The sequence below is a fragment of the Streptomyces sp. NPDC021562 genome, from assembly GCF_040640875.1.
Classification (GTDB): domain Bacteria; phylum Actinomycetota; class Actinomycetes; order Streptomycetales; family Streptomycetaceae; genus Streptomyces.
On sequence record NZ_JBFACN010000046.1, the window covers coordinates 1 to 43378 of the forward strand.

Annotated in this window: 28 protein-coding genes and 4 pseudogenes; 9 read left to right on the forward strand and 23 right to left on the reverse strand. The window is 67.1% G+C overall.

Annotated features, from left to right (window positions below):
- Positions 1 to 207: 207 nt before the first annotated feature.
- From AB0G52_RS39085 to AB0G52_RS39095, 3 genes are all read right to left on the reverse strand, one after another.
- On the reverse strand, positions 208 to 867 hold the full coding sequence (locus tag AB0G52_RS39085; protein ID WP_361343747.1) for a MerR family transcriptional regulator: 660 nt from the start codon (positions 865 to 867) through the stop codon (positions 208 to 210).
- A 150-nt stretch (positions 868 to 1017) separates the two neighbouring features.
- Entirely contained in the window at positions 1018 to 1584 is a 567-nt protein-coding gene (locus tag AB0G52_RS39090) for a TetR/AcrR family transcriptional regulator (RefSeq protein ID WP_361343750.1), read from the reverse strand.
- 4 nt (positions 1585 to 1588) lie between these two features.
- Positions 1589 to 2227: an AraC family transcriptional regulator gene (locus AB0G52_RS39095; RefSeq protein ID WP_361343753.1), complete on the reverse strand. Its 639-nt coding sequence runs from the start codon at positions 2225 to 2227 to the stop codon at positions 1589 to 1591.
- Positions 2228 to 3291: 1064 nt separating this feature from the next.
- Between AB0G52_RS39095 and AB0G52_RS39100 the strand changes: the two genes are divergently transcribed.
- A complete protein-coding gene (locus AB0G52_RS39100) occupies positions 3292 to 4332 on the forward strand; it encodes an NAD-dependent epimerase/dehydratase family protein (RefSeq protein ID WP_361343756.1) in 1041 nt (346 codons plus the stop codon).
- Entirely contained in the window at positions 4329 to 5078 is a 750-nt protein-coding gene (locus AB0G52_RS39105) for a maleylpyruvate isomerase family mycothiol-dependent enzyme (RefSeq protein WP_361343759.1), read from the forward strand. The genes AB0G52_RS39100 and AB0G52_RS39105 overlap by 4 nt, the downstream gene beginning before the upstream one ends.
- 116 nt (positions 5079 to 5194) lie before the next feature.
- Here AB0G52_RS39105 and AB0G52_RS39110 read toward each other — a convergent pair whose 3' ends face one another.
- Positions 5195 to 6433 (reverse strand): IS256 family transposase, encoded by a 1239-nt coding sequence (locus AB0G52_RS39110; RefSeq protein WP_361343762.1) that lies wholly within the window; start codon positions 6431 to 6433, stop codon positions 5195 to 5197.
- Positions 6434 to 7132: 699 nt separating this feature from the next.
- A complete protein-coding gene (locus AB0G52_RS39115; protein WP_361343822.1) occupies positions 7133 to 7459 on the reverse strand; it encodes a hypothetical protein in 327 nt (108 codons plus the stop codon).
- A 192-nt stretch (positions 7460 to 7651) separates the two neighbouring features.
- Between AB0G52_RS39115 and AB0G52_RS39120 the strand changes: the two genes are divergently transcribed.
- On the forward strand, positions 7652 to 8083 hold the full coding sequence (locus AB0G52_RS39120; protein ID WP_361343765.1) for a hypothetical protein: 432 nt from the start codon (positions 7652 to 7654) through the stop codon (positions 8081 to 8083).
- A gap of 141 nt (positions 8084 to 8224) precedes the next feature.
- Here the strand turns inward: AB0G52_RS39120 and AB0G52_RS39125 are convergent, their stop codons facing one another.
- The 3 genes from AB0G52_RS39125 to AB0G52_RS39135 form a co-directional block, all read right to left on the reverse strand.
- On the reverse strand, positions 8225 to 8755 hold the full coding sequence (locus tag AB0G52_RS39125; protein WP_361343767.1) for a hypothetical protein: 531 nt from the start codon (positions 8753 to 8755) through the stop codon (positions 8225 to 8227).
- A gap of 7 nt (positions 8756 to 8762) precedes the next feature.
- Complete coding sequence (locus AB0G52_RS39130; protein WP_361343770.1) at positions 8763 to 11387, reverse strand: hypothetical protein; 2625 nt, start codon at positions 11385 to 11387, stop codon at positions 8763 to 8765.
- A gap of 231 nt (positions 11388 to 11618) precedes the next feature.
- Entirely contained in the window at positions 11619 to 11858 is a 240-nt protein-coding gene (locus AB0G52_RS39135; protein WP_361343773.1) for a hypothetical protein, read from the reverse strand.
- Between the two features lie 238 nt (positions 11859 to 12096).
- On the opposite strand from AB0G52_RS39135, the gene AB0G52_RS39140 reads away from it, so the two are divergent.
- Entirely contained in the window at positions 12097 to 12339 is a 243-nt protein-coding gene (locus tag AB0G52_RS39140; protein WP_361343825.1) for a DUF3761 domain-containing protein, read from the forward strand.
- 477 nt (positions 12340 to 12816) lie between these two features.
- On the opposite strand, the gene AB0G52_RS39145 is transcribed toward AB0G52_RS39140, so the two are convergent.
- The gene (locus AB0G52_RS39145; protein ID WP_361343775.1) at positions 12817 to 14475 is read right to left on the reverse strand and encodes a S1 family peptidase; all 1659 of its coding nucleotides are present in this window, start codon (positions 14473 to 14475) and stop codon (positions 12817 to 12819) included.
- 256 nt (positions 14476 to 14731) lie between these two features.
- The gene (locus AB0G52_RS39150) at positions 14732 to 15250 is read right to left on the reverse strand and encodes a hypothetical protein (RefSeq protein WP_361343778.1); all 519 of its coding nucleotides are present in this window, start codon (positions 15248 to 15250) and stop codon (positions 14732 to 14734) included.
- A gap of 281 nt (positions 15251 to 15531) precedes the next feature.
- On the opposite strand from AB0G52_RS39150, the gene AB0G52_RS39155 reads away from it, so the two are divergent.
- Together AB0G52_RS39155 and AB0G52_RS39160 are read left to right on the forward strand one after the other, a co-directional pair.
- A complete protein-coding gene (locus AB0G52_RS39155) occupies positions 15532 to 19509 on the forward strand; it encodes a polymorphic toxin-type HINT domain-containing protein (protein WP_361343781.1) in 3978 nt (1325 codons plus the stop codon).
- A gap of 828 nt (positions 19510 to 20337) precedes the next feature.
- On the forward strand, positions 20338 to 20850 hold the full coding sequence (locus tag AB0G52_RS39160) for a hypothetical protein (RefSeq protein WP_361343784.1): 513 nt from the start codon (positions 20338 to 20340) through the stop codon (positions 20848 to 20850).
- Between the two features lie 291 nt (positions 20851 to 21141).
- Here the strand turns inward: AB0G52_RS39160 and AB0G52_RS39165 are convergent, their stop codons facing one another.
- From AB0G52_RS39165 to cas3, 12 genes and pseudogenes are all read right to left on the reverse strand, one after another.
- Entirely contained in the window at positions 21142 to 21336 is a 195-nt protein-coding gene (locus tag AB0G52_RS39165; RefSeq protein ID WP_361343787.1) for a hypothetical protein, read from the reverse strand.
- Positions 21337 to 21414: 78 nt separating this feature from the next.
- Positions 21415 to 21993 (reverse strand): annotated as a pseudogene (locus tag AB0G52_RS39170) (transposase); the annotation flags it as partial.
- Positions 21994 to 22028: 35 nt separating this feature from the next.
- Positions 22029 to 22907, reverse strand: coding sequence for an ATP-binding protein (locus AB0G52_RS39175; protein WP_361343790.1), 879 nt, complete (start codon positions 22905 to 22907; stop codon positions 22029 to 22031).
- Positions 22904 to 24487 carry a recombinase gene (locus AB0G52_RS39180; RefSeq protein ID WP_361343793.1) on the reverse strand — a complete coding sequence of 528 codons (1584 nt, stop codon included), beginning with the start codon at positions 24485 to 24487 and terminating at the stop codon, positions 22904 to 22906. The genes AB0G52_RS39175 and AB0G52_RS39180 overlap by 4 nt, the downstream gene beginning before the upstream one ends.
- Before the next feature lie 48 nt (positions 24488 to 24535).
- Positions 24536 to 25246, reverse strand: coding sequence for a type I-E CRISPR-associated protein Cas6/Cse3/CasE (gene cas6e / locus AB0G52_RS39185; protein ID WP_361343796.1), 711 nt, complete (start codon positions 25244 to 25246; stop codon positions 24536 to 24538).
- Positions 25158 to 26036 (reverse strand): type I-E CRISPR-associated protein Cas5/CasD, encoded by an 879-nt coding sequence (gene cas5e / locus AB0G52_RS39190; RefSeq protein WP_361343799.1) that lies wholly within the window; start codon positions 26034 to 26036, stop codon positions 25158 to 25160. Before cas5e ends, cas6e begins: the two co-directional genes overlap by 89 nt.
- Complete coding sequence (cas7e, locus tag AB0G52_RS39195) at positions 26033 to 27217, reverse strand: type I-E CRISPR-associated protein Cas7/Cse4/CasC (RefSeq protein ID WP_361343801.1); 1185 nt, start codon at positions 27215 to 27217, stop codon at positions 26033 to 26035. Before cas7e ends, cas5e begins: the two co-directional genes overlap by 4 nt.
- A 1-nt stretch (position 27218) precedes the next feature.
- The gene (locus AB0G52_RS39200; protein WP_361343804.1) at positions 27219 to 27890 is read right to left on the reverse strand and encodes a type I-E CRISPR-associated protein Cse2/CasB; all 672 of its coding nucleotides are present in this window, start codon (positions 27888 to 27890) and stop codon (positions 27219 to 27221) included.
- Between the two features lie 46 nt (positions 27891 to 27936).
- The gene (gene casA, locus AB0G52_RS39205) at positions 27937 to 29526 is read right to left on the reverse strand and encodes a type I-E CRISPR-associated protein Cse1/CasA (RefSeq protein WP_361343807.1); all 1590 of its coding nucleotides are present in this window, start codon (positions 29524 to 29526) and stop codon (positions 27937 to 27939) included.
- Between the two features lie 718 nt (positions 29527 to 30244).
- Positions 30245 to 30838: pseudogene (locus AB0G52_RS39210) on the reverse strand (sugar transferase); the annotation flags it as partial.
- Between the two features lie 1881 nt (positions 30839 to 32719).
- A pseudogene (locus tag AB0G52_RS39215) lies at positions 32720 to 33856 on the reverse strand (NACHT domain-containing protein); the annotation flags it as partial.
- Between the two features lie 41 nt (positions 33857 to 33897).
- Positions 33898 to 36744, reverse strand: a complete 2847-nt coding sequence (gene cas3 / locus AB0G52_RS39220; RefSeq protein WP_361343810.1) for a CRISPR-associated helicase Cas3' — start codon at positions 36742 to 36744, stop codon at positions 33898 to 33900.
- Between the two features lie 487 nt (positions 36745 to 37231).
- Here cas3 and AB0G52_RS39225 point away from each other — a divergent pair, with 487 nt between their 5' ends.
- The gene (locus tag AB0G52_RS39225; protein WP_361343813.1) at positions 37232 to 38353 is read left to right on the forward strand and encodes an IS630 family transposase; all 1122 of its coding nucleotides are present in this window, start codon (positions 37232 to 37234) and stop codon (positions 38351 to 38353) included.
- Positions 38354 to 38395: 42 nt separating this feature from the next.
- Positions 38396 to 39205, forward strand: coding sequence for a class I SAM-dependent methyltransferase (locus tag AB0G52_RS39230; RefSeq protein WP_361343816.1), 810 nt, complete (start codon positions 38396 to 38398; stop codon positions 39203 to 39205).
- Between the two features lie 47 nt (positions 39206 to 39252).
- On the opposite strand, the gene AB0G52_RS39235 is transcribed toward AB0G52_RS39230, so the two are convergent.
- Positions 39253 to 41466, reverse strand: coding sequence for a DUF262 domain-containing protein (locus AB0G52_RS39235; RefSeq protein WP_361343819.1), 2214 nt, complete (start codon positions 41464 to 41466; stop codon positions 39253 to 39255).
- Between the two features lie 1203 nt (positions 41467 to 42669).
- Here AB0G52_RS39235 and AB0G52_RS39240 point away from each other — a divergent pair.
- A pseudogene (locus tag AB0G52_RS39240) lies at positions 42670 to 42939 on the forward strand (transposase); the annotation flags it as partial.
- Positions 42940 to 43378: the final 439 nt, after the last annotated feature.

Consider the following 43378-nt stretch of genomic DNA (forward strand, 5'->3'; position numbering starts at 1 on the left):
GTCCAAGCCCGCCCCACGCATGCCGCACCCCCGCTACACTCCCCACCGCCAGGCCGTTGACCAGCCGAAATACAGAAGTCCGGCTGTAGTACTAGCCGCTCAACGATTCCCACGGCAGCAACTTAGCGACCATGCCAAATGAGACGGCCTGTTAAGCAACCGCCACCAAGCGTGGAGCGCAGTGCCGTCTGCCCCTGTAGCTCTGTCTCACCTTGTTCTTGCTTCCTCTGCGTTTCGGAGTGCCAGCTTGTCCTCCAGGGCCAATCGCCGCAATGCACGTAACGCGGGTTCCAGTAACACTGTCACCACCGCGGTTCGTTCGGCCCGCAATGCGTCGGCCGCATTGTGTATCTGCTGGCTGTCCAGCCTGGAGATTTCGTCCACGATTTGCGCGTAGGGCAGCATGGTCTGCCAATCAATATCCGCGCCTACCGCGGAGAGGGCGTCCAGAATCTCGCCGAGGTCGCCGACGGCCGGTGCACTGTGCGGCACGCACCATCCCATCTGCGCAACGAGGTTGCGCGCGTCTGTGATGCCTCTCGTCTGCGGCTGCGTGGACGCTGCGGTGTCCGCCGCCTGCTGGCCCCCGCGAGTGGTGAAAGCGGCGTTGAGTGTCTTGGCGAGGGTGGGGCCGGGATCGTTCTGGTCTGCTGAGACGGCGTCAAGGATTTCCTTGGTGGCGCTGACCGGCAGCTGTCCGATGCCGATGAGTGCGCGGATCAAGCGGAGCTGGTGCAGATGGCCTTCGTTGTAGTCGGCCTCGGTCGCCGTGATCCGTTCGCCGGGTGGGAGCAGTCCGCTGCGCAGGTAGTACTTGATCGTTGCGATGGATACTGCGCTGCGTCGGCTGAGCTCGGCTAAGCGCATGCCCCCACTCCCCTTCGTCATCGGCACCCCCCTGGCGGTGTGAGACCGCGCAGGGCGGCGCCCGGCCTGCTCCTCTGCAAGTCTTCCCGCGCCGCGAGCAGGCATTGGCCTCAAGCGGCGCGAGTTGGCGGCTGCGATGCAGACCGGTTCTCACATCTCCGGCCGCTTTCTGTACGACGCCGGATCGATGCCCTCCCAGACACGGCTGTCGGAGACGAAGCCCATAGCCACCAGGCAGTTGATGAGCATCCCGTGGGCCAGGAACCTGGTCGTCTCGTCGGTGTCGGCGCCGAGGGAGAAATGGACTGTGTCCCACAGCCGCATCCATCCGCTGCGCACGGCTTCGCCGACCTCGGGGTCACCGGCTCGCTCGGCCGCGGCCACGGTGACGTACATCTGCATCTGAAGCAGCAGCAGTTCGGGCCGCTCGGCGAGGATCGTGGTGTACGCATTCGCCATGGCCTGGAGTGCTTCTTCTCCGCTCAGGCCGGCGGCGGCGGCCTGGAAGGTGTGGACCGTGTCGTTCATGCATCGCTCGACTGCCGCCAGGAAGATTGCCTTCTTTCCCGGGAAGAGCCGGAAGAGATACGGCTGGGAGACGCCCACTCGTTCGGCGATCGTTTTGGTGGACGTGCCGTGGTAGCCGCAGCGGCCGAACTCCTTGATGGCTGCACGAATGACACCTTCACGCCTGTCCTCGGCACTCGTCCTGATCACAGGCTCACTCCGCCTTCCGCCGCTGCCGTCCGCCTCCCGCGCCTGCCTGCCCTATCCGTTGCTGCGGTGATGCAGGCCGGCTGACAGGGGCGTGTGACGACGGACGTCCATCGTGATCGGAGGAAGGCTGGAATCTCGTGGGATCCAATCCTCGGCCAATGTTCAGTATTTGGCCGCCAGTCAGTTTCGCTGGAGCTTCTCCTGCTGCTGTTCTCGTCGTCGCCTGGGTATTGCGTGCGTGTTGTCGTCTTAGCTGGCCGGGCGCGATGCCGAACATCGCCGAGAACCGGGTGGTGAACGTGGTTACGCTGCCATAACCCACTTGGTGGGTTATGGCAGCGACACTCAGTGTTGTGGACTCGAGCAGATATTTTGCCCGCTGCATGCGCACGAGGGACAGAAACTTGATGGGTGACATCCCTACCTGGCGCTGAAAAACTCGACAAAAGTGAAAATTACTCAGTCCGGCAACTTCTGCAAGGTATGAAAGGGAGATTTTCTCCCCGTAGCGTTGGCGAATCACCGCGAGTGTCCGCTCGATCGATTCGTCGATCTGATTTTGGGATGTGAAGCCGAATATCTGCTCGTCTAGTCCTCCTCCGTCTTGCATCAGGTGTTCAAGCGATGAGGGATCGATTGACATAGCCCACGACCTATCTGGATGCTCATCATAATTGCACCGGATTTTCTAGGTCTCGTTCGAGAGGCGATGTCAGAAGAGCTTGACGGCCTGACCATGATGGCTCGGCGTAAGGTATATGGCCAGGCTGTTCCCGGCGAAGTGCCGGCTCCCGTTGGGCGCCAGCTGCCGCGGACCGGAGGCCGTGACGCGGCGGCACGCCGGCTCAACGCGGTGATGCCTTCGGCGCGATGAACCCGAGGTGCTGGCCCATGGTGCAGGTTGCGGCTCCCCAATCCCAGTCCCCTCCCTGCACAGGAGCATACGCGCTTCCCTGGGAAAGGGCTTCTGCGATATTGCCGTCCATCTTGATCACTTGAACGGAGGAAGAAACGGAACAGAATCTCCCCGGAATCCGGTCCTTGAGACCGAATCGGCGCCCGGCGATCGCCGGCCTCATCATGTCGAGACCACCGGCCAGTCCCGCGGGTGAAGCTTGTTCGCCAAGGTGGTGTATCTGCTGTGTTCGGCTCCGAGGGAGTCGGGTAATAACTGTTTGAGTTCGCCCGGCTCTCAGTTCTCGGCGAGGAAGCGACTGTTCAGTCAGGCTTTCGTGCCGTGCTCGCCATGGCGTCGTTCCCCCTCCCTTCGTGGACCGGCGAGGCATCTGAGCACGGCAAGGAGAGAGAAGCCGTAGAGGCCGACCGGTCGTGATGATGGGGAGCGGTTCGACAGCGTGGATCGCCATGTTCCCCGACGCTTCCGGTCGCCGGAAGGTCGCGGTCAGAGTCCATCGGGCATCATGCCTGAAATTCGTTGCATTTTCGGCGCTCTTGTGGAGCAAAGGGATGCGGAAGTGTTTGTGGTCATCGCGGACCACTGTGCTGGGCGGTGTGAGCCAAGCGGAGCCCGTTTGTGGGGAGCTGTGACAAACATGGTCGATGTGAACGGCGGTAGCAGGGTGCCGAGCAATCGGTCCGAAGAGCGGGAAGTGCCGGTGTGGGCACGACAGCCGCACTTGGTTGGCGGTTTCGTCGCCTGATTCGTAGCCAGCGTGAGCCGCATTCGGTTCCACATAGGGGTGAGCGATGCTGATCTGTGTGACCGGTGGTACCGGCTTCGTCGGTGCCCATTCTGTCGCAGCGATCGTCCGGTCCGGCGCACGCGTGCGGCTGCTGGTCCGCAACCGGTCCGGGGTGGAACGGGCGCTGGGCCCACTCGGCGTGAATCTGGCCGCAGTAGACGTGGTGGTGGGCGACGTCACCGACAGGCTCGCCGTCGACCGTGCCGTTGGTGGGGTGGACGCTGTGCTGCACGCTGCTTCGGTGTACTCGTTCGACAGCAGGCGGCGTGCCGAGATGCGCAGAACCAATGTGCGTGGCACGCAGCTGGTCCTGGGCAGTGCACGGCGCGCTGGTGCTGATCCGATCGTGCACGTGTCCACGGTCGGTGCAATGTTCCCCGCTGCCGACAGCGTCGTCCGGGCGGACTCGCCCCTCGGAACGCCGCGCGAGGCTTATCTGGCGAGCAAGTCGGTCGCCGAGGCGATCGCCCGGCTGCATCAGGAAGAGGAAGCACCGGTGGTGATCGCCTATCCGCCAGCGCTGCTCGGCCCGCACGACCCGCACCTGGGGGACCAGACGACCCGGTTACGCAATGCCCTGCGCGGTCTTCTGCCGCTCTGGCCCCGTGGCGGCTTCCCGCTGGGCGACGTCCGGGACACTGCCGACCTGCTTGCGGCACTGCTCCTCAAGCCGGCCGGGGTGCGGGAGCGGCACTTCGGCCCGAGCCGCTATGTGACGACCCGGCAATACATCGAGGCTTTGCGGCAGGTGACCGGTCGGGCCCTCCCGGCGGCCTTCGTGCCTGCCCGCCCACTGCTGCCCGTAGGGATGGTCACGGATGTGCTGCAGCGTTTGTGGCCCTGGCGCATCCCCGCGGAGTACGGCGCCGTCTATACGTGCCTGCACGCCGCGCCCGTCGACGCTCGCGCCTCCACCTATGGTGTACGCGGGCGCTCCCTCTCGGAGACTCTGGCCGACACCGTTCGCTGGCTACACGAGGCGGGCCACATCTCGCGCAGGCAGGCCGGAGCAGTGAGCGCCCTTGCGCAGGAGGTGGCGGTATGACGGCGAGTCGGCGGTCCGAGTCCTTCTTCAGCGCTGCGTACCGTTCCTGCCGCGACAACATCATCCGGCTGGCACGAACACATCCCGAGAAGGCGTCATGGCCGGTGCCCGCGTGTCCCGGCTGGAGCGTGCGGGACGTGATCTCCCATCTGCTCCAGGTCTGCCGGCTGGTTGTCGCGGAAGTACCCGTCGACATCCATCACCCTCCGGCTCCGGAACCCACAGTCCCGCTGATGCAGTTGCTCACAGCCTGGGAGGAGTTGGACGAGGTCCTGGCCGAGGTGCTGGAACGCACTCCCTGGCTGCGCCGCGGCACGATGCTTCTAGACGCCTTCTCACATGAGCTCGACATCCGGGCCGCAGCGGGCATGCCGCCACCTCACGACCATCCTGCCTTCGCTGACGCATTGGAACTCGCCACGATGGGGTTCACGATGTCGGTGAACGCCCGCCGCCTTCCAACGCTGCGCATCAAGACGCCTGGCCACGCGTGGCTCATCGGCGACGGCACCCCTGCCGCGACCGTGCGCGGAGAGAGTCTGGAAGTGTTCCGTTCCCTCACTGGCCGGCGGACCTTGGCGCAAATCCGGGAGCTTTCGTGGAGTGCGGATCCGGCGTCCTGGTTGCCAGCGTTCGCCTGGGGCCCTTTCACTCCACCGGCCGAACAAGTCGAGAGCAGCATGGCACCAGTGAATCAATGGCTGTGGTTCCTGCCCCCGAACTTCAGCCTTGGCGTTGATTTCTAAGGGCTGTCCCGTAACCGCCGAGAAGGAGTGGCGACCGAGCTCAGACTGCGTCGTGGCTTGCGGTCACGTCCGCTGGAGTGGTGTATCGACGGCCACTCGGTGATCTCGTTTTGAGGCTATGCGGTGATTTCGGTGGGCAGGGTGGTCTCGTCGGTTTCTGACTCGATCGGGTGGAGGCGGGCCTTGGCCAGCAGGTCGAGTCCCATGTAGCGGCGGGCCTCGGTCCATTCGTCGTTCTGCTCGGCCAGCACGGCGCCGACCAGGCGGATCAGCGCGGTGCGGTCGGGGAAGATGCCGACGACGTCGGTGCGACGTCGGATCTCCTTGTTCAGCCGTTCCTGTGGGTTGTTCGACCAGATCTGCCGCCAGATCTCGCGTGGGAAGGCGGTGAAGGCCAGCAGTTCGTGCTGAGCGGCGTCCAAGTGGGCTGCTGCCTTGGGGAACTTGGCTTCCAGGGCATCCAGAACGTGCCGCATCTGGGCCTGGACAGCGTCGGTGTCGGGTTGTTCGAAGACGGTCCGCAGCAGGGTGGCCACCCACGGCTGAGCGGACTTCGGGACTTGGCTCAGCAAATTTCGGGCGTAATGCGTGCGGCACCGCTGCCAGGATGCGCCGGGCAGGACCGCGCCGATCGCGTTCACCAGGCCGGTGTGCGCGTCGGAGACGACCAGCTGGACACCGGACAGGCCGCGGGCGGTCAGGGAGCGCAGGAAGGCGAGCCAGCCCGCACCGTCCTCGGCCGTGGCGACGTCGATCCCGAGGATCTCGCGGTGTCCGTCGGCGTTGACGCCGACTGCGATCAGAGCGTGGACGTTGATGATGCGGCCGCCCTCGCGGACCTTCTGGGTCAGCGCGTCCACCCAGACGAACGTGTAGGGCCCGGCATCGAGCGGCCGGTTGCGGAACGCGGGGACCTGATCGTCCAGATGCTTGGCCATCGCGCTGACCTGGGACTTCGACAGCTGGGTGACGCCGAGGGACTCGGCGAGCTTCTCGACGCGGCGGGTGGACACACCAAGCAGGTAGGCGGTGGCGACCACCGAGATGAGGGCCTGCTCGGCCCGCCGGCGGCGTTCCAGGAGCCAGTGCGGGAAGTAACTGCCCTGCCGCAGCTTGGGGACGGCGAGTTCGACGGTCCCTGCGCGGGTGTCCCACTCGCGCGGGCGATAACCGTTGCGGTGGTTGACGCGTTCCTCGCTGACCTGCCCGTATTCGGCATTGCAGAGGGCATCGGCCTCTGCGGACATGAGCGCGTCGGCGAACGTCTTGACCATCGCGCGCAGCAGATCGGGACTCGCCGCGGCGAGGTTGTCCTCGGCGAGAGCGTGCAGGGGCAGACTGTCTGGTGCGGTCATCGTGCTGATCTCCTTCGAGCCTAGACATCTCGAAGATCAGCCGGTGGCCGTTCTCATATCCGGACCCTCACTCCGACGCCGGGACAAACACCCGGATCAGGTGGGAACCGGTACACCACTTCCAGGGACGCAACCCGAGCTGGGGGCCGTTACCCCAGATCCTCACGGCACGATGGTTCGACAAAGAACGTCAAGCCCGCCCAGGTCGGCGACGAGCGCTGGCCACGGACCGTTGCATGGCAATCAAGACCACGCAAGGCCGCGGACCTGATCGTCACCGAGGACGACACGTACTTCAGCGAGCTTCTCCTCCACACGTCCCGCGCCGGAGTGAAGTTGACGACTGCCGAAGGAGCGCGACGCCACGGCGCGGCCGAGCCCGTCGAGGAGGGAGTGCCGGTCCACTGGCCGTGCTGTCTGTCCTGTCAATCTGTCTGGGTGCCGGGGGCCTGCAGTCGAGAACTCTGGCGCGGACCGTGGCGTCGTGCTGGGCGGCCAGTTGTTCTTGCTCGAGCGTGATCTCCTGGTGCGTAGGACGGGGTGAGCAGCGCCGCTGTGCCGATGAGCTCCAGGAGTCCCGATGCGTAGAAGCATGCGAAGCTCCGGGCGGCCAGGTTGATCTTGGTCGATAACGGCGGTACCCCGCTGCCGTGCGATCCGAGCTGGCCTGGCGCTGGGACGCAGGCTTCGCACCGGCCTTCAGAACGCAGGCAGGGGAAGCGCGACCCTCCGCCCCAGCCCGAACTCCTCAGCCTCGTCGTTGCTGACGACCGCAACCGTTCCGGCAGGGACCCCGGGGAGGGTGGCCACGCGCGACGCCACCACCAGGAGATCTTGCTCGCTGGCTCCGGTGACGATGAAGACGTAGGAGTCCCCGTCATCCTCTCCGTCATCGAAGACCTCCACGTCCCCCTGGCCTTCGAGAGAGAACAGGAAGTCCTCGATCTCCTCGATCCAGGGAAACGGGTAGCCAACGTCGGGCAGGTCGGGCGTCGGCAGCAACGGAACGTGGATCTCAACAACCATGGTGGGCACGAGGCCATCCTGCCCCCAGTACGTTCACTCAGCTCAACCAGGGGCCAACCTCGTCAGCGCCCTGACGAGTTGAAAAAGGCTCAATGTACGGCCGGGCCTCCTTCGATCTGCTCCGGGACCCGCATCCTCACCCAGCCATGAGCATCACACTGGCCGTCCCGACAGGACCTCTACGCTTCTCACGTGCGCTATCTGACGGAGTCCTTCGCCCTTGGCGCCCTGAGGCGTGGCCGACCGGTCGAGCAGTTCCTCGGCCCTGCTGGCTCACCCGAGCGTCCCGGCATCCGCTACATCGAGGTCAGACCGACCAAGACCCGCTACGAGATCTACCTGCACACCCTGGAAGACGTCGGTCACGAGACCTTCGTGGACGTAGTCGAGTTCCCTCCTCTTTACACCGACGATGAGGAAGAGGAGTTCGGCCGGCTTGTCGCGACTCGCGATGACCCGCTCGGCGCCCTCGCAGCCGCCGAAGCCGCCACCGGAGCGGGACGCGGAAGGTGGGTCAACGCTGGCGTGGTCCAGGACGAGTATCTCGACTACGTGGTGGCCGGACGGCCGGCAAACGGTGCACCAGATGGATACCCCTGGGCTGTCCCGCCGTCCAAACGTTGACGATCAACGGGATCACGGAACTGCGGCCAGAGCCATTTTTCGCGAAGCCTCATCACCCGCGTAGTACTTGCCAGCCGACGCATGGGTCTGTGGTGCGGCTGTATCCGGGCGAGGGCAGCCGCACCACAGGTCCTGCAATGGTCACTTCATGTCGAGTGCGTATTCACAGTGCACCTTCTGGGTGTACTTGCTGTTGCCTTGGGTGTAGTTCACGCGGCAACCGCTGAGGTGCTTTTCGATGTGCCCGACGATCTTGACTTTGACCATCGCGTAGTAGTCGCCACTGTCCTGGTGGCCTCGTATCACGATGGGCTTGCCAGCATAGTTGGGCATCTTTGTCATATCCCTGGATCCTGGGACATTTTTATCTCCCTCCATGCTGTCCAGGATGTAGCCGTTCGTATCCTTCATGGAGTAGACGGGGTACCCCTCGACTTTCGCGCCGGAAGGAATGCTGTCCAGCCGCACCGACGTGATCCGGACTGTCGTCTTCGAGTTGTTGCTGAAGAGCGGGAAGGCGAATCTCCAGACGCTTCCTACCTTGGCGTTGGGAACGCCCAGGACACCCGAAGCGGGAGGACCCGCCGCCGTGAGAGCGTGTCCTGTCGCAGGGGCGGAACTCGCCGGACTCCCACAGGAGCTGAGCAGGGTGGCGGCGACTCCCACCAGCACGATTCGGCTAGTACGAGTAAAACGTGCCGGGCTTACCATAGAGCGTTCCCTTTGCTCCCCAGATGGCGTGGTCCTCGGGCTTGTTCCCGGCCTCGATCTTCTGGGTGTGGGTGCCGTTGTATACCGTCTGCGAGTTGATGCCGATACCGAAGACAGTGGCCCCCACGGTATAGGTCATGGAACGCCCCGAAGAGAGGGAGAAGTACGTCCCCGGCCTCACGAGGCCCCGGCGGCTGTCGGGTGCGCTGGTGTAGCCGTGGGATCCATCGTACTTCCTGACATCCTTGCCGTACTCGCCGACAGCGCCACCAGAGGGGACCTTGTAGCCGATTGGGCGGATCTCGTAGGAGTAGCTGGTCGGGCTGTGCAGGCAGGTCAGCTTGATCCGGACGTAGGCGTAGTTGACGGGCACGCGCCACTGACGGGCGAAGTATGGGCCCTTGCCTGAATATCCGGTGGAGTGTCCGGTGGTCTTGGTTTCGCTTGCGCTTCCGGTGATGCTCCAGTTCTTGCCGTTGGCGCTGGTGGCGATACCAATCTGGCTGGACATGGTGCTGCTGTAGTCGAAGCTCGCCTTGGCGTCCCAGTACGCGTGGGCCTCACCGACGGTGGTGTACTGGATCTGCTTCTTTACGACGGTTTCGTGGGGAGTGCACACGTTGTCCATAGGGATAACGCTGCTGTAGTCGACGCCGTCTGCGGTGTTGGCGGCGTAGGCGCTCGTGCCGCTGGTCGCGGACTGGTACGTCGGGAGAGCGGCCGTGTCGGCGTCCGGGTCGACGGAGTTGGTGATCGACTGGGCGAGGCTCGAGGCCGTGTCCGAGTCGGCGGGTGCGTCCAGCGGTGTGACGTCGGTGTCGATGCGCAGGGGTTGGGTGTGCGGGGTGTTGTATGCCCGCACGTCCTGGGCGGCCTGCGTCGTGGATGAGCCCTCGGCCACGCCTGCGCTGACGTTGTCGGTCGCCGTCATCATGTGACCGTCGCTGGTGTAGCCGTTGACGGTGGCAGACAGATTGAGCACACCGCTGTTGGCGTCGGCGAGCGTCTGCAGGCTGCTCGGCAGAGGGTCGGGCAGGGTGTAGGACCAGCTGCCGTCCGAGGCGGTGGTCGTGGTGCCCACGACCGGCAGCGTGGTTTCACCGGTGGTGTCGTCGGTCAGCGCGTCGGACGCGGTCAGGGTCACCGTCAGGTTCGGTACACCCGCACCGGCGCCGTTGGTGAATGTACCTGACACGCTCGCCGCACCGGAGGCGGGACTGACCGTCGGAGTCGGGGTGTCGCTGACCGTGGGCGCAGCGGAGACGGTGACGGCTCCGCTCGGCTTGGGGCCGGGGTCACTGATCGTCGGGTCGGGTGCTGTGTCCGTCGGGTCCGGCGTGGCGTCGACCTGGTCCGAGGAGAACCAGCCTTGCAGGTCGACGATGAGCTGGATGGTGCCGGCGCTGTCGTTGTAGATGCTGACCGCGCCCTGGGTGCCGGGCTCGACGATCACCTGATCCGCGGTGGTGGTGCTCGCCTGGAAGTTGTCGACGGAGATACCCGGCGGGACAGTCGGTCCAGTCCCCCACACCTGGAGATAGCCGGAGTTCTGCTGGCTGGTCGTGGTCAGGTTGAGCACTGCGGCTCCGAAGGCGGTGGGGATGCCGTCGCCGCCGCCGACCGCGACGCTGACCGTGCTGTGGGCCGCGATCGCCGTCGAGGTGCGGGTGTCGAGCAGGCGGTCCTGGACGGCCGTGAACTTGCCGCCGCCTGAGGGGGCTTCGGTGAAGTAGCCATAGACGTCGAGGACGACGTTGATGGACTGAGTTGTAGACGCGTTCTTCAGGGTGATCCGGCCGCCCGTGCCCACGGGGATGACCGCGCCCTGGGAGGTCGTGACACTCTTGTAGCTCACCGTCGGCTGGCCCGGCGAGGCGCCTGTGGCATAGGCGTACAGGCTGCCGGCGGCTCCGGGAGATGGAACGGTGATGTTCGCGTAGATCGAGGACTCGTCGGTGACGCTGTCCACGCCGTCGACCTGGACGTCCAGCGTTCCGCCAGGGGCGATCTTCGCCAGTGGCGCCCCGGTGCCATCGCGGGTGTCGACGATCCGTGAAGAGGTGACCGGCACATATCCGCCGGGAGAGGTGGCGCCGGCGGCGGAGGTGAAGTATCCGTTGACGCTGACGATCACATCGACGGTACCGCTGGAGTTGTAGACGTCGATCTTTCCGTCCGAACCCACCGCGACGATGGCGGAGTTACTCGTGTCCGCGTCGCTGGAGAAGTTGATGACGGACGCCGGGTAAGGCCGGGTGGTGCCGTCGGGCCACATCTCCAGGTAACTGCCGGACGAAGTGGCGTTCGTCGCAGTGATGTCCAGCGATACGGCAGACACGCCGGAGGCGGGGACGCCGCCTTGGCCAAGGACCTGGAAGGACGCGGTCGACGCCGCCCCCAGGGCGGCGCTGACGCCGAGGGACGAACGGGTGTCGACGATCTTCGCGGCAGGAGCGACGGGGAAGAAGTCGCCGCTCGAAGCAGAGACAGCACCCGCATGCGTCAGGCTCCCCAAGCCGAGCCATGCGAGCACCGAGAACAGGACGACGGCCAGCGTCAGCGGTCTGTGCCGACTCCGTAGAGATTGCGGCATGTCTGAACCCCCCTATGCATTTATGGACTTCATCCCTGATGTGGATCATGTCCGAGGTGAGGATCGTAAGGATCACTTACTTAAACGATCAATGATCTTCACCTAAAGGCCACATAAAAGCGAGAGGGGACCAGGGGCTCTGACCTGCGTAAATATACTGTTTGACTGCAGAACCAACTGGCCTGGGCCCTGCAGCAGGGCACAGCGCTCTTTGCTGGCGCGTTCATGGAATCAGACGCCCGAAGGCCGCGAGAGCGCCCGCCCGCCGCTTGCGCCCCCGCCGTGGACCACGACAGCAGCGTGCATCTGGATCACGGAAGCAATCACTACCTCTCGCCTATCCGCTTCCCACTGCCCTGAACGGGACCAGCCCATACTGTTTTTTTGCCCGCTCTCATGTTTGGGCATCATCACCACTTCACGCCGCGTCACTTGTCCGGTGGCGAAGAGTTCATGGCTGCTGTCTTCCACGTCGCCGCCCGAGCATCCTCCGGCCAGGTCATCGCTGCCAGCGGCACAAGCCACTGCACCGCATAACTAAGAGGTTCGGCTTCATCGGGCTCGCTCACTTGTTCATCGGTCTCGAACCCCTGGTGACGGCCGTGCTACGGCGGTCACAGCCCAGTGACCACCCGCCGCTGCTTCCTCGCGGCGCCGGCCGACTGGTGGATGCTCGCCTCTGCAGCCGACTCCCAGGGGGTATTCGATGATGACCAGGTTCCGGACCGGACTCGCGGCTTTGGCGGCGACAGGGGCGCTGTTGGTGCCCGTCGCCGCGGCCAGCGATGCGACAGCAGCATCCTGCGCGCGGCACACCACCGGCGTCTGCAGGGCCAACAGTCCGCATCCACTCGGGGCGACGGCCAAATGCAAGGACAACACCTACTCCTTCAGCGCCCACGCCCGCGGCACCTGTTCACACCACCGCGGCGTGAAGTACTGGTACCGGTAGACGGGCATGCTCGTCGGCCTCGAAGGCGAGGGGTACAGGGCGCAGCCTTGAGGCGGCCGAAACGGTCTAAAGCGCGCCGACCGAGCATCCGGAGAGACAGACACAGGGGCGGTTCCCGAGCATGGGCCGCCCCTGCCGGGTCACGACAACAGTCTGATCGCCCGCCAGCCGGTCGTGCCCACTGCTGTGGCCGGACCTATCGGCCCGGTTTGGCGACCAGAGGTGGCCAGGACGGCCCTTCGACAGCTCCGGAGCTCCAGGGCAGCATGAGACCGGCGGTGATGGCGTCGAGGTCCTAGCGGAGGAAGCCTACCGACGTTCTGGTGCTTGCGAGGTGTACACCGTGATCGGGGACGTTTCCCCACTGGGTCAACGCCAGATCCCGGAGTGCAACTGCTTCGAGGGCGGCGCGCCCCGGTGCACGGTGCCGCCCAAGCGATGATGGCGGGCCTGGGCGGCGTTGGTCGCGTCGGGCTATCAGCCAGCACTGCCGGTGAGAGCGACGCTCTGGGGGGTGCCGGGGTAGCCGACGACCTGCTCGGTGGCGTCCCACTTGCCGTTGGCGTGGCGCAGGGTGTGCTTGATCTTCCCGTCTGGGGTGACCACGGCTGTCTGGAATTCTCCGGACACCGCGGCTGCGCCGACGCTGATCATAGTGTCCGCGCCGAGCTTGCTGTTGAGGCTGCCGAAGGCGCTCCAGCTGCCGTCTGCTGCGCGGATGCCGTGCTTGATGCCGCCGGTGCTGTTGGTGAGGACGACCTGGAGGTCGCCTCCGATGCCGGCGAAGGCCATGCCGTTGACGGGGCCGATGTTGGTGGTGGCCTGGTTGATGTGGCCCCACTTGGACCAGGTGCCGTCGGAGTGGCGGATGGCGTGGTAGGCCTTGGTGCCCGCGACGACGCCGATCTGGGTGTCGCCGCCGGTGGTCTGTCCGGTGGTGACCTGGGTGATGTCGTCGAGTGCGCCGAGGAGGTTGGTGACGTCGCCCCACTTGGACCATTTCTCGTCCGAGTCCTGGGTGGCGTGGTAGACCTTGCCGCCCGCGAGTCCGATCAGGGCCAGGCCCGGCCCGGTGGAGGTGACGGCGATCTTGGTGAACGCGGGCTTGGTGCCGAGTTCGCCGGTCAGGTCGCGGAAGGCTTCCCAGCCGCCGGTGGGGCGCCGGTTGGCCTCGTAGACGTGGCCGTCGCCGCCGACGGCGAAGATGTAGTTCTTCCCCTTGATCGCGGCGTCGGCCGCGTATGCGATGTCGGTGATGGTTCCGGCGACTTTCTGCACATCGCCGAAGTTCGTCCAGTCGCCGTTGCTGTTCCGCATGCCGTGGTAGAGGCCGGTGCTGGTCTTGGCGAGCATCTGGGTGTTCCAGATGCTCAGCGTGGAGGCGGTGTTCTCAGTGATCCAGGACCGGATGTCGTCGACCCGGCTGCCTTGGGCTCCCGTGCGGGTCTCTGCGGGGTCGGTGCCGAGGCAGCCGCCCTGCCAGGAGTTGGTGGCGATTGCGGCGAGTTCGGGGCGGCCGTCGTTCTCGCGGAAGACGGGGGCGCCGGTGTCGCCCTTGCAGACGGGGGTCCCGTCGATGTCCAGGGTGGTTGCCTGAACGGTCTTGCTGGTGAAGGCGGCAGAGTGCAGGGTGTCGGGGACCCAGGTGTCTTTGGTCCGTCCGTATCCGGCGCCCTTGAGTGTCTCGCCTGCTTCTGGTGCGCTGGTGGCGGGATGCAGGAATGACAGGCCGTAGACCGGGGTGGAGAGTTTCGCCAGGACCAGGTCACGGTCGGTCCGTGGTATGAGCTGGGTGATGTCGCGGACCTCGCCGGTGGTGGTGGTGGTGAGGTCGGTGCGGCCGATCATCGCAGTCGACTTCAGCTTCGGCGCTCCCGCCGGCAGCGAGGTGGGTTGGGCCGGGTCGTCGGCGAAGCAGCTCGCGGCAGTGATCATCCATTGGTTGTTGATGAGAGTGCCGGAACAGGATCGGGCACCGTCACCGATGTCGATCTTTGCAGTGAAGCTGGAGGCTCCACTTGCGGCAACGTCACCGTCCAGGGCCTCCGCGGCAGTTCCGGTGAGGGTTCCGGTGGCCGAGACCGTTGCGGTGAGCAGTGCTGCAGCCCACGCGGTGCGAGAGCGCTTGCCAGACATATCTGTTCCTCATGAGTCTTCGGTGGTCAGCGAACTGACTCGTGCGTCCGGTGGATCGGTGTCGTTGGTGTGTGTGGAGGAGTACGCCCCGTGGCATTCCGGATATAGGGAGGCGATGCGGCCAGACCGGTGGTCCCTGCAGCGCGTGAACGTCTGCCAGACATGCTGTGCGGTTCCAGGGGGTGCCGGGCGCAATGCTGGCCCGGTGAGCGCGAGGGTCGACGAGGAGCTGCGGCAGGGTCGCCGTCTGGGATCGTCAGCCGGTGACGCGGATCTCGACCAATGCTGAGCGCAGGCCGGTGTCGCCGGCTTCGCCGACCGGCGTGAGGTCGTCCGCCGGGGCGTTGACGACGGTGTCCTTGCCCTGAGCGGTCAGCGTGGCCTTCACCGGGTGGGCCTGGGTCCAGATGTTGAAGGTGTCGGGCAACTCAAGAGTCAGATAGCCGGACTTGGCGTTGGCCTTGAAGCAGTAGACGCCCGTGCGGGCCTCGATTGTGATGTTCGATGGGTCCACGCAGTCGTTGAGGGCGGTCGTATCGGTGAGCCAAATGTGCCCGTCACCGCGTTTCAGGACGACGCCGCGCTCCTGCTGAACCTTGGCGGCGCCTGGGTAGTTGAAGTCCTCAACTGCGACTGGCATGCCGTCGCTGGTCGTTGCGACCTGCCCGACCGCGGGCGCGGTCTGCGGAAGGGCGAGCGCGGTGGCGCCAAGGCCCAGCACTAGGGCGGCCGTCAGACCGCCCAGAAGGGTCTTTCGGGCACGGGGCGTCGACATGGATTCCTCACAGGTGACTAACACGTGGATCAAATGCGACCGCAAGGTAATCACGTTGCACGCACCAAGTAAAGCTCATGTAATGTTCCGCTCGGGTGCCTCATGGTGCCGTTGCCTGTGCAGGCGGCGTGGCTTGACGGCACGTCAACTCGCGCGGGCGAACAAGGCCTTCACCGTCGCGTATGGCACACGGCGAATCAGCTGAAATGGACATATGGCATCATTGTGCCCATTTCTCGATGTTTCTGCTTGGCGGTGATTGATCACTGAAGGATCGTCAAGTGAAGAAACTCTTGCCTATCTGTCGAACAGAGCGAATACATGAAGTGCAGCGAAGAGTCTCGCTGAGGGTGTTCGCTCCCCGCGTCGTCTGTGCCACGGTGCTGTCCACGTCGCTGGCGGCCGGGCTGCTCGGTGCTGCACCAGTTGCCGCGACTGAAGACCCCTATGCCTCGGCCTTCCGTGGTCAGGTGGTTGAAGTCTGGGAATCCGGCGGGAGTGGCATCAAGGAAGCGGCTGAGCAGGCCCTCCTCGGTTCGGACGAGGACATCAAGCAGTTCCTCACCGACATGCCCGCCCTTCAGCAGACGGACGACCGGGTGAACGTCTCGCGCGTGGTGAATGTCGGCGGGCCGGCCGTGCGGGAGGCGGCAAAGGCTGCACTGCAGGGCACTCCCCAAGATGTGGAGGCCTTCTTGGACGATGGCTGGAGGGCTCCCCAGGAGCAGGACCAGCGAGTGGAGGCCAGCCGGATCGTGAACTTCGGCGGCCCCGGTGTACAGGACGCGGGCAAGGCTGCGCTGCTGGGAACGCCCGAGGACGTGAAGCAGTTCTTGCAGGTCGGTCAGTTCAAGGCGCGGGAGACCGACGACCGGGTCGAGGTCACCAAGCTGTACAACTTTGGCGGCCCCAACGTGAAGGCGGCCGCCAAGCTTGCGCTGCGGGGTACTCCCGACGACATCGTCGAGTTCCTTGAGGTCGGCCAGTACGTCGCGCGCAACCGAGACCAGGAATACGCCACCGTCGCTCAGTTGACCGAGCAGGCGGAGAAGGCCGGAAAGCAGGCCGAAGAAGCGACGGACAAGGCCGAGGAGGCGTCCGCCAAGGCAATCACAGCTGCGGCACTCGCACTGGAGGCCGCGCAGAAAGCTGCCAAGGAGACCGAGGCGGCGAAGAATGATGCGAATCGTGCCTCGGTGAAGGCCATGCAGGCAGCGGATGCGGCCCGCGCGGCGGCCGAGGCCTCGCAGCAGGCGATCGGCGCGGCGAACGCGGCCAATGCCTCCGCTCGTCGAGCCTCGTTGGCAGCGGCGCAGACCGCCGCAGCGGCTGCAGCGGCGGCCGAGGCTGCCGGCCGGGCGTCGAATGCGGCGTATGCCGCAAGCAAGGACAAGGACAAGGCGCAGGCTGCCCGAGACCGCGCCGCCGAGGCCCGTACGGCGGGCGAGCTGGCGAAGAAGTCGGCCCGTGCCGCCGAGCAGGCAGGCAAGGCGTCGCTGGCTGCCGCGGACGCGGCAGCGGCTTCGCGCAGTGCGACCGGCAACGCGAACAAGGCGGCGGCCGCGGCCGATCAGGCCGCAGACTACGCGGCGGCCGCCGGGGGCTCCTCGGCCGAGGCGCGCGCCGCTGCAGCAGAAACCCGCCGCCACGCCGCCGAGGCCGACCGTGCCGCGAGCGCCGCCGAGACGCTGGCCCGCAAGTCGGCCACCGCTGCCAACGAGGCGCGGGATGCCGCCAACTCAGCCGCCACGCATGCAGAGAACGCGGCGAAAGCCGCCGACGACGCGGCCAACCACGCCGGAGAGGCGGCCGATCAGGCCGCGGAGGCAGCCAAGCAGGCCACCGCGGCCAAGGTTGCGGCGGACACAGCCACCGCGGCGGTCAGAACCGCGCAGAAGACCTTCGACATCGCCCGGGAAACCGAGGCCGAGGATCTCAAGACACGCACCAATGCGGGTGTCGAGTCCGCAATGACGCACAAGGCTACGGCTGACACGTTCACCGTGGAGGTTTCCAAGACGGTGCTGGAGGGCCAGTCGATCACCGACGACACCAAGGCCCTGGCTGCCGAGGCGCGCAGGCCCGACACCGATGAGACGGCGATAGCCGTCAAGGGGCGTGCCGTAGCGCTGCGGGCATTGAAGTACTTCGGCTCCTGGCGCAAGGACGCGGCCGCGCAGGCCCTGTCCGGCAGCGACGCCGACGTGATCGCGTATCTGAGGACAGGTTGGGACAAGGCCGTCGCGGACGAGACACGTCAGCAGGTCTCCGACCTCGCCTCGGGCAGTCCCTATGCGGCCGTGCGCACCGCCGCGACGGAGGCACTCAACGGCAGTGCTCAGCAGATCCTCGACTTCTACACGAGCGGGCAGCATCAAGTCGCCAACGCCGACTATCGCGTCGCGGTCTCCAAGCTCTTCAACGATGGTGGCCCGGGCGTCAAGGAGGCAGCCAAGAAGGCGTTGGAGGACGGCAGCACCCAGGCGCTGCTCGGCTTCCTCAACAACGGCCAGTACGCGGCCCTTCAGACCGATGAGAGGGTGACGGCGAGCAAGCTGTACAACGACGGTGGCCCAGAGGTGAAGGCAGCAGCCAAAATCGCTCTGGCCGGCTCTGTGGACGAGGTTCACACGTTCGTCGAGGCCGGGCAGTACATGGCGGACCGCAAGGACCAGCTTGCCTCCAACCACATTGCACAGGTCGAACGGCTGATCGCCGAGGGCCTGGAGATCGCGGCCAACGCTCGCAGGAACAGCCACCTCGCTGCGCAGGCCGCCTTCGAGGCCAAGGGTGCTGCCGCGGACGCCGAGAAGGCGAAGAACGACGCGGCCCAGAGCGCCACGGAGGCCGCGGGCTACGCTGCCGAAGCCGACAAGGCCGCCGACCGGGCGGAGACCAGCGCCACCAAGGCCAAGACCTCCGCCACCACCGCACGTGCCGCCGCGAACCGCGCCGACCAGGACGCCGTCGCCGCCGAGGAATCGGCTGCCCAGGCAGAATTCTCAGCCGACTATGCTCGCGCTTCTGCGACATCCGCCGCGCAGGCCTCGGATGACGCACGCCAGTCGGCCCTGGATGCAGGAAAGAGTTCCGCGGAGGCTGATGAACTCGCGGAGGCCGCGTGGAAGGACGTGGTCAAGAAGCGCGAAGTGGAGTTGGCTGAAGAACGTCGACTGGCTGAGGAAGCACGCAAAAAGCAGCGGGACGCAGAGAACAAGCCCAAGTGCTACATCCCGATGAACCGGGACAGCCTTCCGCCGTGCGCTCTGGCCGGTCAGGACCTCGTGTTCCCCCCGATCGACCCTGTCATGAAGGAACTCGCGTGGGAAGTGCTCGGCCTGAACGACGCCAAGGACTGCATCGAGAACCCCAAGCTCGGCAAGTGCGCCCTCGCGGCTATGTCGTTCCTGCCCATCGGTAAGCTCAAGCTCATCAAAAAGGGGGCCGAATCTATTGAGGACATCACGGAGGCTTCACGCGCGACCAGAGTGATCAAATGCGCCACGTGCTTCCTTGCGGGCACAAAGGTGTTGATGGCGGACGGAAGTCGGCAGGCCATTGAGACCGTGGGCATCGGGGATCAGGTCATCGCAACCGACCCTGGTACAGGGGATACGCAGGCCCGTACGGTCGAAGACTTCATCGTCACCGGTATGGACACATCTTTCAATGAGCTCTCCATAGGAACAACTAGCGGTACCGAGCACCTCACGGCAACGTATGAGCATCCATTCTGGTCGCCTTCCGAAGGCTCGTGGGTCAAGGCTGGAAGCCTGCATCCCGGAATGACGCTGCGCACTGTCGACGGGAGCACCGCCACCATTGAGGGCAACCGGAGCTTCACGCAGCATGCTCGAACGTATAATTTGACCGTCGACGGACTGCACACGTATTACGTGTCGGCCGGCAACACGCCGGTCCTGGTGCACAATGAGGTCTGTGGGGTACGGGTTTCCCCCGTCGCTTCGGACTGGGCGACGAAGGGAGCGCATCTCCATGTCGGCGCCGACGAGGTTCATGTCTTCAGCCACGAGGGAGAGCTGGGCGCCAAGGGGATCCGACTCAAAACGGGTATGGCGTCAGACAAGAGCGTCCAGAAGGTTCTTGACACACTCAAAAGCAGCCCCGAACTTCGGAAGGATCTGATTCAGAAAGCAAGGGCTGCGCAAAAGCACATGAACACACACAATTGGGGAAACGCAAGCAATCGGGCTCTCGAGCTCCAGTTCTTGATCAAGGCATTGGAGAAACTGGGATGACGGGTGCAGAATTCATCGCCCGCGTGATCTCTACTGGCTCGCTTCTCGGGTTCGGGATCGGGGACAGTTCTGAAGCGGCAGATTCCATAGTTCCACTCTCGCATGCGGACGACTTCACGGGGCGCAGGAACTCCAGGACCCTACGACGAGACTACGGTCTTTTCGAGGTGACGTACGGTGGAGAGCCGAATTGGGTGTGCCAGGCCATTTCCTTGGAAGTTCACCGACTGCTCCATTTGCCAGAGCTGCGAGAGGAAGTTCACGAACGACTGGGTGTTCGGTTCGATCCCTTCACAAGCTGGACAGATGTCCAACGTGAGTACGAGCGGATCCCCGGAAGCGGTGCCTTGGAAGTGGTAGACGGATCGCCCGGATACCGCATCCTTCGGAAACGTTCTGTCGGGGCCTCGGTCCACGTCCTGGACGATCCGAGTGCCGTCCGTGGAGAATTCCCGGGGCATGGTGATGTGTGGAGCCTGGAGGTAATTCCAGCACGTTTTATGTGATAGTCGAAAGCCGCAGGTCGAGCCAGTCTCGGCCTGCGGCGTTCGACACGGCATCAGGGAGCGCGACCTCGGCAGGTTGTGAGCAGGCCGCCGAGTTGAAGCTCGCCATGCACGATGCGCAGTCGTCCAGCATGAATAGCACCTGAGAGCGGTAACGGCTTGGCTGTGCGACACGTGAGTCAAGTGCCGCCGAAAGTAATCGCTTTCGAGGTTGAGTAATGGCCCTGTAAAGTTCCGGTCGTACGCTTCGCCGCAGCCTTGCCTGGTCGCGCACGTCTACCAGGCTTTCACCGATTCGACCAGCATTGGCAATACCGATCCTATGACATACATCGATGCTCTTTTCACCGGCGCCGAGGGCGGCACACCGGCAGATCCTGTCGACTGGGATCCGCTGCGTGAGCCGGACGCCCTGCAGGAAGTCGGCCTAATCGACTGCAGAATGTGTCCCCTGACCGGCCGCGCCGGGCTGCTCCTGGACATGCGCACCGCCCTGCAATACCGCACAGGCAACGCAGCGCTCCTCGTCGTACGCGGACTGCAATCCTTCCAATGGAGCGAAGAGCCACAGGAGCGCACGTTGATCGCCTTCACGATCATGTCGAGCACTCCCGCGACATCCCGGCGCATATGGCAGATGCGCATGGGCCTTTTCCCTGACGGCGAACTATCCGTCAGCGGCAAGGCAGCGGACTTCCACCTCCTTGAGATCGATGAAATCCCGGAAGCTCCACCGCTCTATTCCGAGCGCACTCTGAACGAGGTACGCAAAGACCTCCCCTGGTGGGATTCGGAGTGCACCGTGCTGCAATCGTCCACAACGAACAGCACATGACATAACGGTACGGCCGAAGCGGCCCGACGAGGCCTTGCCGCGGCGGGCCGCTTCGCTGCGCCTCTTCAAACCGGTCACCGACCAGGTCACGGCCCGCGAAGCGCCTGGAGCCTTGAAGCTCTTGATTGAGGCGGCGCGAGCGCATCACGTAACTCCGCGTTCTTTCGGTGATCCCAATGGATATATTTCCTACACGAACACGGACTGCCAGTTCGTCAACCCGGCAGCCAGAACTGCTGCCGATAAATTCAACCAGTATTGACACGTGCCGATTCCATGACTCTCATTGAATCAATCTTTACGCGAGACCGCTATCAGCCCGCAGGGCCCATCGACAGTGACCCGTTCAGAGAAGATGACGCCCTGTTCGATACGCAACTCCTTGATTGCAGGGTTTGCCCGACATCCAATCGCGCAGCACTGCTCTTCGAGATGCGTACCGCAGAGCAGTTCCTCAGCGGAAATGGCGCCATCCTCATCGTCCATGGCCTGCAATCGTTTCACTGGGACGGGTCACCGACACATCGCCCATTGATGGCTTTTTCCGTACAGGAGTACAAGCCTTCAGTGAACGCTGACCGTGGAGTTCGGCTGAATCTCGGGTTCTTCCCGGATGGCGATCTCTCTGTCGCAGGGGATCGCGCAGACTTCTACCTCCTGGAAGTCTCCGGCATCCCCCAAGCGCCACCGAACTACAACCAGCGCAATCTCGACCAGGTTCGAGACGGTCTGCCGTGGTGGGACTCCCCATGCACGGTGCTGCAATCGTCCACCACGATGGTGCCGCCGGCGCCGGTCCGCCCTCAGGACCGCATCCAGGATCGCGGTCCAGGACGTGGCGCCCGGCTGCAGCGCAGCGACGAAGGAGCAAGGCCAGCCCGGGATGAACTGCGCGGGCGTCTTCGCCCGGGCGTAGACGTGGCAGAACAGCCGGTCAGCCGAGCGCGGCGCGTCCGACCGAAGCCAAGGTGACATTTCGACGGCCAGGACCATGCGCCCGCCGTCGAACCGCGGCAGTGACAGTCCGGCCAGTGCCGTCCGCAGCTGACCGGTGTCAATCCGGCCGTGGTTCAGGCCGTCGTACACCGCTCCGTGGCCACGTCGATGCTCGGGCAGCAACGTCAGGTCCACCGGCGTCTCCGGACGCCATGCACACCTTTATGGGCCGAGTGATCGGCTCAATTAGTGTGGCGCTGGGTCGGGTCGAGTCGGCTGAGTACGGCGCGGACCAGGTCGCGGCTGTAGGGGGCGTGCGGCTTCCGGGTGTCCTCGGGAGATGCAGGGTTGGTGGGTGTGTGCGGAGGTTCGGCTGGTGTGACAGTCGTGCCAGGGCCTTGCTGTTGTTCTTGGATCAGGTAGGTGATCTTGGCCCATTGGCGGAAGTTGCCGTGGCAGGCGAGGTCGTCGATCCACAGCAGGTCGTCGGTGGGAGCGTCGGTCCATAGGGGGTGGTACTGGGGAATGACGGTAAGGACTTCGGTGGGGGTGAGGGGCTTGTACCGCTGCCAGATGAGGATGCGGGAGTCGAGGGCGGGCCGGTTTTTGATCTTCTGGTAGCAGCTTTCCGCGCCGACGAGGACGACGGCGAGGCGGGTGTCCTCGTCGTCCCAGAGTTCGCGGATGAATTCGAAGGCGCGGGTGTCGAGCCACTGTGCTTCGTCGATGACCAGGACGCGGGAGGTTTCGGCCAGCGCCTCTTTGATCATGGCCTCGCAGCGGGTGCTGCGGGCGGGTGGCTGGCCGGGCAGGTCGAGTTTTTTGTACAGGGTTTCGAGGAGAGCCTGGATCCTGGAGGAGCTGAGTTTGAGGCGCAGGGTGGTGTGTGGGGCGAGGTCGTCGAGGTGGCTGTTGACGGCGAAGGTCTTGCCGAGGCCGACGCCGCCGTGGACGCACATCATGGCGCCTCTGCCGTCGTGGGCGTTGAGGGTGGTGACGAGGTTGGCGTAGGTCTCTGCGCTGGCTTGGGTGAGGATGGCGCGGGCGTCTGGCAGGCCGAGGTAGTGGTAGTTGGGGCCGGTGGCCGGCTGTTTGCCGGGGGTGGTGGCAGGGTGCGTCATGGGGTGTCCTGGGGCTTGGGGTCGGGCAGCGGCTGTGTCCAGCGGGAGGACGAGGGTTGGGGCTGGTTGAGGAGGTCTGGCCGGGCCTCGGAGTGCTGGTCGTGCGAGTAGGTGTGGAGTTCGCGGAGCTGGGCGGCTGCCTGGCTGGCGGTGAGGCGGTTGCGGGGCTGGGGTGGTTGGGCGACGGTGGTGGGGATGAAGCGGGGCTTGGAGTTCTTGCGGGCGCGGCGGGCTTTGGCGGCGTAGTGGTCGGCTTCGCGGCGGCGGGCGTTGCGTAGTTCGCGGGCTTGCTGGGGGCTGAGCTCGTCGCTGCGGAAGGCGGGGCCGCGGTAGGTGAGGGTGTCGGCGTCGTAGAGCTCGACGCGGTGGAACTGGTTGGGTTCGTGGCGCAGGCGGACCATTTCGCCTGCGCTGCCGTGGCCGTGCATCCAGTCGCCGACGTAGTAGGCGCTCTTCCAGCGGACGCCCTTGCTGGTGATCTTCAGGGGTGGGCCGGCGTCTTTGAGGGTGTAGGTGTGGAGGTCTTCGGCACCGAGGGTGTCGATGGGGGTGAGGTCGGCGTGCCAGGCCTGGGCGGGGGTGCGCCGGTAGAGGCGGGCGATGGTGTGGTCGTTGTTCCACCAGTCGACCCAGTCGAGCAGGAGGGTGACGAAGGTTTCGTAGTCGAGGAGTTCGTCCAGCTTCCACAGAGGCTGGCCGCGGCGGTCGCGGCGGCTTCTAGGGGTGTGGGAGTAGCCGGGCAGGCCTTTGAACAGCGTGTGTTTGACGGCGCCGTTGACGGCTTCGACGGTGCCTTTGAGGTGGGGGCTGTAGGGGGGCAGGACGATCAGTTCGGTACCGAATTTTTTGAATGCCTCGTCGACGCAGGTGCTCAGGAAGTCGCGGCCGCGGTCAACGCGGACCTTGCGGGGGACGCCGCCGAAGGGCCGGTAGGGGGCGTCGCACAGGATCGCGTCGCGGGCGGCGGCGAGGATGGCGTCCTGGCCGGGCTGGTGGGGGGTGACTGCCAGGCCGCAGATGGTGCAGTTGGCATGGTCGACGAACCAGGTGATCCAGGGTTTGCTGCGCTGCCCGTCGACGTTGACGAAGACGCTGGCTTCGACGTGGTCGGTCTCCCAGACGTCGTTGCGGTTGCCGTGCGGGCGCAGGGCGTGGACGTCGTGGCGGCGGCGCCCGGCCTCCCCTTGCTTGAGGGCGGCGCGTTGGCCGGGGCTTAGTTCGCGGGCGACAGCGCGGTGGAAGGTGGCCGGGGAGGCTGGTGGGGTGCCGAGGAGGCCGCGCCGGGCGAGTTCGCGGTAGGCGGACGTGGCGTTGCCGTGCCATTGGGCCAGGGTCTCGTGCATGGCCGGGGTGAGGGTGAAATGGTGGCGGCCCTTTGGGGTGTAGGTGCCGTTGTGGGTGTCGGCGTTGTCCATCCAGCGGCGCACGGTGCGCCAGTGGACGGTGAAGGCGGCGGCGACGGTACGGACGTCGTGGTGGGTGAGGTTCTGCGCGTCGCGTAGGCGCAGCAGGCGGCGTACGGCGGCGGCGCGCAGGGAGGTGGTGTCGTAAGGTCCGTGGGGCGGGGGTGTGGCGGGCATCGAGGGGCATATCTTTCCGGCTGTTGATGCAGCTCTGAAAGTTGGTGGTCAGGCGGGTGCGAGGGTGAGTAGTCCGGCGCCGTAGGGTTTGCCGCGGCCGATGCCGGTGAGCAGGGCGTGGCTGAGCTGGTCGGGGTCGGTGATGGTGGCCAGGCCCTCGAAGCGGGTCAGTGCGTGGACGGGGCCGGGCGTATGGGTGGCGTCGGTGCTGCCGGGATGGTGTTTGCGGGAGCGGCGAAAGTGGGCGGGGGTGGCGTCGGCGGTGGTCAGGGCGAGGCCGGCCTGATGGGCGCGGCGCTGCCACCAGGCGAGGGCGTCGTCGCCGTTCAGGGGGATGGTTTTCCTGCCGTGTGGGTGGTCGACGGGCTGATGGTCGTCCAGGACGCGGCGGACGGCGCTGGCGTTTGCGGTGATGCGGTAGTTCACCCGGCGGCCGGGGGTCAGTGCCTGGAACATGGCGTGCAGGGGGCGGGTTTCGGCTGTGCCGTAGCGGTCGGGCAGGCGGGTGAGGTCGGGCGGCTGGTGGGACTGGATGAGCAGGGTGGGCGGGGTGGTGTCGGTGGCGTCTTCCAGGCGGAAGAGCAGGCCTGCCTTCTGGCGGGGGTGGTCGCCGAGGTTGTCGGGGGCCAGGAGCATCACGGTCTTGTGCAGGCTGACGGCGTCGGCGAGGTCACGGCGCACAGCGTGGCTGCGGCGGTTGAGACGGATCCGGGTCAGCGTCGCCGTGGCAGCGAGGGTGTCGGCAAGAGGGCTGGTCACAGGACGGTGTCTCCTGGTGGATGTAGGCGGTCAGTTCGGTGAGCGCGGGGGGCGGGGCGTACAGGGTGGCGGGCAGGGGTTCGATGCTGTGCCAGGTGCGGCGGGTGCGGTGGGAGCGCCGTGTGGGGGTGAAGTCGAGGGGTACGTCGGCGACTTCGCGTTCGCTGCGGGCGGCGGGCACGTGGGTGGGCGGGTTTTCCCAGATGAAGGTGACGGGCACGGTGCTGTGCCCGGGGCGGGGTGGGGCGCTCAGGCTGAGCGGGACGTGGTGGAGGAGTTCTCCGACGGGGTCGGGGTGCGGGCTGCGCAGGACGAGGGGTTCGTGGGGGACGCAGGCGCGCCGGCCCAGGTAGGGGGCGAATGCGGGCTGTTCGAGCCGGTGGACGAGGTGTTCCAGCAGCCGGTCGGGGCCTTGCACGGCGAGGGTGAAGACGGCGTCGGCGAGGTAGACGCGTTCGCTGACGAGGGTGGATTTCTCCGCAGGGCGGTGCCCGCCGCTGCTGGTGTGCAAGCCCTGCTGGTGGCCGCGGCCGCCGCCGACGGTGTGGAAGTCGGTGTGGCGGGTGCCGGGGCGGTCGACGCGGACGGTGAACTCCAGGTCTGTGTACGGGGCTTTGCCGGTGGCCGGGTCGGGTGCGAGGGCTTCCTCCCGGGAACGTCCGTCGGCGGCGGCGAACATGCCGATGAGGGCCGAGCGGGAGGGGAAGGGGAGGGTGTCGCGGTAGTGGAAGGCGGCGTGTTCCCCGAACGACATCAGGGGTGCGGCCAGGCGCAGCAGGATGCCGTTCATACGGTCGTGGCCGAGGGCAGGGCGGCCGTCTCGGCGAGCGCGTCGATGAGGTCGTCGAGGCTGGTGTGGGTGGTGCCGAGGTGGTCGATGGGTTCGCTTTGGAGGGTGGTGTAGCCGGAGCCGATGAGGCGGCGGGTGCCGATCATGCGGTTCAGCTGGCCGGCGTGCTCGGACAGGGCGTGGACGGCGGGGGCGGTGTAGCCGCCGCCGTGGGCGGGCCTGACGGGCTTTTCGAACGCGCCGGCGTAGGAGACGGAGCGGCGGTCACGGATCGCGTAGTGGATGAGGTGCGGGTAGGTGTGCGGGGCGGTGGATGTCTTCTTCGCGCCGGGCATGACGTCGGTGAAGGCCTCGGCGAACAGGGCCAGCAGGTGCAGGGCCTGCTTGTGGTCGCCGTTCAGGTTGCGGGTCAGTTCGGTGAGGTTGACGGTGGCGAAGCGGTAGAACAGGCCGCTGGTGAAGAACGCGGTCTGCAGGTGGGCGCTTCCGGCTTCATCGTGCGCCGACCAGTCATCCACCGCCGCGAAGTAGTCCGGCTGGGAAGCGCCTTGGTGCACGGTGAAGGCATGCGCCATCTGCACGGCGCCGTCCACGTGGGCGCCGCTGATCTCGGCGAGCATGCGGCCGAAGAGGTTGATGGTGGCGGTGCGGCGGCGGAGGAGGGCGGTGACTGTGCGGGTGGGCAGGACGGCGTCCGGCTTGGTCTTCCTGGCCTTGGGCTTGGCCTGTTCGGCGGTGTGGGCCGCCGCGAGGGCTTCTTCGAGCTGCGGGCGGTGTTCGGTGCACAGGGCGGTGAAGTCGTCGAGGACGTCGCGCGGCAGGTAGAGGGTGGCTGAGGTGATGCCGTTCTGGTCTTCCTCGGTCTTCAGTCCTTCCCGGGTGGCCGAGCGGGCGATCTGGGCTCCGGCGAAGGCGGCGAGGGGCTCGGGCCAGCCGTCCGCCTGCAGGCGGTCGGCCACCCTCAGGGGCACCTTGCGGGTGCGGGCAGCGTGCTCGTCGAGGACTTCCTCCAGCTGCAAGCGGACGGGCCGCTTCCAGGCCTGGGAGGAGACCATGGGCCGGACGACGCCGCCGTATTCCATGGTTTTGGGCAGGTCGTCCTGGCCTCGGTTGAGGAGGGAGGCGCCGACCGGGTGCAGGACGTGGAAGTCGGCGTAGCGGGCGGGGGCGTAGGCGGGCATGTCAGTGCTCCGTGGAGGTGAGGGTGTGGAGGGCGAGGAAGTAGTTCTCGCGCCAGCGGGCGGCGATCTCCATCCGGTCGTCGTCCCACCAGGCCAGGTCCTCGAGGAGGACGGCGAAGTCGAGGCGGGCGGCGCCTCGGCTGTGCAGGTGGCCGGCCAGTGCCCACAGCTGCGGGTGCAGCAGTGAGGTGTCGAGTCCGGTGAGGACCTTGACCCGGTTGGTCATGCTGGCTTCCTTGAAGCCGTACCGGGCCACGGCGATGGCGAGGTGGGTGCCGAGATCGGGGCGGCTGCGCCAGGGCCGCGCAGGCGTGGCCGGTTGCGCAAGGGGCTGGATGTGCTGCGGCGAGGCGGCGCGGGTGGTGTCCGGTGTGGCGGGGCTGTCCTGGTTCTTGCCGGGGTCCGGGTGGAGCAGGTCGGGGCGGTAGGGGTCGTCTTCGTGGGGCAGGTCGCGGTGCAGGGCGATGAGGCCGGCCACGGTGTAGTGGGCGCGGCGCGCTCCGAAACCGGCGATGTGCCGGGTGAGGTGTTCGGGCATGCGCGGGCACTCCGCGACGGGGCGTCCGAAGCCCGAGGCGAGGTCGGCGCGGATGCTGTTGACCGCGCACAGGGTGATGACCTGGTGGACGAAGTCGTCGTAGTGGGCGCGGCGTTGCGCAGTGGTGACGGGCATGGTGCGGCAGCCTTCGGCAAGAGGACAGGATGGTGGAGGGGAAAGGTCAGCGGCCGTGCAGGCGCAGTTGGGCCACGGCGGTGGCGACGGCCTCGGCGGTGCGGAAGTGCTGGGCGATCGCCGGGCGGGTGGCGGTGCGCAGTGCGGCGATGGCGTCGGTGGCGAACGCGGCACGTGCACTGCGGGCGGGGTCGCCGTCCAGGAGGCTCCAGAAGGTGGCCTCGGCGCGGGGCCAGTACAGGGTGCGCACGGTGCGGGTCCAGGGCGGCAGGTGACGGGGGGCGCCGGCGGTGACCTTGCCCCAGGCCTCCCGGGAAACGGCATCGAGGCACGTGCCGATCTCCTCGGCGGCCTTGCGGCATTCGGCGATGCGCTCGGCCGCGGCGGGGTCGTTCTCCTGGACCCAGGGCCAGATCGGCGGGGTCAGGGCCGTGTACCAGGTGCGGTTGGTGGTCTGGCCGTCCTGGTCGAATCCATAGACCCGCACCCGCAGGGCGGCGCGCAGGTCGGGGGGCAGGTCGTTGAGGGTCGTGAAGGCTTCGGGACGCTGGACGGTGTAGCGGCGTTTGCTGCCCTTGCTCTGTTTTCCCTTGCGGTCGTCCTCGTCGCCCGCCAGCAGCAGGGCGTCCAGGTCGCGCCACAGGGCCCGGTCGGCGTCCGCACGGCGTGCTGTGTGGCGGCGGGTGGCGTGCTCGTCCGTGTGGAGGTGATGGATGAGGTACGGGTCGAGGGCCGGGAGTTTCTTCTGGGTGGCCCAGGTCAGGTAGGCATCGACCACGTGGCGTCCGTCCGGTGAGGGCAGCAGGAGAACGGCGTGGCGGGAGCGGCCGGTGAGCAGGCGACCCGGTGAGGTCACCGGGGGTGGGGCGGCATCGGGGTCGGGGCCGTCGTCCAGATCGCCGTCGGGGTCGGGGACGGGCAGGGGTTCCTCCCACGGGCAGCAGTCCGGGGTGCCGGGCCACTGCCGGGAGGGCTTGGGGATGCCCGCGAGGAGCGTTTCGTACAGGGTGCGGCCCTGGGGATGGAACGAGAGCGTCGTGCGCAGCGGCCCGGCTTTGGCTTTTCCGAGGGAGCGGCCGTCCACGGTGCGCACGGAGCACTGTCCGGCCGCGCCGTAGTAGTGGTGGATGAGCAGGTGCCACAGGGCCTCGGCGCTGGGGACTGGCTGGGGGTCGGTGTCGGTGTGCGGGCTGAACCAGGCGAGGTTGTGGCCCTCGGGGCGGCCGAAGACCAGTTTGTTGACGCCGGCCCGCTTGGTGCACTGGCTGGCCAGGCGGGGGTCACCGAGAAACGGCCGCACCGGGTGGAACAGGTCCCAGATGTACTGGTCGAAGTAGGCGTGAACGGCGTCGGGGTCGAACCCGCCGGGGCTCTTCAGCAGTTCCCGACGGCGGGCTGCCCACTGCCGTGCGCTCATGCGGGGTTCTGCTCGTCCGTCCAGACAGGTCACGCGTGCGGCCATCACGACGAGCAGCCGCAGGACGGCGGATGCCGCGGGCGGGAGCGGAAGCGCCAGGTCCTTGATGAGGTGGGCGCGCAGCAGCACGTCCCGCCATCCCAGGTCTTCCTGATGCCCGTCCAGGAACAGGACGGGGATGCACGGTTCTTTGTCGGTGTCGTATTGCGGGGATTGCACACGGGCTCCGTTGCCGGGTGTGAAAGCGATAGAAAAAGAGGCTGGGAAATACAGGAAGGTGATTTCTCCGGTACCGGCCGCGCGTTGGGGCCGTAACGCCGCGGGATACCGCGACGGACTGCGGGAATCGGGAGGGGCAGGCCACGATGGCGCGGGCCGGGTAAGGCCGCGCCGACGGGCAGGTCCTGCTGTGGGGGGGGCACCAAGGGTGCGGTGCGCGCGGCGCAGCAGGCAGGGATGCGCGAGATACCGGACTCGAACGCCCGTCCGACTCCGCCTTTCCATATTAGCCATAGACAAGCAGCATCCGAACCACATGGTTCAGCGGGCAATTACCGGCCGCTTCCCCCTTTTTGAATCTGAGTCATTTCCCAGCTCCTGGAGCCATTTTCCCGTCTGCGGGCCGCCGACATGCTTGGCGTTCTGCCCCGCCGCCCGGCAGCAACCCTGCCGACTAGGAGAAAGGCACTCCCCTGGCCGGTTCTGTGCCGGCTTGGCCGCTTCTTTCGGATCACCCTGCTGACCAGACGGTGGCGGCGAGCTGGAGTCCGGCAATGTAGACGGCCGCTGTCTTGTCGTATCGGGTGGCCAGGCCGCGCCTTCGTATGAGCTTGTGAGGTGGCCACGGCGAGCTGCGGGCCAGCAGGGAGGGGAGGGGTGGGGTGGGGTGGGGTGGGCGGCCTCCTGTCTCCCTGCGTACGGGGCCGTGTCCTCCGGCTCAGTAGGCTCCCCGCCCGGACACCACCGCGCCCAGTGTGCGGCCGAGGATGACTAGGTCGAGCCTGGCGGAAGGGTGGTCGACGTACTCCAGGTCCAGCCGCACGGCTTCTTCCCAGGGCAGGTCCGACCGACCGGAGACCTGCCAAAGACCCGTTACCCCGGGCTTTACCGCCAGCCTGCGAAGCAGGTCCGGGCCGTAGGCCGCGACCTCTTCGGGCAGTGCCGGCCGGGGGCCCACCATGGACATCTCCCCCCGGAACACGTTGAGCAGCGTCGGTATCTCGTCGATGCTGTAGCGTCGCAGGAATCCACCAACCCGGGTGATCCGCGGATCCCGCCGGATCTTGAAGAGCAGGCCGCCGTCGTTACTGTTCGTGGCCCGGAGTTCGGCCAGCAGTCGGTCCGCATTGACGACCATGGTGCGGAACTTGAAAATCACGAATGTGCGTCCGTTGAGGCCGACGCGTGTCTGCCGGTAGAAAACCGGTCCCGGGCTGTCGGCCTTCACCGCGCAGGCGATCACCAGCATCAGGGGGGCAAACAGGGCCAGCAGCAGACCGGCCACGAACCGGTCAGCCAAGGGCTTCAGCACCGGCCAGACCCGCCCGACGTCACCCGGCGCCGCGACCTGGGCGGAATCCCGATCCCGCCTGTCACTCCCCACGCCCCGACGGTAGACGAGGGCCTCGGTGGGCAATGCTTCGCCACGCAGCCGCACCTCGACGGCGAGCATCTCGTGGTGGATCTCCGCCAGAGCGTGCGCCAGCACACTCACGACTACGGCGGGCGATCTGCTCGGCAGCGGTTCCTTGCGGGTGGGGCGTGGCATCCGGTGCTTCGGCGGCAGCCGGTCTTTGCCAGTGACGGCGGTGTACAGCTCGGTGCACAGCTGTGCCGCCCGCAGCACATCGATCCGGCACTCCTCACGCCGGGCGACGGCCTGCGGTGTACGCCGCTCCGCCCAGCCGCGGCGATCGAAGCAGGTGTCGACGCGGTGTGCGATGTCGTCGAGCAGGTGCGGCAGCTCCCCGCGCAGTTGCCGAGCCGTCGTGTCGTGGGTGTTCACGTTCCAGCTCTCGCGCGCGAGTTCGGCGGCCAGAGTCACATCCGGAACGAGCGCACCGATATCGCAGACATCCGAGGCGAGGGTTCTCTGTGCCAGGTCTAGCAGAGCCGGGCCGGCGCCGGCCGCCGCGAATTCGCGCGCCGACATGGCTTGGACAGCCGCCAGCTGGTCGGCCGGCAGGGCGATTGGTGGGTAGGCGGCCCGGGGAGCCCGGGCTGACGACGGCCGGTGCAGCGGCCAGAAGCGACCGTCCTCCTGTCGGAGCGAGCGGGTACCGGTCCAGAAAGCGTGCCGGGAGAACCCGGGCACGTTGCGTTCCAGAACCGCGTCGATCTCGCTGCTGCGTGGCGGCCGGTACCACGAGCCCGAGCCTGTCTGCACCGTCAACCACTCGCAGAACCGCGCCACGTCCTCGAACCGCAAGCCGACGGCCGGCTCGTCGTCCTGGCCAAACGGGTACACCCGGTCGTCCCAGTGGTCGGGAACCAGGCACTCGCCGTCCTCGGGCCGGGTGTCCAGAAAGTACTGGTACTCAAGCCATGTGACGGGCAGGCCGACGAAGCTGTTCCGGCCGATCGCGATGTCCTGGGCGGCCCGCAGCCGCAGCCGCGCCTGCGCGGCGACGCGCCGGCTGGCCGGGTTTGCCCGCGCGTCGGCGGGGCTCATCAGCCGTGCCACCGCATCCCTGCTCGCCTCGGCGACCTGCTGGGACTCCGCGATGCACTGCGCGGCCAGCGCGAGCATAGCCGGGTCGTCCGTCCGGTCCAGACAGGCGTCGACGATCGCGGTGGCGTCCGACATGGCGCAGTACAGGTGGACCGTCTCGCGCCACCAGGGCTGGTCGAGACATACAAGCAGCTGTTCCTGGAGCTGCTCCTCGCGGATGTGCTCGGCTGCCAGATACTCCTGCAGTGTCAGGTGGGCGAAGGCGTAGACGCCGTGCTCTTTCTCCACCAGTAGGCCCGATGAGCCTTCGACGCTCCGCAGGAAGTCGGAGGGCTCTACCGCGTCCGCCACCCGCGCAAGGCCGGGCCTGATCACCTGGACCGCCTCCGCGGCGGGCAACTCGGCCAACCCACGGCACATCATCGTGTGGGCGAGGGAGCGCAGCACCGCCCGTTTACGCCGGCCCGGCATGTCGATGGTCACGCCCCGCGCTTCGTGGCGCTTGCCGAGGAAGACCTCGCAGATCTCCGCGTAGAGTTCGGTGCGGCTGCCCGGCAGAGCGCCCCGGTAGTGGTGGACGTTGGCCACCATGGTCAGCAGCAGCGGGTTCGCCGTCAGTTCGTACAGGCCCGGGTTCTCGTCCAGCCGCGACAGCAGCTCCGCGGCGCCGACCTGGGCGGCCAGCCGTGAGGAGTCGTTGTCCGCCCCGTGGGAGCGGATCGCGACGGCCCGGTACCACTGCTCGGCGAACAGCGTGATCTGACGGGTCGACAAAGGCTGGACCTCCACCACAGTCGCCCCCGTGAGCGGTCGACTGCGATAGCCGAACGGGCGGCTCGTGAGCACGAACTGGTTTCCCGACCAGGCCGCGGACTGTTCCTCGATCCAGCCAGCGACGGAGATACGCACGGCGTCGTTGGGCAGCTCGTCCAGTCCGTCCAGCAGGAGCAGCACGTTCCCGGCGCGCAGGTTGGACTCCACCCACGAGGGCGGCTCCCGCTGTTCGAGTTGGGCAAGGCAGCGCCGCAGCAGGTCGGGCAGTGTCCCTGTCTCCTCAGCGAACCAGCGCTGATGCTCACGGAGGTTCACCAGCAGCGGGATCATGCCCGGCAGGCCGGTTGACCGCGCCTCCCGGCCACCCGTGGCAAGGTGGAAGGCCACGTGCCGCAGCAGAGTGGTCTTGCCCGAACCCGGCGGCCCGATGACGGACAGCACCGTCCCCTCCCGCCGGGCCCGCCGCAGCCAATACCACACGGACTGCTCACCCCCAGCGGCGTCCGCCGCGTGCTGACGCACCGGGTCGGGCGTCAGCACATGGACCGGGGTCGGCACCAGCGAGAGTGAGACCAGGACGTCCTGCATCTCAAGCGTGTACTCCCCCGCGGTCGACAAACCCTTCACGTCCATGTAGCGGGTGCTGGCCCGAACGTACTTGAGCAGTTGCCGGGTGTAGGGGGACAGCCTGCGGCGGGTCCACAGGTCGAGGGAGTCAGCGGCACGCTTGACCCACCGCTCCCGCAAGTCACGCACCACCGCACCGACGAAGGCGGCACCGGCAACGACCGCCTCGTAGAGCAGCAGCAGACAGAAGGCGAGCAGGGGATGCTCCCGCAACTGCGCAGACCGGCCGACGGCAGCGGCGGGAATCCCGACCGATACCAGGACCAGCAGACCCCCCTGCCACAACTTACGCAGCCATGCCGAATCGCCGCCCATGCGTCCCCCACCCCCGCGCCACCTGAATGGCGCCCATGGTCCCGCCGAGACCACCCCGGCGCAGCCATTTGCAGAAATCAGCGGCCCGCTTCGAAACGGCGGTAACCCGTACCCCACTTCTTCCCAGACGCGACCGGCCATCACCGCGCTGACATCATCCATGGGCGGCCAGCGGCGCGGGAACAGCCGGAAATGGGGGCGGCTCAGTCCACGCTGTGGACGAGCCCCAAGTCGTCGTCGAGGTGGAGGCGGTGGCGGCCGAAGCGCACCGGCCGGGTGGGGTCGTCGGCTGACCGCGGGAGCAGGACGAGGTCGGCGAGGAGGGCGTGGGTGCGCCAGGCGGCAGGGGTGGGGAGGTGTCCGCTGCGGTCGGCAACCCAGGCGGCGGGAACGGGCAGCGTGTGCTGGAGGATCGTGCGGACCTGTACGGTGGTCGGCTTGTGCTGCTCGGGCAGCGGCTGGGTGCCAGCCGCGTCCAGGGCGAGGCAGCCGCCGGGCGTGCGGTGGACGGGAAGGAGGCGGCGGGGCATGGTGCCCAGGCGGGTGGCGGCCTCTCGGGGGTGGAGGTTTTGGCGGTGCAGGTCGGACAGCGAGAGCGTGTCGTGCCAGACAGGGACGAGGTGGAGTGTGCTGTGGTGTTCCTCGGTGCGGGTCCGGGCCTGGTGGAGGGTGTGGCTGCGGCGCAGGGCGGCGTCGGCGCGGGCGAGTTCGCCGGCGTCGCCGTGCACGCTCTCCACCAGGTCCTGCACGTCGTCGGGCAGGGTGAGCAGCTGCTCGGGCCGGCGGGTGAGGCAGGTGGCGGTGGCGAGCGGCAGGAACGGGGAGTCCAGGGGGCGCCAGGCGGGCGGCAGGAGGGTGCGGCCGCGGTGGTCGGTGGGTTCAAGGACGATCAGGCAGGGGTGTTCGGGCAGCCAGTCGGGCCTGGGGATGTGACTGAAACGCCACAGGCGGCCCAGGCGCTGCAGGAGGGTGTGCATCGGGGCCAGGTCGCTGACCATGACGTCGACGTCGATATCCAGGCTCATGTCCAGAAGGCTGGTGGTGACGATCACCAGGCGCTCGGGGCGCTCACCGTGCGAGGACAGGGCGGTGCGGATGCGGCGCGTGCGGGATTCGCGCCGGTGGCCAGGCAGGCGGGCGTGCAGCAGGAGCAGCTGACCGTCGGGGCCGCCGTCCGGCCACGTGAGGGCAGTGCGCAGGTGCTCGTAGGTGGCCTGCGCATCAGCCGTGGTGGCGCAGTAGACGGCCGCGCAGCCGCCCCATTGGGCGACGGGGGCGATCTCCCGGGTAATGCGGTCCAGGCGTTCTTCCCGGGCAGGGGTGTTCTCAGGGTCGGTGCAGGAGGGGTGGCGCACCGAGTGGAGGCGGATGCCGGCGCGGCGCCGGTGCCGGTCAGCGTGGGCGGCGGCCGCGGCAGGGTCGATGCGGGTGAGTGAGGCGTCGCGGGCCGCGGCGTAGAGCCAGCCGGGATAGGAGGGCCGGCAGTCCAGGTGTGCTGTTGCCGCATGGGGATGGCCGGCACCGTCGAGGTAGCTGCGCACGAGTTCGTCGGCGACGTGGGCGGGCAGCGTCGCGGACAGCAGCACCACCGGGCAGCCGAGCGCGCCCAGCCAGTTAAGCAGCCGTGACAGCATCCGCCGCATGAACGGGGGCAGGGCGTGGACCTCGTCGACGATGACGGTCCGCCCGGAGAGGGCCAGCATGCGCAGGGCGCTGAAGCGGACTGGGAGAGCGGCCATGAGGGCCTGGTCGTGGGTGGCGACGGTGAACTGGGCCAGCAGTGCCCTGTCCCAGCCGCGCAGCCAGCCGTCCGGGACCGTCACCCGCTCCTCGGGCCGCTCCCCCGCCACCGGTTCGTCGCCATCGTCACCGCCGGGCCAGTAGGCATCGCTCGTCGAGGGTTCATGGGCGGCGAGGCGGTGATCGTTGTAGACGGTGTTGAGGTATGAGTGGCTGTGGACCAGGGAGACAGGGGCGTGCTCGGGCCGGTGGGCGGCTACGTAGGCCTCGAGGACGTCGTAGGCGGCGTCTGTGGTGGCCGTGGTCGGCAGCAGCCACAGGATGCCGGCCGTGTCGCCGGTGGCGTTGAAGAGCCGCGCGGCTTCCAGTGCGGCGACGGTCTTGCCGCCGCCGGTGGCGTCGGTGACCACAAGGATGCCGGGTCCCTTCTCCCCCGCCACAGTCGCGAGTTGCCTGATCACCGAGGCCTGCAGGTCGTTGGGTTTGTCCAGGCCACCGTGGGCCTGGGTGAAGGGTGTTGCCGGCAGGACGACGCGGTCCAGTCCGGACTCCTCGAACAGGGCGGGGGCGTCCCGGACGGCCTGGGCGTAGTGTTCGCCGGCGCCGAAAGCGGGCGCCTGGGCCTTGGGCAGCCAGTAATGCCCCTGGCTGGCCAGCCGGTCCGCGATGATGCCGACTCCGGTGATCAGAACGGCCGCCTGCACCGTCACGTCCGTGGGCACTGCGGTGGCGCCGGTCAGATGGCGCACCAGGGCGAAGTAGCGGCGGCGCAGGTCCTGCCAGGCCGGTCCGCCCAGTGTGAGGTTGACGCGGGCGGTCTTGGCCGCGCCGTCGATGTCGACCTGCAGGAACCGGCCGTGGTGCCCGCCCAGGATCTGCGCCACCAGCACACCGGGGCTGTCGGACGTGTCCACCGGGAAGCCTGCCTCTGCCAGCAGGTGCAGCACGCTGTGCATGGTCGCCCGTTCGTGCGGCATGCTCCGCCAGTTACGGGTGTCCGAGCGCAGGGCGTCGCTTATTCGGGCCCAGGGATGCGCCTCCTGCTCCTGGAAAGCGGAGAGTTTGCCCAGATCGTGCAGGCCGGCGAAGAACATCACCAGGCAGCGTGCCTCGGCCAGGGTCACTCCCAGACCGGACGCGATCAGCCGACGCTGACCGCGGGTCAGATACCGGTCCCAGACCACACCGGCGACAGCCGCACCATCCAGCAGATGAAACAGCAGCGGATACACCGCTCGCTGCCCGCGGTCGTATTTGCCCCACGGCGTCAGATCGATCCCGCCGTGCCGGGCATCCTCCCGCACTCCCACCGACCACTCCCGCCCTATGTCAACAGCCCCGCAAGTAAGGGTGTTGCTGCCCAGCATGCCGCATGCTGATCAACTCGCGCGGCGGCAGTCCCCAACAGAGGGTGGGTATAGCCTGGACTTGGGTCCGCTGGTTTCCTCGTCTCGCGAGGGTCCGTCTCTGCTGGTCATCACGGGCCGCTCCGGGCCTTGCCTCCCCACGCACGTGGGGGTCTCTCACGGGAGCTCTATCGCACCGACTGGATGCATCCATTCTCCCTACACGCGTGGGGGGCGGTCTTCGTAGGCGAAAATCCGCTTTCACCTGTTCCGACGGCCTTGCCGTTCTGACGGCTGCTGGTGTTCGTGAGCCACCCGCGCCCGGTGTTGTTGAAGAGCCTCTGGGCACCGCCCGTGCACGTCGCTAGTGCTCTGACCACGTAGGTTCGCCGGGTTGGGTGTCCGAGCGGTGGGATGAGCGGTGACGTCCGATCTGACCGCTGGGGGTGTGGTGGCTGAGCCTGTCCGTGTGCGCAGGTTGACTGACCAGGAGGGGCAGAAGCTGCAGCAGATCGTGCGCCGGGGCAGCACCAGTGCGGTGCGTTACCGGCGCGCGATGATGTTGCTGGCCTCGGCTGGCGGGAACCGGGTGCCGGTGATCGCGAAGTTGGTTCAGGCCGACGAGGACACGGTCCGGGACGTGATCCACCGGTTCAACGAGATCGGTCTGGCCTGCTTGGACCCTCGGTGGGCGGGAGGCCGTCCCCGCCTTCTCAGTCCTGACGACGAGGACTTCGTCGTCCATACGGCCACCACCCGCCCGACCAAGCTCGGGCAGCCCTTCACCCGCTGGTCCCTCCGCAAACTCGCCGCCTACCTGCGCCGCGTACACGGCCGTGTGATCCGGATCGGCCGCGAGGCGTTACGGTGCCTGCTCGCCCGCCGCGGCGTCACCTTCCAGCGCACCAAGACCTGGAAGGAATCCCCCGACCCCGAGCGCGACGCCAAGCTCGACCGGATCGAGCACGTGCTGGAGCACTTCCCGGACCGCGTGTTCGCGTTCGACGAGTTCGGCCCGCTCGGCATCAGGCCCACCGCCGGGTCGTGCTGGGCCGAACAGGGTCGGCCCGAGCGGCATCCCGCGACCTATCACCGTACTCACGGGGTGCGCTACTTTCACGGTTGCTACTCGGTCGGCGACGACACGCTCTGGGGCGGCAACCGGCGCAAGAAAGGGGCCGCGAACACCCTGACCGCGCTGAGGTCAATCCGGGCGGCCCGGCCGGACGGCGCCCCGATCTACGTCATCCTGGACAATCTGTCCGCCCACAAGGGCGAGACCATCCGGCGCTGGGCGAAGAAGAACCGGGTCGAGCTGTGCTTCACCCCGACCTACGCGTCCTGGGCCAACCCGATCGAGGCCCACTTCGGACCGCTGCGGCAGTTCACCATCGCCAACTCCAACCACCGCAACCACACCGCGCAGACCCGAGCCCTCCACGCCTACCTCCGCTGGCGCAACACGAACACCCGCCACCCCGACGTGCTGGCCGCCCAACGCCGCGAACGCGCCCGTCTCCGCAGCGAGAAGGGCATCCGCTGGGGCGGCCGAAGCCAGGCAGCCGCTGCCTAAACTGCCCGCACTTCCCGGCGACCACGCACTACGGTGGGATACATGTCCGAGCCCTCCGCGCGGGATTTCTACGACGATTTGGCCCACGACTACCACCTGATGTTCCGGGACTGGGACGCAAGCATGGCCTACCAGGCCGAGGTATTGGGCGGGCTCATCCGCCAATCTCTCGGCGCGGGACCACACACTGTCCTGGACTGCTCGTGCGGGATCGGCACCCAGGCCATCGGGCTGGCCCGGGCCGGGCACCAAGTCGTCGGCAGCGACCTGAGCCCGGTCGCCGCCGCGCGCGCCGCCGCCGAAGCGGCGGCCCGTGGCAGCCGGCTTCCGGCCGCTGCGGCTGACATGCGCCAACTGCCTTTCAAAGAGACGTCATTCGACGTCGTCCTCTGCGCGGACAACTCGCTCACGCACCTACTCTCCGTGCAACATCTCCGGACGGCACTCCTCGGCATGAGACGGGTACTCCGAGACGACGGACTGCTGGTGATCACCGTCCGGGCCTATGACGAGACGCGCCAGACCAGACCCACGTCGACACCTCCCCAGGTGTCGCAAACACGCGACGGCCAAGCGATCACCTTCCAGCTGTGGCACTGGCACGAAGACGGCGAACGCTACGACCTGGAGCACTTCCAGCTCATCCCCGCCAAGAACACCTGGCAGGTCCGAGTCCGCCGGACCACCCACTGGGCGCTGACGCCCCCGCAGCTGACAGAGTTCGTGACTGAAGCTGGCTTCACCCAAATCGCCTGGCACAGTCCGGCCTCCAGCGGGTACTACCAGCCCGTGCTCACCGCACAGCGCGCTCCCTCAGCGCAGCAGCTCAGACATCGGCTCCACTCTGCCTAACGTTCCGTTCATCCAAGGCAAACCGGTGAACGTTGCCGGTCACAGCACTAGAGGATGCCGGCTTCCATGGCGCGGTCGCGCAGGGTCCGCAGGTTGGTGCGGGCGCCGTGCTCGTCTTCGACGTGCCATTCGTTCATGCCCTGGCAGGTCTTGGTACCGCGGGCGATGGCGCCGGCTTCGTCGGCCCGGCCGTAGGGGGTTCCTCCGGTCGCGGTGAGGATGATGCCGCCGTCTTCGTCGATCGTGGCCCAGTGGTCGGTGGAGCGGTAGGTGAGCACGATCCGTGTGCCGGCGGTGAGGACCTGGGCGTCGATCATCCTGGCGACGTCGGTGCGGCGGCCTCCGCCCGCGGTCCTGCGCCGGGGCGCGCTTGGACGGGTGCGGCCGGCCGGTTCGTCGAGTCCGTTGGGTGGGGGCGGCAGGCTGACGGGCAGGCCGAGGCGTGCGGGGTTCCAGATGTGTTCGAACAGGCTCAGGTAGAGCTCTTGCCGGGTGGTGATGACCGAGGTCATGGTCTCTGCGGGCCCGAAGGAGCGGAGGGTCTTGTCGAGGTGGTGTGTCTTGATGAAGTCGCGCAGCAGCGGGTTCCGGCGGTCGTAGCCGGGGGCGATGATGCCCAGCAGGACGTTGCTGCGGGCGTAGAGGGCGGCTTTGTCGTGGAGGGGGAGGTCGTTGATGCTGGAGTTCTCGCGGCCCATGAGCAGGCCGAGGCCGCCGAGTTGGTTGCGCAGGCTGCGGAAGACGACCTCGTTGCTGCGTCCCTCCTCCACGCGGTGGGGATGGTTCGCCCACAGATGCTCGATGTGGAACCGGTCCCGGTCGAGGTAGGCGAGCACGTCGTGGGGTCGTCTGCAGGCTTCTTCCACGTAGGCGGTGGCCCGGGCTAGCAGGTAGCGGATTTGGTGGGCGTTGTTGCCCCGCAGCCCCAGAGTGACTGCGTCGCCCATCGAGGCCGGATCGTGCGCGACGAGGCCGCCCAGTGCGGCGGCGACGTCGGTAGTGGTGCGGCAGGTGCGCAGAAGGGGCACGAGGGTGGTGTGGACCAGGGTGTCGGCGTCGGCGGACTGGACGGGGAGGTCCTGCAGGACCCGCAGGGCGTACCAGCGGTCCAGGTAGGCGGCGACGAGGCGGCCTTTGTCCTTGGCGTCGGAGGGCTGGTCGTCGGGGCGGATGGCGGCGAGGACGGCGACCGCCTGGACGCCGAGGCCGTTGCGTTCGTTGTAGAGCACCGTCTCCAGGCGGTCTTCGTCCTTCTTGAGCGCGCGGCCGGCAGCGAGGACGGGCCGGTAGAGCCTGGCCGACTTCAGCAGGTTCTGGACGAAACGCAGGAAGTTTTCGGGACGTTCGGGGACCAGACCGAGGTGGCCGGCGTTCTGGCGGACCCACACGTTGAGGTTGGTGGCGATCTGCCGGCGGTCCTCGCTGTGGTTCTCGCGGGCGCAGCGGGCCAGGAGGTAGGCCTTGATGAAACGGGCTGCCGCTGTTGGGTCTTCGCGGTCGGTGGTCAGCTCGCGGAGCATCTCGTGCCACTGGGTGTTGAGCTGATCCTCGCCTGATCCGACATGGGACAGGAGGTGGCTCTTGAGGAGGTCGACGGCGGTGAGTCGGGCGCCGCGGTCGTTCATCGTCTCGAACATGCGGTAGCCGTGATCCGCGCCGGCCGCGCGGATCCCGACCAGGACCACCCGGTCGAGCAGCCACTCGGTGAACCGGTGGAGTCTTTCCGCGTCGAGTTCTTCCACGAGCTGGGATTCGATCTGCTGGCTGCGGGCCCACAGGTTGCGTCGGGAGAGGGAGTCTCCCGGGCCGGTCTCGTACTTTCGGCCCTGGCTGACCGCGCGCAGGACCGGGTCGTGGTCGGTGATGCCGACCGAGAACTGGTCCCCGTCGATCGTGATCACACGGTTGAGCCGGTCGACCGCCCGGTGGTAGCCGGCTTCCTGTGCCCACAGCCGCAGCTGCAGGAAGATCAGGTGCAGGGTGACGAATCGCTGCTGGCCGTCGACGAGGTAGCGTCGTTTCTTCGACGGCTCGTAGTAGACAAACGGGCCGAGGAAATACTGTGGTGCGGTGTTCGGACGGCGCAGATAGGCGGGATCCGCCGACCAGTTCCGAAACGAGTCGCACAAGTCCCGCAGCAGGGTACGGACTTCTTCCTCACCCCAGGTGTAGTCCCGCTGGTAGTAGTCGATCTCATAGGTCGCGTCACGGAACAGTTCGTTCAGGCTGAAGCCCTGGGACCTGATCTCGTCCGGACCCATGCCACCACCCCCACCCGCTCGGCGTAACCTCCCCCATGTTGCCAAGCGTGCTCATTGCCGTACAGACAGCGTGCGTATGCCAGTCCGTCCTCCAGCACCGCCCTCGGCTCCTGCCCCGCGGCGGCGAACAGCAGGTCCGCATCGGTCACTGTGGTGCCGCCGCTCCCGCCGAAGGCATCGCCCGTATGCCTTCCTCGGGCATTCGTCCTACCGGTTTCGTTCGTACCAAGCGGCTCATCGATTCACCAATACCGCACCCATACGCCCGCGCCACCAGACAGTTCAGATGCCCACCCGCGCGGCCCCCTGCCGCTCCCGTGTCATCTCGCCCAGCACTCGGGCCTTTGCAGATCAAGCCCCCACACCCGGACCGCCCCGCCAACAGACCGGCGCCTACACAGTCATCGGCTGCGGCCAGGGCCCCGGCATCACGAGGGCACGCCCCCCTCTTCGCCTGCAGCCTCTCCAGGTACCACAGACTCTGCCAGCAGCCTCTGGCTCCCCACGACTATAATCGTCACCCAAAACAGCTCGCGCAAAGTGAGTAAGAGGCAACCTGGTAGCCTTCAAAGACGCAGGTCCTGCAGGGTCTTCCCCACCCGCGTGGGGGTCTTTCCGGCACCTTCTCCTGGGGGGACGGCCTGGCGATGTCTTCCCCACCCGCGTGGGGGTCTTTCCATGGCGTTCGCGGCCGGAGCGAACGGCCTGGTGTCTTCGCCGCGCGTGGGGGTGTTTCCGGCCGGTGGACGTGGTCGCGGTGGATACATGGGCTTTGCCCACGCTCGCGTGGGGGTGTGGCCGCCAGGGACTGCCCGCTTCCCCGCGCACGTGGGGGTCTGTCCAGCGCCGGATGTGGCAGCGCAAGCAGGAGCGACCTTCCCCACACACGTGGGGGTCCGTCCAGCTCCGCGGTATCGCTGGGCCGCGACTGACGAATTTCCTAACTCGCACGGGATCCATCCCCCCGTTACCGTCTTCATCGGCTCCGCAATGGGGCCTCCGGCCTTCGGGTCCGGCATGACTTCCCCCTCCTGTTGTTCATGATCCGGGGGTGGTGTCACCGGGTCCGGAGGCATCGACGGACCGCTGATGAGGGGCTTGAGCACCGCTTCGCTCAGGCCGGAAGAGCTCTCCGTAACGTGGATGTGGCAGCTCGGTGCCTGGCAAGGCCGGACGAGAGCGTGGTGGAGGGGCCTGCACGTGATCGACACCGGCGACATCGACGTCTTCCTCGGCCTGGACGTCGGCAAGGACGAACACCACGCCACCGCCGTCACCCCGGCCGGCAAGAAGACGTTCGACAAGCGCCTGCCCAACCCCGAACCCAAGCTCCGCGAACTGTTCGCGAAACTCCAGGCCAAGCACGGAACGGTGCTGGTCGTCGTCGACCAGCCGGCCTCAATCGGCGCCCTGCCACTGGCGGTGGCGAGGGACATGGGCTGCCCGGTCGCCTACCTGCCCGGCCTATGTCTCAATGAGGGATGCTCCACAGCTTGCCCCCCATGGCCGTCTCACTCCAGCGCGTGGGAGATTCTCAACTCATGTAACAAGGATTCTCATCCCATGTCACGCAATTGACTCTGCAAGCAGCAGCGATGCGTGACATCCAGATGAGAATCCTTGGTTACACCAGAACGAGACATCGCAGTGCCGCCCGCAGGAGCCGCAGCCGAGGCCGCCTTCCGCGCGTCCGGACGGCGCGACATCGGCCTGGACGTGACCGCCGGGTGCGCTACAGCGGCAGGGGCGGAGCGGAGTGCGGTGTTCGCGGGCTCCGCAGCCGGGCCTGCAGGGCTGGTGCGGGCCTGGGCCGGTCCGGCGGCCGATGGCGCAGGAGCAGCCGGAACGGCAGGCCTGTCGGGGATCACCGTGTCCTCAGGGGGCACCGGAGCGCCTGCGGGGTAGAGCTGGG

What these genes read in the sequence shown, in the direction of transcription:
- AB0G52_RS39140 (WP_361343825.1), top strand. Translation starts at nt 12,097, where the DNA reads ATGACCAGGTTCCGGACCGGACTCGCGGCTTTGGCGGCGACAGGGGCG.
- AB0G52_RS39235 (WP_361343819.1), bottom strand. Translation starts at nt 41,466, where the DNA reads ATGGGTCCGGACGAGATCAGGTCCCAGGGCTTCAGCCTGAACGAACTG.
- AB0G52_RS39115 (WP_361343822.1), bottom strand. Translation starts at nt 7,459, where the DNA reads ATGGTTGTTGAGATCCACGTTCCGTTGCTGCCGACGCCCGACCTGCCC.
- AB0G52_RS39230 (WP_361343816.1), top strand. Translation starts at nt 38,396, where the DNA reads ATGTCCGAGCCCTCCGCGCGGGATTTCTACGACGATTTGGCCCACGAC.
- AB0G52_RS39145 (WP_361343775.1), bottom strand. Translation starts at nt 14,475, where the DNA reads ATGTCTGGCAAGCGCTCTCGCACCGCGTGGGCTGCAGCACTGCTCACC.
- AB0G52_RS39150 (WP_361343778.1), bottom strand. Translation starts at nt 15,250, where the DNA reads ATGTCGACGCCCCGTGCCCGAAAGACCCTTCTGGGCGGTCTGACGGCC.
- AB0G52_RS39165 (WP_361343787.1), bottom strand. Translation starts at nt 21,336, where the DNA reads ATGGACGATGAGGATGGCGCCATTTCCGCTGAGGAACTGCTCTGCGGT.
- AB0G52_RS39105 (WP_361343759.1), top strand. Translation starts at nt 4,329, where the DNA reads ATGACGGCGAGTCGGCGGTCCGAGTCCTTCTTCAGCGCTGCGTACCGT.
- AB0G52_RS39175 (WP_361343790.1), bottom strand. Translation starts at nt 22,907, where the DNA reads ATGACGCACCCTGCCACCACCCCCGGCAAACAGCCGGCCACCGGCCCC.
- AB0G52_RS39180 (WP_361343793.1), bottom strand. Translation starts at nt 24,487, where the DNA reads ATGCCCGCCACACCCCCGCCCCACGGACCTTACGACACCACCTCCCTG.
- cas5e (WP_361343799.1), bottom strand. Translation starts at nt 26,036, where the DNA reads ATGAACGGCATCCTGCTGCGCCTGGCCGCACCCCTGATGTCGTTCGGG.
- AB0G52_RS39130 (WP_361343770.1), bottom strand. Translation starts at nt 11,387, where the DNA reads ATGCCGCAATCTCTACGGAGTCGGCACAGACCGCTGACGCTGGCCGTC.
- AB0G52_RS39095 (WP_361343753.1), bottom strand. Translation starts at nt 2,227, where the DNA reads ATGTCAATCGATCCCTCATCGCTTGAACACCTGATGCAAGACGGAGGA.
- AB0G52_RS39100 (WP_361343756.1), top strand. Translation starts at nt 3,292, where the DNA reads ATGCTGATCTGTGTGACCGGTGGTACCGGCTTCGTCGGTGCCCATTCT.
- cas7e (WP_361343801.1), bottom strand. Translation starts at nt 27,217, where the DNA reads ATGCCCGCCTACGCCCCCGCCCGCTACGCCGACTTCCACGTCCTGCAC.
- AB0G52_RS39200 (WP_361343804.1), bottom strand. Translation starts at nt 27,890, where the DNA reads ATGCCCGTCACCACTGCGCAACGCCGCGCCCACTACGACGACTTCGTC.
- AB0G52_RS39110 (WP_361343762.1), bottom strand. Translation starts at nt 6,433, where the DNA reads ATGACCGCACCAGACAGTCTGCCCCTGCACGCTCTCGCCGAGGACAAC.
- AB0G52_RS39085 (WP_361343747.1), bottom strand. Translation starts at nt 867, where the DNA reads ATGCGCTTAGCCGAGCTCAGCCGACGCAGCGCAGTATCCATCGCAACG.
- AB0G52_RS39160 (WP_361343784.1), top strand. Translation starts at nt 20,338, where the DNA reads ATGACATACATCGATGCTCTTTTCACCGGCGCCGAGGGCGGCACACCG.